Source organism: Limimaricola variabilis (assembly GCF_034371605.1).
GTDB lineage: Bacteria > Pseudomonadota > Alphaproteobacteria > Rhodobacterales > Rhodobacteraceae > Limimaricola > Limimaricola variabilis.
Map to the genome: position 1 here is coordinate 2131853 of NZ_CP139691.1, position 55897 is coordinate 2187749.

Annotated in this window: 55 protein-coding genes, 1 tRNA gene, 1 pseudogene and 1 riboswitch (1 of these 58 only partly in view); of the genes and pseudogenes, 20 read left to right on the forward strand and 37 right to left on the reverse strand. The window is 68.8% G+C overall.

Annotated elements, in window-relative coordinates; translation table 11 throughout:
* Nucleotides 1-408 carry the 3' end of a tRNA (N(6)-L-threonylcarbamoyladenosine(37)-C(2))-methylthiotransferase MtaB gene (gene mtaB / locus T8T21_RS10585; RefSeq protein ID WP_322335563.1) on the forward strand. The gene continues 852 nt to the left of window position 1, outside the view, so only the last 408 of its 1260 coding nucleotides appear in the window; the start codon falls outside the window, past its left edge; it ends in the stop codon at nt 406-408.
* 187 nt (nt 409-595) lie between these two features.
* Entirely contained in the window at nt 596-1201 is a 606-nt protein-coding gene (locus tag T8T21_RS10590) for a glutathione S-transferase (RefSeq protein ID WP_322335564.1), read from the forward strand.
* Between the two features lie 4 nt (nt 1202-1205).
* Here T8T21_RS10590 and T8T21_RS10595 read toward each other — a convergent pair whose 3' ends face one another.
* Nucleotides 1206-1853 (reverse strand): outer membrane protein, encoded by a 648-nt coding sequence (locus T8T21_RS10595; RefSeq protein ID WP_322335565.1) that lies wholly within the window; start codon nt 1851-1853, stop codon nt 1206-1208.
* Between the two features lie 348 nt (nt 1854-2201).
* Here T8T21_RS10595 and petA point away from each other — a divergent pair, with 348 nt between their 5' ends.
* Genes petA through T8T21_RS10610 form a run of 3 tightly spaced genes read left to right on the forward strand, consistent with a single transcriptional unit; the run spans nt 2202 to nt 4974 of the window.
* Nucleotides 2202-2762: a ubiquinol-cytochrome c reductase iron-sulfur subunit gene (petA, locus tag T8T21_RS10600; protein WP_183470474.1), complete on the forward strand. Its 561-nt coding sequence runs from the start codon at nt 2202-2204 to the stop codon at nt 2760-2762.
* A gap of 11 nt (nt 2763-2773) precedes the next feature.
* Nucleotides 2774-4117 (forward strand): cytochrome b, encoded by a 1344-nt coding sequence (locus tag T8T21_RS10605; protein ID WP_183470472.1) that lies wholly within the window; start codon nt 2774-2776, stop codon nt 4115-4117.
* Between the two features lie 14 nt (nt 4118-4131).
* On the forward strand, nt 4132-4974 hold the full coding sequence (locus T8T21_RS10610) for a cytochrome c1 (RefSeq protein WP_322335566.1): 843 nt from the start codon (nt 4132-4134) through the stop codon (nt 4972-4974).
* Between the two features lie 174 nt (nt 4975-5148).
* Here the strand turns inward: T8T21_RS10610 and T8T21_RS10615 are convergent, their stop codons facing one another.
* The 3 genes from T8T21_RS10615 to thiB are packed head-to-tail and all read right to left on the reverse strand — an operon-like array spanning nt 5149 to nt 8328.
* Complete coding sequence (locus tag T8T21_RS10615; RefSeq protein ID WP_322335567.1) at nt 5149-5844, reverse strand: thiamine ABC transporter ATP-binding protein; 696 nt, start codon at nt 5842-5844, stop codon at nt 5149-5151.
* Nucleotides 5831-7333, reverse strand: coding sequence for a thiamine/thiamine pyrophosphate ABC transporter permease ThiP (locus tag T8T21_RS10620; RefSeq protein ID WP_322335568.1), 1503 nt, complete (start codon nt 7331-7333; stop codon nt 5831-5833). The genes T8T21_RS10615 and T8T21_RS10620 overlap by 14 nt, the downstream gene beginning before the upstream one ends.
* Nucleotides 7334-7341: 8 nt before the next feature.
* Complete coding sequence (gene thiB, locus T8T21_RS10625; protein ID WP_322335569.1) at nt 7342-8328, reverse strand: thiamine ABC transporter substrate binding subunit; 987 nt, start codon at nt 8326-8328, stop codon at nt 7342-7344.
* Between the two features lie 34 nt (nt 8329-8362).
* Nucleotides 8363-8461, reverse strand: a riboswitch (TPP riboswitch).
* Between the two features lie 92 nt (nt 8462-8553).
* Here thiB and aroC point away from each other — a divergent pair.
* On the forward strand, nt 8554-9654 hold the full coding sequence (gene aroC, locus T8T21_RS10630) for a chorismate synthase (protein WP_322335570.1): 1101 nt from the start codon (nt 8554-8556) through the stop codon (nt 9652-9654).
* A gap of 76 nt (nt 9655-9730) precedes the next feature.
* On the opposite strand, the gene T8T21_RS10635 is transcribed toward aroC, so the two are convergent.
* The 5 genes and pseudogenes from T8T21_RS10635 to T8T21_RS10655 form a co-directional block, all read right to left on the reverse strand.
* The gene (locus tag T8T21_RS10635; RefSeq protein WP_221188737.1) at nt 9731-10087 is read right to left on the reverse strand and encodes a PRC-barrel domain-containing protein; all 357 of its coding nucleotides are present in this window, start codon (nt 10085-10087) and stop codon (nt 9731-9733) included.
* Nucleotides 10088-10180: 93 nt separating this feature from the next.
* Nucleotides 10181-11035, reverse strand: a pseudogene (locus T8T21_RS10640) (DMT family transporter); the annotation flags it as partial.
* Between the two features lie 90 nt (nt 11036-11125).
* The gene (locus T8T21_RS10645) at nt 11126-11416 is read right to left on the reverse strand and encodes an HU family DNA-binding protein (protein WP_017927686.1); all 291 of its coding nucleotides are present in this window, start codon (nt 11414-11416) and stop codon (nt 11126-11128) included.
* Nucleotides 11417-11549: 133 nt separating this feature from the next.
* On the reverse strand, nt 11550-13025 hold the full coding sequence (locus T8T21_RS10650) for an AMP nucleosidase (RefSeq protein ID WP_322335571.1): 1476 nt from the start codon (nt 13023-13025) through the stop codon (nt 11550-11552).
* Between the two features lie 5 nt (nt 13026-13030).
* Nucleotides 13031-14830 carry an adenine deaminase gene (locus tag T8T21_RS10655; protein ID WP_322335572.1) on the reverse strand — a complete coding sequence of 600 codons (1800 nt, stop codon included), beginning with the start codon at nt 14828-14830 and terminating at the stop codon, nt 13031-13033.
* A 198-nt stretch (nt 14831-15028) separates the two neighbouring features.
* Between T8T21_RS10655 and T8T21_RS10660 the strand changes: the two genes are divergently transcribed.
* The 3 genes from T8T21_RS10660 to T8T21_RS10670 are packed head-to-tail and all read left to right on the forward strand — an operon-like array spanning nt 15029 to nt 17289.
* A complete protein-coding gene (locus T8T21_RS10660) occupies nt 15029-16009 on the forward strand; it encodes a DNA topoisomerase IB (protein ID WP_322335573.1) in 981 nt (326 codons plus the stop codon).
* Nucleotides 16006-16416 (forward strand): DUF1810 domain-containing protein, encoded by a 411-nt coding sequence (locus T8T21_RS10665; protein WP_322335574.1) that lies wholly within the window; start codon nt 16006-16008, stop codon nt 16414-16416. Before T8T21_RS10660 ends, T8T21_RS10665 begins: the two co-directional genes overlap by 4 nt.
* A 24-nt stretch (nt 16417-16440) precedes the next feature.
* Nucleotides 16441-17289 (forward strand): SDR family oxidoreductase, encoded by an 849-nt coding sequence (locus T8T21_RS10670; RefSeq protein WP_322335575.1) that lies wholly within the window; start codon nt 16441-16443, stop codon nt 17287-17289.
* A 7-nt stretch (nt 17290-17296) separates the two neighbouring features.
* On the opposite strand, the gene dxs is transcribed toward T8T21_RS10670, so the two are convergent.
* The 6 genes from dxs to T8T21_RS10700 all read right to left on the reverse strand — a co-directional run bounded on the left by dxs (nt 17297) and on the right by T8T21_RS10700 (nt 22609).
* Nucleotides 17297-19240 (reverse strand): 1-deoxy-D-xylulose-5-phosphate synthase, encoded by a 1944-nt coding sequence (gene dxs / locus T8T21_RS10675; RefSeq protein WP_322335576.1) that lies wholly within the window; start codon nt 19238-19240, stop codon nt 17297-17299.
* A 13-nt stretch (nt 19241-19253) separates the two neighbouring features.
* Nucleotides 19254-20120 (reverse strand): polyprenyl synthetase family protein, encoded by an 867-nt coding sequence (locus T8T21_RS10680; protein WP_322335577.1) that lies wholly within the window; start codon nt 20118-20120, stop codon nt 19254-19256.
* On the reverse strand, nt 20113-20352 hold the full coding sequence (locus T8T21_RS10685; protein WP_183470450.1) for an exodeoxyribonuclease VII small subunit: 240 nt from the start codon (nt 20350-20352) through the stop codon (nt 20113-20115). The genes T8T21_RS10680 and T8T21_RS10685 overlap by 8 nt, the downstream gene beginning before the upstream one ends.
* A complete protein-coding gene (locus T8T21_RS10690; protein ID WP_322335578.1) occupies nt 20349-21275 on the reverse strand; it encodes a histone deacetylase family protein in 927 nt (308 codons plus the stop codon). Before T8T21_RS10690 ends, T8T21_RS10685 begins: the two co-directional genes overlap by 4 nt.
* A gap of 132 nt (nt 21276-21407) precedes the next feature.
* Nucleotides 21408-22103, reverse strand: coding sequence for a response regulator (locus T8T21_RS10695; protein ID WP_183470445.1), 696 nt, complete (start codon nt 22101-22103; stop codon nt 21408-21410).
* On the reverse strand, nt 22103-22609 hold the full coding sequence (locus T8T21_RS10700) for a MarR family winged helix-turn-helix transcriptional regulator (protein WP_183470443.1): 507 nt from the start codon (nt 22607-22609) through the stop codon (nt 22103-22105). Before T8T21_RS10700 ends, T8T21_RS10695 begins: the two co-directional genes overlap by 1 nt.
* A gap of 153 nt (nt 22610-22762) precedes the next feature.
* Between T8T21_RS10700 and T8T21_RS10705 the strand changes: the two genes are divergently transcribed.
* Complete coding sequence (locus T8T21_RS10705; RefSeq protein WP_322335579.1) at nt 22763-23632, forward strand: branched-chain amino acid aminotransferase; 870 nt, start codon at nt 22763-22765, stop codon at nt 23630-23632.
* Between the two features lie 63 nt (nt 23633-23695).
* Here T8T21_RS10705 and T8T21_RS10710 read toward each other — a convergent pair whose 3' ends face one another.
* From T8T21_RS10710 to T8T21_RS10770, 13 genes are all read right to left on the reverse strand, one after another.
* Nucleotides 23696-24160: a DUF1294 domain-containing protein gene (locus T8T21_RS10710; RefSeq protein ID WP_322335580.1), complete on the reverse strand. Its 465-nt coding sequence runs from the start codon at nt 24158-24160 to the stop codon at nt 23696-23698.
* 7 nt (nt 24161-24167) lie between these two features.
* Nucleotides 24168-25124, reverse strand: a complete 957-nt coding sequence (locus T8T21_RS10715; RefSeq protein WP_322335581.1) for a DMT family transporter — start codon at nt 25122-25124, stop codon at nt 24168-24170.
* Nucleotides 25125-25241: 117 nt separating this feature from the next.
* Nucleotides 25242-25427 (reverse strand): hypothetical protein, encoded by a 186-nt coding sequence (locus T8T21_RS10720; RefSeq protein ID WP_183470437.1) that lies wholly within the window; start codon nt 25425-25427, stop codon nt 25242-25244.
* A gap of 117 nt (nt 25428-25544) precedes the next feature.
* Complete coding sequence (locus T8T21_RS10725; RefSeq protein WP_322335582.1) at nt 25545-26762, reverse strand: PQQ-dependent sugar dehydrogenase; 1218 nt, start codon at nt 26760-26762, stop codon at nt 25545-25547.
* 19 nt (nt 26763-26781) lie between these two features.
* On the reverse strand, nt 26782-27843 hold the full coding sequence (gene queG / locus T8T21_RS10730; protein ID WP_407660132.1) for a tRNA epoxyqueuosine(34) reductase QueG: 1062 nt from the start codon (nt 27841-27843) through the stop codon (nt 26782-26784).
* A 43-nt stretch (nt 27844-27886) separates the two neighbouring features.
* Nucleotides 27887-28573: an FtsZ-binding protein FzlA gene (gene fzlA, locus T8T21_RS10735; protein ID WP_183470433.1), complete on the reverse strand. Its 687-nt coding sequence runs from the start codon at nt 28571-28573 to the stop codon at nt 27887-27889.
* A gap of 47 nt (nt 28574-28620) precedes the next feature.
* Nucleotides 28621-29364 carry a monofunctional biosynthetic peptidoglycan transglycosylase gene (gene mtgA / locus T8T21_RS10740; RefSeq protein WP_183470431.1) on the reverse strand — a complete coding sequence of 248 codons (744 nt, stop codon included), beginning with the start codon at nt 29362-29364 and terminating at the stop codon, nt 28621-28623.
* A gap of 31 nt (nt 29365-29395) precedes the next feature.
* Nucleotides 29396-30400 (reverse strand): alpha/beta fold hydrolase, encoded by a 1005-nt coding sequence (locus tag T8T21_RS10745; protein WP_322335584.1) that lies wholly within the window; start codon nt 30398-30400, stop codon nt 29396-29398.
* A gap of 139 nt (nt 30401-30539) precedes the next feature.
* Complete coding sequence (gene gltB, locus T8T21_RS10750; RefSeq protein WP_322335585.1) at nt 30540-35087, reverse strand: glutamate synthase large subunit; 4548 nt, start codon at nt 35085-35087, stop codon at nt 30540-30542.
* Nucleotides 35074-35793, reverse strand: coding sequence for a hypothetical protein (locus tag T8T21_RS10755; protein ID WP_322335586.1), 720 nt, complete (start codon nt 35791-35793; stop codon nt 35074-35076). Before T8T21_RS10755 ends, gltB begins: the two co-directional genes overlap by 14 nt.
* Nucleotides 35794-35899: 106 nt before the next feature.
* The gene (locus T8T21_RS10760) at nt 35900-37336 is read right to left on the reverse strand and encodes an NAD(P)-dependent oxidoreductase (RefSeq protein ID WP_322335587.1); all 1437 of its coding nucleotides are present in this window, start codon (nt 37334-37336) and stop codon (nt 35900-35902) included.
* A gap of 161 nt (nt 37337-37497) precedes the next feature.
* On the reverse strand, nt 37498-38301 hold the full coding sequence (locus T8T21_RS10765) for an undecaprenyl-diphosphate phosphatase (protein ID WP_183470423.1): 804 nt from the start codon (nt 38299-38301) through the stop codon (nt 37498-37500).
* A 15-nt stretch (nt 38302-38316) separates the two neighbouring features.
* Complete coding sequence (locus tag T8T21_RS10770; RefSeq protein WP_322335588.1) at nt 38317-39300, reverse strand: complex I NDUFA9 subunit family protein; 984 nt, start codon at nt 39298-39300, stop codon at nt 38317-38319.
* 209 nt (nt 39301-39509) lie between these two features.
* Between T8T21_RS10770 and T8T21_RS10775 the strand changes: the two genes are divergently transcribed.
* From T8T21_RS10775 to T8T21_RS10810, 8 genes are all read left to right on the forward strand, one after another.
* A tRNA-Leu gene (locus tag T8T21_RS10775) sits at nt 39510-39596 on the forward strand.
* Nucleotides 39597-39623: 27 nt separating this feature from the next.
* On the forward strand, nt 39624-40235 hold the full coding sequence (locus T8T21_RS10780; protein ID WP_322335589.1) for a ribonuclease D: 612 nt from the start codon (nt 39624-39626) through the stop codon (nt 40233-40235).
* A gap of 1 nt (nt 40236) precedes the next feature.
* Nucleotides 40237-41217 (forward strand): KpsF/GutQ family sugar-phosphate isomerase, encoded by a 981-nt coding sequence (locus T8T21_RS10785; protein ID WP_322335590.1) that lies wholly within the window; start codon nt 40237-40239, stop codon nt 41215-41217.
* Nucleotides 41218-41829: a hypothetical protein gene (locus T8T21_RS10790; protein ID WP_322335591.1), complete on the forward strand. Its 612-nt coding sequence runs from the start codon at nt 41218-41220 to the stop codon at nt 41827-41829.
* A complete protein-coding gene (locus tag T8T21_RS10795; protein ID WP_322335592.1) occupies nt 41826-42308 on the forward strand; it encodes an LptA/OstA family protein in 483 nt (160 codons plus the stop codon). The genes T8T21_RS10790 and T8T21_RS10795 overlap by 4 nt, the downstream gene beginning before the upstream one ends.
* Nucleotides 42305-43066: an LPS export ABC transporter ATP-binding protein gene (gene lptB / locus T8T21_RS10800; protein ID WP_322335593.1), complete on the forward strand. Its 762-nt coding sequence runs from the start codon at nt 42305-42307 to the stop codon at nt 43064-43066. The genes T8T21_RS10795 and lptB overlap by 4 nt, the downstream gene beginning before the upstream one ends.
* Before the next feature lie 229 nt (nt 43067-43295).
* A complete protein-coding gene (hpf, locus tag T8T21_RS10805) occupies nt 43296-43871 on the forward strand; it encodes a ribosome hibernation-promoting factor, HPF/YfiA family (protein ID WP_183470412.1) in 576 nt (191 codons plus the stop codon).
* 53 nt (nt 43872-43924) lie between these two features.
* Entirely contained in the window at nt 43925-44389 is a 465-nt protein-coding gene (locus tag T8T21_RS10810; RefSeq protein ID WP_183470411.1) for a PTS sugar transporter subunit IIA, read from the forward strand.
* 6 nt (nt 44390-44395) lie between these two features.
* Here T8T21_RS10810 and T8T21_RS10815 read toward each other — a convergent pair whose 3' ends face one another.
* The 8 genes from T8T21_RS10815 to cysQ all read right to left on the reverse strand — a co-directional run bounded on the left by T8T21_RS10815 (nt 44396) and on the right by cysQ (nt 53595).
* The gene (locus T8T21_RS10815; RefSeq protein WP_322335594.1) at nt 44396-45817 is read right to left on the reverse strand and encodes a nodulation protein NodH; all 1422 of its coding nucleotides are present in this window, start codon (nt 45815-45817) and stop codon (nt 44396-44398) included.
* Nucleotides 45810-47510: a DUF5927 domain-containing protein gene (locus T8T21_RS10820; protein ID WP_322335595.1), complete on the reverse strand. Its 1701-nt coding sequence runs from the start codon at nt 47508-47510 to the stop codon at nt 45810-45812. Before T8T21_RS10820 ends, T8T21_RS10815 begins: the two co-directional genes overlap by 8 nt.
* Nucleotides 47507-48517 carry a glycosyltransferase family 2 protein gene (locus tag T8T21_RS10825; RefSeq protein ID WP_322335596.1) on the reverse strand — a complete coding sequence of 337 codons (1011 nt, stop codon included), beginning with the start codon at nt 48515-48517 and terminating at the stop codon, nt 47507-47509. The genes T8T21_RS10820 and T8T21_RS10825 overlap by 4 nt, the downstream gene beginning before the upstream one ends.
* A gap of 21 nt (nt 48518-48538) precedes the next feature.
* Nucleotides 48539-49723 carry a glycosyltransferase family 4 protein gene (locus tag T8T21_RS10830; protein WP_322335597.1) on the reverse strand — a complete coding sequence of 395 codons (1185 nt, stop codon included), beginning with the start codon at nt 49721-49723 and terminating at the stop codon, nt 48539-48541.
* A 4-nt stretch (nt 49724-49727) separates the two neighbouring features.
* Nucleotides 49728-50621, reverse strand: a complete 894-nt coding sequence (galU, locus tag T8T21_RS10835) for a UTP--glucose-1-phosphate uridylyltransferase GalU (RefSeq protein WP_322335598.1) — start codon at nt 50619-50621, stop codon at nt 49728-49730.
* A 96-nt stretch (nt 50622-50717) separates the two neighbouring features.
* The gene (locus tag T8T21_RS10840) at nt 50718-52001 is read right to left on the reverse strand and encodes a glycosyltransferase family 2 protein (RefSeq protein ID WP_322335599.1); all 1284 of its coding nucleotides are present in this window, start codon (nt 51999-52001) and stop codon (nt 50718-50720) included.
* The gene (locus tag T8T21_RS10845; RefSeq protein ID WP_322335600.1) at nt 51998-52801 is read right to left on the reverse strand and encodes a 3-deoxy-manno-octulosonate cytidylyltransferase; all 804 of its coding nucleotides are present in this window, start codon (nt 52799-52801) and stop codon (nt 51998-52000) included. The genes T8T21_RS10840 and T8T21_RS10845 overlap by 4 nt, the downstream gene beginning before the upstream one ends.
* Nucleotides 52801-53595, reverse strand: a complete 795-nt coding sequence (gene cysQ / locus T8T21_RS10850; protein ID WP_322335601.1) for a 3'(2'),5'-bisphosphate nucleotidase CysQ — start codon at nt 53593-53595, stop codon at nt 52801-52803. Before cysQ ends, T8T21_RS10845 begins: the two co-directional genes overlap by 1 nt.
* Before the next feature lie 148 nt (nt 53596-53743).
* Between cysQ and T8T21_RS10855 the strand changes: the two genes are divergently transcribed.
* Both T8T21_RS10855 and T8T21_RS10860 read left to right on the forward strand, forming a co-directional pair.
* Nucleotides 53744-54565 carry an ABC transporter permease gene (locus tag T8T21_RS10855; RefSeq protein ID WP_183470401.1) on the forward strand — a complete coding sequence of 274 codons (822 nt, stop codon included), beginning with the start codon at nt 53744-53746 and terminating at the stop codon, nt 54563-54565.
* The gene (locus tag T8T21_RS10860; protein WP_322335602.1) at nt 54562-55164 is read left to right on the forward strand and encodes an SH3 domain-containing protein; all 603 of its coding nucleotides are present in this window, start codon (nt 54562-54564) and stop codon (nt 55162-55164) included. Before T8T21_RS10855 ends, T8T21_RS10860 begins: the two co-directional genes overlap by 4 nt.
* 35 nt (nt 55165-55199) lie before the next feature.
* Here T8T21_RS10860 and T8T21_RS10865 read toward each other — a convergent pair whose 3' ends face one another.
* A complete protein-coding gene (locus T8T21_RS10865) occupies nt 55200-55808 on the reverse strand; it encodes an alpha-ketoglutarate-dependent dioxygenase AlkB family protein (RefSeq protein ID WP_322335603.1) in 609 nt (202 codons plus the stop codon).
* Between the last annotated feature and the right edge of the window lie 89 nt (nt 55809-55897).

Genomic DNA, 55897 nt, shown 5'->3' on the forward strand with positions numbered 1-55897 from the left:
CGGCGGCTCCGCCCCGACATGACCTTCGGCGCCGACATCATCGCCGGCTTCCCGACCGAGACCGAGGCCGCCTTCGAGAACTCGATGAAGCTGGTTGAGGAATGCGACCTGACCTGGCTCCATGTCTTCCCCTACTCGCCACGCCCCGGCACCCCCGCCGCGCGGATGCCGCAGGTGAACGGGCGCGACATCAAGGCGCGCGCGGCCCGGCTGCGGGCGGCCGGGGAGCGGGTCGCGCAGGCGCATCTCGCGGCACAGGTCGGCCGAACCCATCGCATCCTGATGGAAAGCCCGCGCATGGGCCGGACCGAGCATTTCGCCGAGGTGGATTTCGGCGACGACCGGCCCGAGGGCCGAATCGTCGAGGCCCTGATCACTGGTGTGAGCGGCGCGCGCCTGACGGCGTGAGCCGCACCCCGGGTTCGGCCTGACGCCGAAAAGCCTGACCCTGAGGGACGTGGCGTCCGAACTGTGAAGCGGGCACGCCTGTCGCGACGGCCGAAGCCTGTGCCCCCGCGTCTGCTGCCCCGCGACGCAATCCCTTGCGCGCCGAGGGCGCCGCTGCTTGACTGCGGGCGCAACCGGAGCGTTCCACATGAAACTTCTCACCTCCCCCGCCTCCCCCTTCGCCCGCAAGGTGCGCGTCGTGCTGCACGAGACCGGTCAGGCGGGACAGGTGACGGAAATCGCCGCCGCGACCGATCCGCTGGGCGATCCGGTCGATGTGATCCACGCCAATCCGCTCGGCAAGATCCCGGCCCTGATCCGCGACGACGGCCCTGCGCTCTATGACAGCCGAGTGATCACCCGCTACCTCGATGCCCATGCCGGCGGTCGGCTTTATCCCGAGCGGCGGATCTGGGAGGTGCTGACGCTCGAGGCGACAGCGGACGGGATCATGGACGCGGCGCTGGCCATGGTGCTGGAAAACCGCGTGCGGCCCGAACACGAGCGCTCGGCGCGCTGGGTCGAAGGGCAGTGGCGCAAAGTGGAGCGCGCCCTGGACGCGGTCGAGGCGCGCTGGATCAGCCATCTGGAGGGGCAGATCGACATGGGGCAGATCGCGCTCGCCTGCGCGCTGGGCTATCTCGACCTGCGCCACGGGGCGCGCGACTGGCGGAAGCCCCGGCCGCAGCTCGCCGCATGGGCGGAACGCTTCGCCGCCCGCGACAGCATGATCGCGACGGCGCCGCCGTCCTGACGTCTCAGAAGTTGAAGCTGACGCCGAGGTTCAGAGCGTTGGTGACGATGTCGGACTCGAGCGTGCCGCCACCGACCAGATCGGCCTCGTTCTGCGAATAGGTGCCCTTGTACTCGCCGAACATCGACACCCGGTCGGTCAGCTCGTAGCTCGCCCCGGCCATCAACGCCACGGCGGGACCGGTGACCTGGTATTCGTCGGTGCGCCCCAGCCCGTCATCATACTCGACCCGCGGCGCGGAGATGCCCAGCCCGCCGCCGACATAGGGCGTCACGCCGTAAGCGGCATCGGGAAAGCGGCGATAGGCGTTCAGCGTCAGGATGTTGATCCCGTCGGTGAACTCCAGCCGGTCGATTCCCTGCTCGGAACGGGTCTCGTCGTCGGCATAGACCTTGGCATGGTTGAAATCGACGCCGAAGCCCAGCTTGTCGGTGCGCCACCAGGTCGCGCGCAGACCGTAATAGGGCGGCGCGTCGAAGGAATTGCCCTCCCATCCGGCGGTGAAGTCGCGATCCGCGGCGGTGTCGGGCCGGTCGACGGTCACGTTCGAATGCGGCGCTCCCTGCACCCCGCCATAGAAGCTCAGCTCGACCTCTGCGAGAGCCGGGACGGAGGAGAGGGTCAGGAGCAACGGGACGGCGAAACGGAGCATTTCGGGCAGCTTTCGGACAGGCGGTGGCAGACGGCTTCGGGCGGCGGTTGCGCGGGGCAGATCGCGCAGGTCGTGAGCCATTATCACCGGATTTACGCCCTCGCGCGGGGAAAGATCGCCCTTCCCGCATTTGTGTTTCACGCTGTCGCATTCCCGCAACGTCACGCCGGCTGCCGCCCCCTTGTCGCGTCGTCGGACGGGGACTAGGTGCCTCCGGCTGCGCGGTATTGTCCGCTGGACGGGCGCGGGATTGATGGCTAAACAGCGCCAAAACGCCAAGCGGGCCACGGCCCGCGGTCTTTTGCCGTCCGGGCGACGCCGCCCCAGCCATACCGGAGATCACCCCCCGTGTCACACGCAGACGATCATCAGGGCACCCGCCGCGATTTTCTCTACTATGCCACCGCCGGGGCGGGGGCCGTCGTGGCCGGCGCCGCGGTCTGGCCGCTGGTCAACCAGATGAACCCCTCGGCCGACGTTCTGGCGCTGGCCTCGATCCGGGTCGACGTCTCCGGCGTGCAGCCGGGCACCCAGCTCACCGTGCTGTGGCAGGGCAAGCCGGTCTTCATCCGCGCCCGCACCGAGGAAGAGATCGCCGCCGCGCGTGAGGTCGACGTGGCCTCGCTGCCCGACCCGGTCGCCCAGAACGAGAACCTGGCCGGCGCCGCCCCCGCCACCGACGAGAACCGCTCCCTCGACGAGACCGGCACCTGGCTCGTGCAGATGGGCGTCTGCACCCATCTGGGCTGCGTGCCGCTGGGCGAGCAGGGCGATTTCGGTGGCTGGTTCTGCCCCTGCCACGGCTCGCACTACGACACCGCCGGACGCATCCGCAAAGGTCCCGCGCCGCGCAACCTGCCCATTCCCGTCGCCGAATTCGTCGACGAGACGACCATCAAGCTCGGCTGAGGAGACCTCTGATGTCCGGTATTCCGCACGATCACTACGAACCCAAGACGGGCGGTGAGCGCTGGCTCAACAACCGCCTGCCGATCCTCGGCCTGCTCTACGACACGCTGATGATCCCGACGCCGAAGAACCTCAACTGGATGTGGATCTGGGGCATCGTCCTGACCTTCACGCTGGCGCTGCAGATCATCACCGGCATCGTGCTGGTGATGCACTACACGCCGCATGTCGATCTGGCCTTCGCCAGCGTCGAGCACATCATGCGGGACGTGAATGGCGGCTTCATGCTGCGCTACCTGCACGCCAACGGCGCCTCGCTGTTCTTCGTGGCGGTCTATGCGCACATCTTCCGCAGCCTCTACTACGGCAACTACAAGTCGCCGCGCGAGGTGACCTGGATCATCGGCATCCTGATGTACCTGCTGATGATGGGCACCGCCTTCATGGGCTACGTGCTGCCCTGGGGCCAGATGTCGTTCCACGGCACCGCCGTGATCACCGGCCTGTTCGGCGCCGTGCCCTTCGTCGGCGAAGCGATCCAGACCTGGCTGCTGGGCGCCTCGGCCGTGGGCCAGCCCGCGCTGAACCGCTTCTTCTCGCTGCACTACCTGATGCCCTTCATCCTGGCGGGCCTGACCATCGTGCACATCTGGGCCTTCCACTCGACCGGCAACAACAACCCCACCGGGGTCGAGGTGCGCCGCACGTCGAAGGAAGAGGCCAAGCGCGACACCCTGCCCTTCTGGCCCTACTTCGTCATGAAGGACCTCTTCGCGCTCGCGATCGTGCTGATGGTGTTCTTCGCCATCGTCGGCTTCATGCCGAACTATCTGGGCCACCCCGACAACTACATCGAGGCGAACCCGCTGGCGACGCCCGCGCATATCGTCCCGGAATGGTACTTCCTGCCCTTCTACGCGATCCTGCGTGCCTTCACCGCCGACGTCTGGGTCGTGATGTTCGCCGACTGGGTCAGCTTCGGCATCATCGACGCCAAGTTCTTCGGCGTGCTGGCGATGTTCGGTGCGATCGCGGTGATGGCGCTGGCCCCCTGGCTCGACACCTCGTCGGTGCGCTCGGGCCGGTATCGCCCGATGTTCAAGTGGTGGTTCGCGCTGCTCGTCGTCGACTTCTTCGTGCTGATGTGGGGCGGCGCGATGCCGGCCGAGGGGATCTATCCCTACATCTCGCTGATCGGCGCCGCCTACTGGTTCGGCTACTTCCTGGTGATCCTGCCGCTGCTCGGCGTCATCGAGAAGCCGCTGCCGATCCCGGCGACGATCGAAGACGACTTCAACGCGCATTACGACCCCAAGACCGGCGGCACCCACACAGCCGTCAAGCCGGCCGAGTGAGAGAGGCAAGACAGATGCTGAGAACCGTCACGCTAGCCGCCGTCGCGGCGCTGGGCCTCGCCGGCAATGCCATGGCAGCCTCCGAAGTCGAGATCACGGATTACGACTTCCCCTACGAGGGTCCCTTCGGGGCCTTCGACCAGATGCAGCTGCAGCGCGGCCTGCAGGTCTACACTGAGGTCTGCGCCGCCTGTCACGGGCTGCAATACGTCTCCTACCGCAACCTGCATGACGAGGGCGGCCCCGGCCTGCCCGAGGATCAGGTCCGCGCCTATGCCGCGCAGTTCGAGACCTTCGACGAGGAGCTCGACGACTTCCGCCCGGCGATCCCGGCCGACAAGTTCGGCAAGAGCGCCCTGCCCGAGGCGCCCGACCTGTCGCTGATGGCCAAGTCGCGCGCGGGTTTCCACGGCCCCTACGGCTCGGGTCTGAACCAGCTCTTCAAGGGCATGGGCGGTCCGGAGTACATCGCCTCGCTGCTGACCGGCTACGAGGAAGCGCCCGCCTGCGCTCCCGAGGACTTCCCGGGTTACTACAACGTCGCCTTCGGTTCCGGCGGTTTCCCGGAGAGCTGCATCGACGAGGAAGGCCACCACATGGCGCCCGGCTCGTGGATCGCCATGCCGCCGCCGCTTCTGGGGGACGACGTGGTCTACGAGGACGGCCACGAGGCCTCGGTCGTCGAGGAATCGAAGGACGTGACCGCCTTCCTGATGTGGGCCGCCGAGCCCAAGATGATGGCGCGCAAGCAGGCCGGCTTCACCGGCGTGCTGTTCCTCGGCCTGCTCGCGGTTCTGCTCTACCTCACCAACAAGCGGATCTGGCACCGCGCCAAGTACGGCCCGCGCGACGAGTGATCGCCAGGCAATGACGGCAAGAAGGGGCGCTCCATCGGAGCGCCCCTTCTTCTTTGGCGCATTTGATCAAACCCGAAGACGACAAGCTATGGGGGCACCACCCTTGCTTCACCATTCTCCAAATACGCATGTCGGCCCGCTTCGACCGGCGCGACGGTCGCTCGAGGCGCGGCTTCAACGACCCAGATAGGCCCGGAGCGCCGGCGGCGGGTCGGCCAGCAGCGGCCCTGCAGCAGCGGGTGGCGCGGCACGCCCGGCATCGACCAGGACGATGTCGCTTGCGATGCGCGCGGCGTCCTCGGGCGCGTGGCTAACCATCAGCAGCGTCCGCCCCTCCCCCGCCAGAACCTCGCGCGCGAGGTCGAGCATCTCCATCCGCAGCCCCGGCCCCAGCGCGGCGAAGGGCTCGTCGAGCAGCACCAGCGGGCGGTCCATCAGCAGCACCCGCGCCAGCGCAGCGCGGCTCTGCTGCCCGCCGGACAGGGCGGCGGGACGGCGCTCGCCCAGCCCGGCGAGACCGACGCGCTCCAACACGCGGGCGATCTCCGTGCGGCGCGCCGCGTCGAGCCGCCCCCGCGGGTCCAGGCCCAGCGCGAGGTTCCGCTCGACGGTCAGGTGCGGAAACAGGTTGTTGTCCTGAAACAGGATCGAGATCGGCCGTTCTGCGGGAGCAAGCCCGGTCAGGTCGCGCCCGTCCCATGACACTCGCCCCGCCTGTGGCGCCAGGAAGCCCGCGATCACCGCGAGCAGCGTCGACTTGCCGCCGCCCGACGGGCCCATCACGGCGCAGATCGAGCCGTCGCCCAGCGCCCAATCGGCAGACAGCGCGAAATCTCCCTGCCGGATTTCCAGCCCCTCAAGCCGCAGCATCGACGCGCCCTCCCCTGTCGAACGTCCAGAACAGCGCGAGGCTGATCGCCAGCAGGACCAGCGCGACGCCAGCCGCCTGCTCCATCCGGTAGGCCGACATCAGCCGTACCATCAACAACGGCAAGGTTGCCTGCCCATCCCCCGCGAAAAGCGCGATCACGCCGAGATCGCCCATCGAGAGCGCCGCGGTGAGCCCGGCGGCAAAGCCCAGGGGCCGGCGGATGCGCGGCAGGATCAGCCAGCGCAGTCGCGACAGCCCGTGCAGGCCAAGGCTGTCGGCGAGCCGGCCATGCCCGGCCTCGGCCTGCGCCACGGCGGGCGCGAGGACCCGCGCCGCGAAGGGCAGCGCCATCACCGCGTTGACCAGCATGGTCACGACCAGCGCCACGTCGCGCGGTGCGACCACCGGGTGCAGGACCACGAACAGCCCGGTCCCCATCACGAGGCCCGACGCAGCGAGCGGCAGCAACATGGACAGCCGGGCCAGCGCTCCGCCCCGCAGCGCGAGGGCCAGCGCCATCACCAGGGTGAGCGCGGTGGCCCCCAGTGCCACGGCGACCGATCGCGCCGCTGCCGCCCAGAGGCCAGTGGGCAGCTCGAGCAGCCCCGGCAGCCCACGCCCCACGATCATCGCCAGAGGGGCTATCAGGAACAGCGCCGCGAGCGCCACCGCGAGCGTGTCGATCAACCGCCCGCCCGGTTCGTGGCGTTCCACCACCCGGTCGAGCCCGGCGCCCAGTGTTTCGGGCGCGCCCGCCGCCCGCAGGGCCAATGCCGCCGCGCCGCAAAGCCCGAACTGCACCACCGCGAGCATCGCTGCGCGGCCGAGATCGAAATCGAATCGCACCGCCTGGTAGATCGCCAACTCGACCGTCGTCGCCCGCGGTCCGCCGCCCAGCGTCAGCGCCACGGCGAAGCTGGTCAGGCAGATCAGAAAGATGACAGCAAAGGCCCCCGGCGCCACGGCGCGCAGCATCGGCCATTCGAGCAGCCGTCCGACCGGCGCGCCGAGCGAGGCGGCGAGGCGGAAACGCTCCGCCGGGATCGCCAGCCAGCCCTGCAGGATCAGCCGGACCGCCAGCGGCAGGTTGAAGAACACATGCGCCAGCACCACGCCGTGCCATCCATAGACCGAGACCGGGCCCAGCCCGAACAGCGCCAGCGCGTCGTTGAGAAGCCCGCCGCGTCCGAACACGCCGATCAGGCCGATCACCGCGACGATCACCGGCAGGATGAAGGGCGCGCCGAGAAGCGTGACCAGCGCCGCGCGCCCGAAGAAGCGCCGTCGCGCCAGCGCTCGCGCCACCGGCACGGCGAGCATCACCGACAGGGCCGCCGAGAGCGCCGCCTGCCAGACCGTGAACCGGATCGCGGCCAAGTCGGCGGGGCCGAGACGCAGCGCGAATCCCGCTCGCCAAGCTACCGCCCCGAGCGTTCCCAGCGTCAGCGCGATCACCAGCCCGGCGGCGATGCCGCCAGGCCAACGCATGCCGCGCGTTATTGCGACAGCCCCTGCCGCCATGCCTCGATCGCTGCGTCGCGCTTGGCGTCGGCTTCGTCCTCGGGCAGCCAGATCGCCTTTTCGGGCATGGCGATCGCCTGGAAGCCTTCCGGCCATTCGGCCTGCGGCAGCGCCGAGGGGTAGGACCAGTTCGAGGTCGGGATCAGCGACTGGAACTCGGGGCTGACCACGAACTGCATGAACTGCTTGGCCAGCTCGGGCTCTTCGCTGCCGGCGAGACGGGCGGCCAGCTCGATGGTCATGTAGTGACCTTCCTCGAAGATCGCCGCCGATACGGTGTCGTCCTCCTCGGCGATCGCGTGGTAGGCGGGCGAGGTGGTGTAGGACAGCACCATGTCGACCTCGCCCTCGGTGAAGAGACCGTAGGCCTCGGACCAGCCCGGCGTCACCGTGGTGATCTTGGGCGCGAGCTTCGCCCACTTGGCCTCGACCTCGTCACCGAACACCTCTTCGGCCCAGAGCGCCAGCGACAGGCCCGAAACCGAGCTGCGCGGATCCTGGATCGCGATGCGCAGATCGTCGGAGGCCGCGACCAGCTCCTCGAAGCTGCCGGGCACCTTCTCGAGCGCCTCGTTGTCGTAGACGAAGGCGAGGTAGGACCAGTCGAAGGGCAGGAAGACCTCGTCATCCCAGTCGATCGGCAGGGTCAGCGCGCCGGTGTCGACGCCGTGCGGCGCGAAGAGCCCGGTCTCGCGGGCCTGCTTCATCTCGGTCGAATCAAATCCGATGGCCACGTCGGCCTCGGCGCGCGCGCCCTCGAGCTTGAGCCGCGGCAGCAGGTCGCCGGTCTGGTAGTCGATCGTGCAGTCGCACTCGGCCTCGAAGGCCTCCTTGATGGCGGGGCCGGGGCCCCATTCGGAGGCGAAGTAGTCGGGTGCGTAGACGGTAAGGGTCCGGTCCTGCGCGACCGCCGGCGAGGCGACGAGCGCGAGGGCGAGACCCGCGATCAGGCGATGGTGCATGGTCATCCTCCGATGCGGGCAGAGCAAAGGCGGAGCGATGTCCCGTCACCTTCCCTCCGCCGGTGTGATCCGGTTCAGGTTCAACGGGTCCGCGCGATGCGCATCTCAGCCAGTGGCCCCCCGAGGTGGGGCGGACATTAGGGCATCGGGCGCGGCGCGCAAGCCCCGTGGCCTTTCCCCAGCCGTCCGCCCGCGCTAAGACCGGCGCGATCAAGGAGAGCGCGCATGTCCCTCAACAGCTTCGGCCACCTGTTCCGCGTCACCACATGGGGCGAAAGCCACGGGCCCGCGCTTGGCGCCACGGTCGATGGCTGCCCGCCGGGGGTGGAGATCCGCGAGGAGGACCTGCAGGTCTGGCTCGACAAGCGCCGCCCCGGCCAGAACAAGCACACCACGCAGCGGCGCGAGCCCGACGCGGTGGAGATCCTGTCGGGCGTGTTCGACGGCCGCGCCACCGGCACGCCGATCCAGCTGATGATCCGCAACACCGACCAGCGCTCCAAGGATTACGGCGACATCGCCGAGACCTTCCGCCCCGGCCATGCCGACATCGCCTATCACCTGAAATACGGGCTGCGCGACTATCGCGGCGGCGGGCGGTCGAGCGCGCGCGAGACCGCCGCGCGGGTGGCAGCGGGCGGCGTGGCGCGGGCCGCGCTCAAGGCTGCATTGCCGGGCCTGAAAATCACCGGCTACATGGTGCAGATGGGCGAGAAGAAGATCGACCGCGCGAAGATCGACATGGAGGAGATCGCCCGCAACGATTTCTGGTGCCCCGACGCGCAGGCGGCGGGCGAATGGGCCGACTATCTCGACGCGCTGCGCAAGGACCACAATTCGGTCGGCGCGATGATCGAGGTGGTGGCCTCCGGCGTGCCCGCCGGGCTCGGGGCGCCGGTCTATGGCAAGCTCGACACCGACCTGGCGGCGGCGATGATGTCGATCAACGCCGTGAAGGGGGTCGAGATCGGCGAGGGCATGGCGGCGGCGGCGCTGACCGGGCGCGACAATGCCGACGAGATCTTCATGGGCGAAAACGGCCCCGAATACGGCTCCAACCATGCGGGCGGCATCCTCGGCGGGATCAGCTCGGGGCAGGACGTGGTGGTGCGCTTTGCGGTAAAGCCCACCTCTTCGATCCTGAGCCCGCGCAAGTCGATCAAGCTGGACGGCAGCCCGACCGAAGTCATCACCAAGGGCCGCCACGACCCCTGCGTCGGCATTCGCGCCGTACCGGTGGCCGAGGCGATGATGGCCTGCGTGCTGCTCGATCACTATCTGCTCGACCGGGGCCAGACCGGGGGCCATCGCGGCCGCATCGGTTGAGGCTACCGCTCAGCGACGAAGAAAGGCCGCCGGGGCACTCCCCCCGGCGGCCTTCTTTCTTGCGCGCTCTCGCGGCTCAGATCCAGTAATAGGGCGCGCCGTAATGGGCGTAGGTCGCCTCTTCCCAACGCCGGTCCTCGTACCAGCGCTCGGGCCGCTCCGGCGCCCCCTGGAGCTGGCTCTCGGTGATGTCGGTGCGGTAGCCGCCGAGGGCGGTGTCGTATTCCAGCTTGGCCCAGGGAATCGGGTGATGCTCCTCGCCCATGCCGAGGAAGCCGCCGAACCCCATTACCGCATAGGTGATCTTGCCGGATTTCTTGTCGATCACGAGGTGGTCGATATGGCCGATCTTCTCGCCACCGGCGCCGTAGACCTCGGTGCCGTTCACGCGATCCGACGAGATCGTGGAATGGCTGTCGCTATAGTCGAACATGACGTCCTCCTGTGCTGTCTCGGGGATAAAACCGACAGCTTGGCCCGGCTGTTCCGCCGCCGGCGCCGATGCGCCGGTTTTGGCCGAGGCGCGGCGCGCCGTCTGCACCGCGAGGATCCCTGCCGCCACCACTGCCACGCCCAGCGCATCCAGCGCGCCCAGCGCCTCGCCGAGCAGGAGGGCGGCGATCAGCACGCCGAAGACCGGGTTGAGGAAATGGAAGGTCGCCGCCTTGACCGCGCCGATCCGGCCGACCAGCACGAACCAGACCAGCGTCGCCAGCACGCCGGGCACCAGCACGGTGTAGGCGAAGGCCACCACCAACGCCCAGTTCCAGTCGACCTGCCAGCTCTCGAGCAGCACCGCCGGCGGCAGCAGCGCCGCCGCGCCGACCAGCATCTGCAGCCCGACCACCATCATCAGGTTGCCGCCCGCCGCAGCACCACGCACCGCCAGCGTCGCCGCCGCCAGCGCCAGCGCCGCGACCACGCACAGCCCCACGGCAAAGAGGTCGAGACCGCCCGCCATGCGTCCGCCCATGATGATCGCGACGCCTCCGAAGCCCGCGACGAGACCGATCGCGGCCAGCCGCGGCAGCCGGTCGCGCAGCAGGACCCAACCGATCAGCGCCACCAGAAGCGGCATGGTCGAGGCGATGATCGAGGCGACCGAAGCACCGATCGACTGCATCGCCACGAAGTTGAGGCCGAGATAGAGCGCGTTCTGGCACAGGCCGAACACCACCACCCCGCGCCACTGGCTCCGGCTGAGCCGCGCGGTCTGGCGCAGCGCCAGCGCGATGCCGATGGCGACCACCCCCGAAGCGAGAAAACGCGCGGTCAGCGCCGTCAGCGGCGGCGCATGGGCCACGATCACTCGCGCCGAGGTGAAGGCCGAGGACCACATCAGGGCGAATGCCAAGCCCAGACCCAGTGACCTCACATCCATCGACACATCTCCTGAACAAACGAAAAAGGGCCGCCCCGGGGGCGACCCTTTCTCGAATTCCTCCGGACCGCAAGCGCGGCCGGCAGCGCGTCACTCTTCGTTGACGCTGTCCTTGAGCGCCTTGGCGATGGTCATCTTGACCACCTTGTCGGCGTCTTTCTTGATCTGCTCGCCGGTGGCCGGGTTGCGGACCATGCGCTCGGGGCGCTCGCGGCAGTAGATCTTGCCGACATTCGGCAGGGTCACGGCGCCGCCCTGCGAAACTTCGCGGGTGATGATGGCGACCAGCGCGTCCAGATGGGCGCCGGCGGTCTTCTTGTCGCCGCCGGTCTCGTCGGCGATGGCGCTGACGAGCTGCGCCTTGGTCATCGGTTTGGCCATTCGAGGTCTCCTTGCCACAGCCCGCTCGGGGCTTGTCCTTGCACCGCTCTGGGGCGGCGTGTTGCCTAGACCCACAATGAAACAAACGTCATTGCAAGCAAAAACCGCTGTTTCCTTGCGGTATCGGCAGGTTTCAGAGGAAGGCCGTCTCTTCGAAGCTACGCAGTTTGCGGCTATGGATGCGTTCGAGCGGCATCTCGCGCAGCCGTTCCATCGCCCGGATCCCGATCATCAGGTGGCGCGCGACCTGCGTCTTGTAGAAATCCGAGGCCATGCCGGGCAGCTTCAACTCGCCATGCAGCGGCTTGTCGGAGACGCACAGCAGGGTGCCGTAGGGCACCCGGAAGCGAAAGCCGTTGGCCGCGATGGTGGCGCTTTCCATGTCGAGCGCCACGGCGCGTGACTGGCTGAGGCGCTGCACCGGACCGGACTGGTCGCGCAGCTCCCAGTTGCGGTTGTCGATGGTCGCCACGGTGCCAGTGCGCATGATCCGCTTGAGATCGTAGCCCTCGAGCGCGGTGACCTGCGCCACAGCATCCTCGAGCGCGATCTGGATCTCGGCCAGCGCCGGGATCGGCACCCAGACCGGCAGGTCGTCGTCGAGCACGTGGTCCTCGCGCAGATAGCCATGCGCCAGCACGAAATCGCCCAGCCTCTGGCTGTTGCGCAGACCGGCGCAGTGGCCGACCATCAGCCAGGCATGCGGACGCAGCACGGCGATGTGGTCGGTCGCGGTCTTGGCGTTCGACGGGCCGACGCCGATATTGACCAGCGTGATCCCCTGCCCGTTCGCGCGGGTCAGGTGATAGGTCGGCATCTGCGGCATCTTGGCGGGGATGTGCATCACCCCTTCCGGGTCGGTGATCCGCTGGTTGCCGGGGCCGACGAAGGCCTCGTAGCCGCTGTCGGGATCGGCCAGCACGTGGCGGGCGTAGGCCTCGAATTCCTCAACATAGAACTGGTAGTTGGTGAACAGCACGTGGTTCTGGAAATGCTGGGGATCGGTCGCGGTGTAGTGCGCGAGCCGGGCCAGTGAATAGTCGATGCGCTGCGCCGTGAAGGGGGCCAGCGGGCGTGCCCCGTCGGGATAGGTGAAGCCGTTGCCGTTGACGATGTCGTCATGGGTGGTCGAGAGATCCGGCACGTCGAACACGTCGCGCAGGTGGAAATCCATTGCGCCGTCCTGCGGCACCGTCACGGAGGAATCGTTGGCCACCGCGAAATGCACCGGCATCGGCGTCTCGGAGGCGCCGATCACCACCGGCACGCCGTGGTTCTCAATCAGCAGGCGCATCTGCTGCTTGAGGTAATTCCCGAACAATTCGGGCCGCGTCACCGTGGTGGAATAGGTGCCCGGCTCGGCGACATGGCCGAAGCTCAATCGGCTGTCGGCCTGGGCGAAGGTCGCAGTGGAAAAGCGGATCTCGGGATAAAAGGCGCGGTAGCGCGTTTCCGGCACGCCGCCCTTCAGCGTCTCGGTGAATTTCTCGCACAGGAACCGCGTGGCGGCCTGGTAGATCTCCTTGAGGCGGGCGAGCGCCGCCTCGGGATCGGTAAAGGCCTCGGCGGCGGGGATTTGCGGCGTTTCGATCTTCAGCGTCTTCTCCATCTCGTTCAGTCCTGTCCCTCGAATGGTGTCGTAATCTCGAAGCGGGTGACGTCCACCAGCCCGAGATCCGATATGCGCAGCTCGGGTATCACCACGAGCGCGAGCAGCGAATGCTGCATGTAGGCATTGTTGAGGGTGCAGCCAGCGTCGCGCATCGCCGCGACCATGCCATCGGCCGAGGCCGCGACGTCACGCGCCGGGGCGTCCGACATCAGCCCCGCGATCGGCAGCCGCACCAGCGCCTGTTCGGCGCCGTCGCGCCAGACCGTGACGCCGCCGCCGACCTCGCCCAGCCGGTTCGCGGCCCGGGCCATCATCTCGGCATCGGTGCCGACGACGATCATGTGGTGGCTGTCATGCGCGACGGTGGAGGCGATCGCCATTCGTCCCTCGTAGCCGAAGCCCTCGACGAAGCCGTTCACGACCCCGCCAGTGCCGCGATGGCGCTCGACCAGCGCGATCCGCGCCACCAGCCCGGCGGGCATCACCGCGCCGTCCTCGACCGGCAGTTCGCGGACCAGCGCGCGGGTCGGGGCCTGGTTCTCGACCACGCCGATCACCCGCGCCCGCACCGTTTCGGCCCCCTCGGGCGCCGACAGTCTGAAATCATCCGCGATCAGCTCCCGGCCCAGATGCACGGTCTGCCGTGCGCTTTCGGGCCAGTCGTAATGCGGGCATGTAACACGCAGGTCACCATCTTCGGCCACGAGCACGCCGCGCGCGAAGACCGTCTCGATCGGCAGGGTGGCGAGGTCCGAGGTCAGGATGACGTCGGCGCGGCGCCCGGGCGCGATGCTCCCCAACTCGCGCTCCATGCCGAAATGCGTGGCCGAGTTGATCGTCGCCATCTGCAGCGCCACCACCGGGTTGCAGCCGCATTCGATGGCGTGGCGTACCACCCGGTCCATGTGGCCGTCATTGACCAGCGTGCCGGAATGGCAGTCATCGGTGCACAGCACGAAGTTGCGCGGGTCGAGGCCCCTCTCGGTGACCGCCGTGATCTGGCTCTCCACGTCGTACCAGGCCGAGCCCAGCCGCAGCATCGAGCGCATGCCCTGCCGCACCCGGTCGATCGCGTCCTGCTCGCGCGTGCCCTCGTGATCGTCGGCCGGGCCGCCCGCGACATAGGCGTGGAACGGCACGCCCCGGTCCGGGCTCGCGTAATGACCGCCCACCGTCTTGCCAGCGCGCATAGTGGCGGCGATCTCTGCGAGCATCTTGGGGTCGCCCGCGACCACGCCCGGGTAGTTCATCATCTCGCCCAAGCCCACGATGCCGGGCCAAGACATCGCCTCGGCCACATCCTCGGGGCTGATCTCGTGGCCCGTCGTCTCCAGCCCCGGTGCCGAGGGCGCGCAGCTGGGCATCTGGGTGAAGATGTTGACGGGCTGCATCAGCGCCTCGTCATGCATCATCCGAACACCATCGAGGCCCAGCACGTTGGCGATCTCGTGCGGATCGGTGAACATCGTCGTGGTGCCGTGCGGGATCACGGCGGCGGCGAATTCCGCAGGCGTCAGCATGCCACTCTCGATATGCATATGCGCGTCGATCAGGCCAGGGATCAGGAAGCGGTCGGCGGCGTCCACCACCTCGGTGCCCTCGCCGATGCAATGGCTCGCATCGGGACCGACATAGGCGAAGCGGCCGCCGGCGACCGCCACCTCCCAGCCATCGAGGATCTCGCGGCTCTGCACGTTGACGAGACGGCCGCCGCGGATCACGAGATCGGCGGCCTCGCGGCCCGCGGCCACGGCGACGAGACGGGGGGCAAGCTCGGCCCAAGATCTGATCGGATGTTCCATCTGTGGATTTCATACCAAGCCGCGATCCGCCGCAACCCCGCCGAACCGCTGGCGCGGGAGGCTCCGCCCGACCGCCGACCGCGGCCGCTTAGGATGGGTATTTGAGGAACGCGGGCCGTGGGGCGCGCGGGAGTGTGATCGCCCTGCCGGGAACGGGCTGCGCGCAATTGGCGTTGCGCGCCCGAGGAGACCTAGCCCATGCCACCCCCCGCCCAGCTCGTCTATTATCCCGATTCAGAGCCTGGCATCGCGCGCCGCCGCTGCGGGCGTGGCTTTAGCTACACGGCCCCCGACGGCACCACCATCGAGCGCGGCCCCGAGCGCAAGCGCATCGAAGCACTGGCCGTCCCGCCCGCCTATGAGAAGGTCTGGATCTGCCCCAAGCCGCATGGCCACCTGCAGGCCACCGGGCACGACACGCGCGAACGCAAGCAGTATCGCTACCACCCGGACTGGCGGGCCTGGCGCGAAGCGCACAAGTTCGACCACCTCGCCGAATTCGGTGAGGCCCTGCCCGCCATCCGCCGCCGTATCCGCCGCGACCTGTCGGGCGAAGCGGGCGAGTTGGACTTCGCCATCGCCGCCGTGCTGGCGCTGATCGACCGGGTGTCGATCCGGGTCGGCAATCCCGAATACGCGACCGAAAACCGGACCTACGGCGCGACCACCCTGACGGGCCGGCATATCCGGCTCGATGGCGGCGAAATGCGGCTGCGCTACACCGCCAAGGGCAACAAGAAGGTGAACCGCAAGCTCAAGGACAAGTCTCTGATGAAGGTGCTGGAGCAGCTGCACGACCTGCCGGGCAAGGAGCTGATCGGCTGGATCGACGAGGACGGGACGCCGCGCGCGGTCTCCTCCGGGCAGGTCAACGAGCGGCTCGCCGAAATCACCGGATCGGACCACATCACTGCCAAGACCTTCCGCACTTGGGCGGGCTCCGAGGCGGCACTGGCCTGCGCGATCCGCGAAGAGGAGCTGACCATCAAGGGCATGAGCGAGGCCGCCGCCGAACGGCTGCACAACACGCCGACCATCGCCCGCAACAGTTACATCCACCCCAAGGTCATCGCGCTGCACGAGGCGGATGCCGAAGAGCGCATGGCGCTGTTAGAGGACCTGCCCGAAACCGCCGGCCTGCGGCAAGCCGAACGCGCGCTGCTGAGGCTGCTGTCATGAGCCTCGAGCGCTTCGTCGAGGCCCAGAAAGGCAGCTACGCCACCGCGCTGTCCGAGATCGAAGCCGGCCGCAAGCGCAGCCACTGGATGTGGTACATCTGGCCGCAGCTCAAAGGGCTCGGCCATTCGCCGATGGCACAGCATTACGGCATCGCGGATGCGGCAGAGGCGCGGGCCTATCTGGCCCACCCGTCCCTCGGGCCCCGGCTGGTTGAAATCTCGCGCGCCATGCTCGCGCATCGTGGCCACGCGCCCGAGGAGATCCTCGGGGGCATCGACGCGTTGAAGCTCAGAAGCTCCGCCACGCTCTTCGCCGCACAGCCCGGCGCCGACCCCGTCTTCGCCGAAATCCTCGACGCCTTCTATGACGGTCCTGACGAACGGACCCTCGCGCTGCTGGACCGCTAGCCCGGCATCGGGCACATAAACCCGATGAAGACGCTTCTCTCCTTCGGCCACGGCTATTCCGCCCGTGCCCTCGCCCGCCTCCTGCCCGATGACTGGCGCGTCATCGGCACCACCCGTTCGGTCGAGAAGGCCGATGCGTTGCGCGCCGAAGGGGTCGAGCCCACGATCTGGCCCGGCTCCGACCTGACGCAGGCGCTCGACGCCGCGACGCATCTGTTGATCTCCGCCGCGCCCGACGCCGATGGCGACCCGGTGCTGCGCGAGTGGCGCGACGCCATCGCCGCGCGCGCCGAGCGCTTCGAATGGGTCGGCTATCTCTCGACCACCGGCGTCTATGGCGACCGAGACGGCGATTGGGTCGACGAGACAAGCGAGCTGCGCCCGGCGACCCGGCGCGGGCAGGCGCGGGTCGAGGCCGAGGCGGCGTGGCAAGCGGCCCCCGGCTTGCCGTTGCACATCTTTCGCCTCGCGGGCATCTACGGCCCCGGACGCGGCCCGTTCGAAAAGGTGCGACAGGGCACGGCGCGGCGCATCGTGAAGCAGGGACAGGTCTTCAGCCGCATCCATGTTGATGACATCGCGCAGGTGCTGAAGGCCTCTATCGACCGCCCGAACCCCGGCGCGATCTATAACCTGTGCGACGATGACCCCGCCCCGCCGCAGGATGTCATCGCCCATGCTGCAGAGTTGCTCGGCCTGCCGGTGCCGCCCGAAGTGCCGTTCGAGGAAGCCGAGATGACGCCGATGGCGCGCAGCTTCTACGCCGAGTCGAAGAAGGTCCGGAACGACCGGATCAAGGACGAGCTCGGCGTGACGCTGATCCATCCCGATTACCGTTCGGGACTGGCCGCGCTGCTGAAGGAAGAAGGCTGAGCGCGTCTCAGGCGCGCTTGCCGATCACCTCGACGCCCAGCACCGAGAGCACCTTCTCCTCGATGTGCCGCGCCGAAAGTCCGGCGATCTCGTACATGTCGGCCGGGCTGGCCTGATCGATGAAGATGTCGGGCAGCACCATGGAGCGGAACTTCAGCCCGGCATCGAACACACCCTCGTTGGAGAGAAGCTGCGCGACGTGGCTGCCGAAGCCACCGACCGCCCCTTCCTCGATGGTGATCAGCGCCTCGTGATCCTCGGCGAGCTGCAGGATCATCTCGCGGTCCAGCGGCTTGGCGAAACGCGCATCGGCAATGGTGGGGGTGATGCCGCGTGCCGAGAGCGCCTCGGCGGCCTTGACCACTTCCGACAGCCGGGTGCCGAAGGACAGGATCGCAACCCGGCTTCCCTCCTGCACGATCCGGCCCTTGCCGATCTCCAGCGGCTCCGCCTCAGCCGGGATCTCCACCCCGACGCCCTCACCCCGCGGGAAGCGGAAGGCGATCGGGCCTTCATCATGCGCGGCGGCGGTGGCGACCATCCGGGTAAGCTCCGCCTCGTCGGCAGCGGCCATCACCACCATGCCCGGCAGGTTCGCCATGAAGCCGATATCGAAGCTGCCGGCATGGGTTGCGCCGTCCGCGCCGACGAGCCCGGCGCGATCGATCGCGAAGCGTACCGGCAGACGCTGGATCGCGACGTCATGCACCACCTGGTCGTAGCCGCGCTGCAGGAAGGTCGAATAGATCGCGCAGAACGGCTTCATGCCGCCAGCCGCGAGACCTGCGGCGAAGGTCACGGCATGCTGTTCGGCGATGCCGACATCGAAGCAGCGGCTCGCGTAACGATCCATGAACCGCGCGAGCCCCGTGCCGTCGGGCATGGCCGCGGTGACGGCGACGATCTTGTCGTCCTTCTCCGCCAGTTTGACGAGGCTGTCCGAAAACACCGAGGTGTAGGATGGCGCATTGCTCTTGGCTTTGGCCTGCGTGCCCGAGACGACGTCGAACTTCGCCGTCGCATGACCCTTGTCTGAGGCGGCCTCGGCGGGGCCGTAGCCCTTGCCCTTCTGGGTGATGGCATGGATCAGCACCGGCCCGCCGGCGCGGCTGTGCACCAGCCGCAGCACCGACAGCAGCTGATCCATGTCGTGCCCGTCGATGGGGCCGATATAGGAGAAGCCCAGCTCCTCGAACAGCGTGCCGCCGACGGTCATGTGCTTGAACACGTCCTTGGCCCGCTTTGCGCCCTCCTGGAACGGCGGCGGCAGAAAGCTCACCGCGCCCTTGGCCAGCGCCTTGAACTCTTGGAACGGCGCGCCGGCATAGAGCCGCGAGAGATAGGAGGACATCGCGCCCACCGGGGGCGCGATCGACATCTCGTTGTCGTTGAGGATGACGATCAACCGCTTGCCCAGATGGCCGGCATTGTTCATCGCCTCATAGGCCATGCCCGCGCTCATCGCGCCATCGCCGATCACCGCGATGCAGTCGCCGACGCTCTCGCCCTCGAGCCCGCGCCCGCCGAGATCGCGCGCCACGGCCATGCCCAGCGCCGCCGAGATCGAGGTCGAGCTATGCGCGGTGCCGAACGGATCGTAGGGAGATTCCGAGCGCTTGGTGAAGCCCGACAGCCCGTCCTTCTGGCGCAGCGTGCGGATCCGATCGCGCCGTCCGGTCAGGATCTTGTGGGGATAGGACTGGTGGCTCACGTCCCAGATCAGCCGGTCGCGCGGCGTGTCGAACACCGCATGCAGCGCCACGGTCAGCTCGACCACGCCAAGCCCCGCGCCCAGATGACCGCCGGTCTCGCTGACCGCCGAGATCGTCTCGGCGCGCAGCTCGTCGGCAAGGCGGCGCAGCTCGGAATCGCTCAGCCGCTTCATGTCGGCAGGGATCTTCACCCGGTCGAGGATCGGGGTGATGGGGCGGTTCGGCGTGGTCTCGGACATGACGGCCCCTCTCTCAGCTCTCGCGCGCGATAACGAAGCGTGCTGTCTCGCGCAAGGTTCCGGCCGCGGCACCATAGGGCGACAGCGCGTCACAGGCCGCCTCCACCAACTCCGCCGCGCGGGCCTTGGCCGCATCGAGGCCAAGCAGCGACACGAAGGTCGCCTTGCCGGCGGCCGCATCCTTGCGGGCGGCCTTGCCCATCTTGGCGGCGTCGCCCTCCACATCAAGGATGTCGTCGGCGATCTGGAAGGCAAGGCCCAGCGCCTGGGCATAGCGACCGAGCGGCCCGGCATCGGCACCCGCCATCACCGCACCGGCCTCGGCCGACCAGCGGATCAGCGCGCCGGTCTTGCCCTGCTGCAGCTCAGTGATCCGCGCGAGGTTGAGCGGCGTCTCGCTGGTCTCGGCCATGATGTCGCGGGCCTGCCCGCCGACCATGCCCGCGATGCCGCCTGCCCGCGCCAGCGCGAGGCACAGATCGGCGCGGTGCGGGCCGACCAGCGGGTCGGCGCAAAGCTCGAATGCGAGGCTCTGCAGCGCATCGCCGGCGAGGATCGCGGTCGCCTCGTCCCAGGCGACATGCACGGTGGGCTGGCCACGTCGCAGATCGTCGTCATCCATCGCCGGCAGGTCGTCATGCACGAGGCTGTAGGCGTGCAGCGCCTCGATCCCGGCGGCCGGAAGCCGTGCCGCCTCGCGTGCCACATCGTGCAGCCGCGCCCCCTCGAGAACGAGGAAACCCCGCAGCCCCTTGCCGCCCGTCACCGCGTGCTCCATCGCCCGGGCCACCGGCAGGTCATGCGTGGCGAGCCGCTCGCGCAGCACGTCCTGGGTCTCGCGCGCTGCCGCCGCCAGCGCCGCGCGGAACGCCTCAGCCATCGAGCGGCGCGGTGCCCTGGGCCTGGCCGTCGGGTCCCTGGGTGATCCGGGCCACCTTTTCCTCGGCCTCGGCAAGCTGCTTCTCGCAGCGCTTCTTGAGCGCGTCGCCGCGCTGGTAGAGCGCGATGGACTGGTCGAGGGCGACATCGCCGCGCTCAAGCTGGCCCACCACCTGCTCCAGCTCCCGGATCGCCTCCTCGAAGCTCATCTCCTCGACGGGTCTGTCGCTCATCGTCCGCGTTCCTCCAAGATTGAGACATGCGCGGCAGCGCAGTCCGCCAGCGCCCCGAGGTCATAACCGCCTTCGAGAGCGGAGACCACGCGCCCCGAGCACAGATCCGCCGCCAGATCGCAGATCCGCGCCGTGACCTTTGCGAAATCCTCGGCCTCGAGCATCAGCCCGGCTAGCGGATCGTCGCGATGCGCGTCGAACCCGGCCGAGACGAGGATCAGCCCGGGCCGGTGCGCCACGACGCGCGGGAACACCTTCTCCTCCAGTGCTGCCAGCATCCCCGCCCCGTCGCAGCCCGCGCGCAGCGCCACGTTGACCACCGTGTCATGCGGCCCGGTGTCCGATGGATCGCCGGTGCCCGGGTAGAGCGGCATCTCGTGGGTCGAGCAGAACAGGATGCGCGGGTCGTCCTCCACGAGGTCTTGTGTGCCATTGCCGTGATGCACGTCGAAATCAATGATCGCCACGCGGCTCAGCCCGTGATGATCGAGCGCGTGCTTCGCCGCCGCCGCGACGTTGCCCAACAGGCAGAACCCCATCGCGGTCTCGGTTTCGGCATGATGGCCGGGCGGGCGCATCGCGCAGAAGGCGTTGGCCGCCTCGCCCGTCAGCACGAGATCGACCGCCTGGATGGCAGCCCCCGCCGCGCGCCAGGCCGCGCCGAGGCTGCCGGGCGAGAGCCACGTGTCGGCGTCGATCTGACGACGGCCATGCTCGGGCGTGTCGGCGCGCAGATCGTCGAGATAGGATTTCGGGTGCACCCGCAGCAGGTCCGCCTCGGCGGCAAGCGGCGCCTTGATGCGCAGCAGGTCCATGGTCTCGAGGGCGCTCAACACCGCGTCGAGCCGCGCCACCTGCTCGGGGTGACCGGGCGGCGTATCGTGGTCGAAGCCGTCGTGATGGGTGAGAAGCGCTGTGGTCATCCCCGCAGGCAATCGCAGAACGCGGACGGGCGCAAGCGCGTCCCGATCACCGTCGCGCGTGCGGCGCGGGGGCCGCCGGGGACCCGACGAATGGCGTGGCCGGGCCGCCCTGCCCCGGAGTGGTGGATCGGGTCAGTCGGGCGCCAGCATGTAGCCTTCGCCGCGCACCGTCTGCAGGTAGCGGGGCTGGCGCGGGTCGGCCTCGAACTTGCGCCGCAGCCGGGTGATCTGCACGTCGACCGCGCGTTCCTGGCTTTGGCCGTCGCCACGGCCCAACTCCTCCACCAACTGGGCGCGGGTCACCGCCTCGCCGGGCCGGGCGGCAAAGATCCGCATCAGCTGCGATTCGGTCGCGGTCAGGCGGATCCGCGTCTCGCCCTCCCACATCTCGCCACGCGCCACGTCGTAGCGCACCGCGCCGAGGTCGAGCGTCGCCGGTCGCTCGGCCGGTTCGGGGATCGGCTGGCGGCGCAGCACGGCGTTGATCCTGAGCAGCAGCTCCTTGGGATCGAAGGGCTTGGCGAGGTAATCGTCGGCCCCCGCTTCGAGCCCGGTGATCCGGTCCTCGGTCTCGCCGCGCGCGGTGAGCAGCAGGATCGGCACCGGCAGACTCTCGCGCAGGGACCGGCACAGGGAAATGCCGTCCTCGCCGGGCATCATCACGTCGAGCACGATGAGGTCGAATTCCAGCCCTTCGAGCAGCCGCCGCGCATGGCCCGCATCGCGCGCCCCGGTGACGAGATAGCCGTGCCGGATCAGGAATTTCTGCAACAGACCGCGGAGACGGACGTCGTCATCCACGACCAGGAGGTGCGCCAGTTCGCTCATCAGCCGCCCTTTCCGGCCAGCGCCTCGTAGTGGCGGCGGCTCTCCTCGTCCATCATTGCCTCGAGCACCTGCCGAAACCCGGCCACGGCCACCGGGCCGGCCATCCGGTAGGCAGCCCGCATCCGCTCGCGCTGGGCGTCCGACAGCTCGCGCTCCAGCGCGGCGCCGGCCTCGGTCAGGTAGAGATGCCGTTCGCGGCGATCCCGACGGCCCACCCGCGCCTCGACCAGCCCTTCGGCGATCAGCGCCCGCAGCACCCGGTTCAAGGACTGCTTGGTGACACCCAAGAGTGCCATCAGGTTTGACACCGTGGTCCCCGGGGAGCGATGAATGAAATGGATCGCACGGTGATGGGCACGCCCCATCTCGCGCCCCTCAAGGATGCGATCGGGGTCGGAGGTAAAGCCGCGATAAGCGAAAAACATCGCCTCTATGCCTTTCCTCAGCTGCTCATCCGTCAGGAAGAGCAGGCTCGACCCGCCCTGCGGTGCCGGTCCCTCGGCCATGCGTCGTGATCCCTTCGGTCGCCGTCTTCGGGTCACAATACGTCAGCCTTGTTGACATTCCAAGGGCGAAGCGGTAGCGATCTGCCCCATAGGGCGCAATTTTCGGTCGCAACGTCCGGAACAGCGCGGGATAAGTTGACAGGGAGGCACGCCATGGCCGGCGGCTACGACGATCGCGACGGAAAGATCTGGCTCGACGGCCAGCTGGTGGAATGGCGCGATGCCCGGGTGCACATCCTGACCCACGCGCTGCATTACGCCTCTTCGGTGTTCGAGGGCGAGCGCGCCTATAACGGCAAGATCTTCAAGGGCGTCGAGCATTCGCACCGCCTGCGGAAATCGGCCGAGCTCCTGGATTTCGAGATCCCCTACGCGGTCGAGGAAATCGAGGCGGCGAAATACGCGGTGCTCGAGGCCAATGGCTGGTCCGACGCCTATGTGCGCGCGCTGGCCTGGCGCGGCGCCGGCCCCGACATGGGCGTGGCGAGCTTGCGCAACCCCGTCCGCATGGCGATCGCCGCGTGGGAATGGGGCAGCTATTACGGCGACGCCAAGATGAAGGGCGCCAAGCTCGACATCGCCAAGTGGAAGCGCCCCTCGCCCGAGACCGCGCCCTCGCAGGCCAAGGCGGCGGGTCTCTACATGATCTGCACCATGTCCAAGCACGCCGCCGAGGCCAAGGGCTGCTCGGACGCGATGATGTTCGACTATCGCGGCTACGTGGCCGAGGCCACCGGCGCCAACATGTTCTTCGTCAAGGATGGCGAGGTGCACACGCCGCTCGCCGATTGCTTCCTCAACGGCATCACCCGTCAGACCGTCATCGCGATGCTCAAGGAAAAGGGCATCACTGTGCATGAGCGGCACATCATGCCCGAGGAGCTCGAGAGCTTCGAGCAGTGCTGGCTCACCGGCACCGCCGCCGAGGTGACGCCGGTCGGCCAGATCGGCGACTACAATTTCGAGGTCGGCGCGCTGACCCGCGACGTCGCCGAGAGCTACGAGAAGCTCGTGCGCGCCTGAGCCAGACTCAATGCCAGAACACGGAGGGGCGGTGCCGCAAGGCGCCGCCCCTTTTCGTTGCGCTCACAGGCCGCGGTTGATCTTGACCGTTTTGCCCGGTGCGGGTTCGGACGCGGACGGCTCCGCATCGTGCCAAGCCTCGGCCACCCCTGCCCCCATCCCCGCCACCGCCATGGCGACGGCACCAAGCGCCTGCTTGGTCTTGAGGCGCATCGGCGCCTGGCTCGCGAGCCCCACGGTGAGCGCCAGCACGAGGACGGCATGAGTCCAGAGGATCACCTTCAGGTGCCGCGCGAAAGGCTGCTTGCGCGTCTTGTGGCGCAGGTGGCGCTGCGCCAGCAGGGTGCCGAGGCTGCCGCCCCAAAAGGCGATCCGCAACAGACGCCGTTCGGGCCAGCGCCACAGCCCGCGCTCGGCACGCCGCTTGTCACTCGCCATGGAGAAGAAGCCCACTAGGTTCATCAGCACAAACAAGGCGACGAGGCCGAGCGCGCCCGCGATCCACTCCATGCCGTCCATCGCGGTCATCGCCGATCTACCCGTTCGGGCTCATCGCCCGGCGGCCGCGGCCGCGCTCGATCCCCAGCCGGTGTTCGCGCCAGATGATGGCGATGCCGGCGCTGACGATGATCGCCGCGCCCGCCAGCATCGTCCATGTCGGCACCTCGTCGAACACCGCATAGCCGACCCCCAGCGCCAGCAGCATCGAGGCGTATTCGAACGGCGCGATCAGCGAGGCGTCGGCATAGCGATAGCTCGACGTCAGGAAGATCTGTCCGACCCCGCCGAGCAGCCCGGCCAGCACCAGCAGCGCGAATGTGCCCGGCGCGGGCAGCACCCAGCCGAAGGGCAGCGTCAGCAGCGCCAGCACGCTCGCCGTCATCGAGAACCAGAACACGATCGCCGCCGTGCCCTCGCTGCGGGTGAGCTTGCGCACGAAGACCTGCGCCAGCGCGGCGCAGAGCGCGCCGCCCAGCGCCACCACCGCGCCCAGCGTCTCGGCGAGACTCAACGGATCGGAGGTCACCGACAGACGCGGCGACATGACGATGAGCACGCCGACGAGCCCGGCTCCCACTGCCGAAAGCCGGAACAGGCGCACTTCCTCGCCGAGGAACATCGCGGCGAGGATCACCACCATCAGCGGCGCGGCATAGCCGATCGCGGTCACTTCGGGGAAGGGCAGCAAGCCCAGCGCGGTGAAGCCCAGCCCCATGGCGGCGGTACCGACGAGACCGCGCCACAGATGGCCCATCGGGTTGGGCGTCTCCAAGCCGTGGCGCAGCTCGCCGCGCCAGAGCAGCCAGACGATGATCACCGGCAATGCGAAGAAGGATCGGAAGAACACGGCCTCGCCGGGCGGCACCGCGTCGGAGGTCGCCTTGATGATCGCTGCCATGGCGACAAACACGCAGACCGAGGCAACCTTGAACAGGATGCCACGCATGGGCTGTTGCGGCGGCGCGGTGACCGGGCTGGCAGGAGGGGTCATGGGGTGATCCTTTCACCGCGACCCTAGACCGCTCAACCCTGGGAGCAAGCGACCGGCGGGCGATCTGGCCCGCCGATGCGCGTTTTGTCCGGGATGCGTCACCCCGGATGGGTGTCCTCAGACCTCGTGACCGCGCTCGATGCGTAGGAACTGGCGCAACCGGGCCGCGCCACGTGCGCCGAGGCTGCGGGCATGCACCCGCCGCACGGCGCGGTGCGGCGCCTCCTCATGCTCGATCCGGGCATATTCACGCGCGCGGATCGCGCTGCGATCCTTGGGCCTGTCGATCACGTGCTTGGTCATCGAAATCTCCTCCTCTGGGGATATCGTGGGTTTGCACCCTATCCGATCGGGCCGATTCGGTCTGCATCTTTCGAGAGGCGCCCCGACACCGGCCATTCGCCGCCGGGGGCGCTGAACTCAACCCTTGGGTGACATGCGCAGGATCGCGCCGGCCTCGCTGTCGATCAGGAAGAGCACGCTGCCATCCTCCGCGATCTCCACGTCGCGCACCCGGCCATTGCCGCCCGCAAGCGCCTCCTCGCCCACGACGCGGCCCTCCTCGTCGATATCGAGGCGCACCACCTCGCCTGGGTTGAGCGAGGCGATGACCAGATCGCCCGCCCAACCCTCGAAGGCGTTGCCCTCGTAGAAGGCCATGCCGCCCGGCGCAATTACCGGGTCCCAGTAATAGACCGGCTCCTCGATGCCCTCGGCACGTGGCTCGCCGATGCCCACCGAGTCGCCGTCATAGCGGATGCCGTAGCTCACCTTGGGCCAGCCGTAATTGGCACCCGGCGTTGGTCGGTTCAGCTCGTCACCGCCGGCGGGGCCATGCTCGATGGTCCAGTAGTCGCCGGTCGCGGGCTGGATCGCCGCGCCTTGGATGTTGCGGTGACCATAGGACCAGATCGCGTCCTCGCCCTCCTGCCCGACGAAGGGATTGTCCTCGGGCACAGTGCCGTCGGGGTTGAGCCGCACCACCTTGCCATAGGTGTTGTCGAGCTCCTGCGCGAGCTGGCGGTTCTTGTCGGTGAAATGCTCGCCCGTGGTGATGAAGACGTGGCCCTCGCCGTCGAAGGTGATGCGCGAGCCGTAATGCATCGGTGCATCCGAGGGCGGGCCTTGGACGAAGATGTCCTCGACGTTCTCCAGCGCGGTCATGTCATCCGAAAGCGTGCCGCGCGCGGCCGCGGTGGCGACGCCGCCATCGACCGGCTTGGCATAGGTGAAATAGACCATGCGGTCGGCGGCGAAGTCGGGGCTCAGCGTCACGTCGAGGAGACCGCCCTGCTTGCGCGCGTCGATCTCGGGCAGGCCGGAAATCGGGCCGTGCACCTCGCCCTCGGGCGAGACGTGGCGCAGCCGGCCGGGCCGCTCGGTGACGAGATAGCCGCCGCCGGGCAGCGGCGCGATGCCCCATGGGCGCTCCAGCCCCTCGGCGAAGGTCTCGATGGCGACCTCGGTCGCCTCCAGCTTGGGCGCGCGGGCCTGTTCGGGGAAGGCGGGCTGGTAATCGGCGTTGGCCGGGCCGCGGTCGACCGGCTGCCTGGCGTTGCCATTGTCGCTCTGGGCCAGGGCGAGGCCGGGTATCACGGCGGCGATCGCCGCGACGACGAAGGGCGAAGTGGTCTTCATGTCGGTCTCCTCGGGCTTGTCAGGACACCGAGCTAGCCGCCTCCCCCTGCCCTTCCAGCCGCCTCACGGCCCATTGACCGGCCTCGGCCAGGGTCGGATCCGGCTCGGCGGCGAGGTCGCGGGCGACAGGCAACAGCCTTGGGTCGCCGGAATTTCCGATGGCATAGGCGACGTTGCGCAGGAAACGGTCGCGGCCGATCCGCTTGATCGGACTGCCCGAGAACATCTCCCGAAACGCAGTATCGTCGAGCTTCGCGAGGTCGGCCAGCGGCGGCGCGTCGACCTTGCCGAAATAGCGCATCTCGGTCGCTTCCTGCGCGAACTTGTTCCACGGGCAGACCGCGAGGCAGTCGTCGCAGCCATAGATCCGGTTGCCCAGGGCCTCGCGGAATTCCTCGGGCACCGGTCCCTTGTGCTCGATGGTGAGGTAGGAGATGCAGCGCCGCGCATCGAGCTGGAACGGCGCCGGGAAGGCGTTGGTCGGGCAGATGTCGAGGCAACGCGTGCAGGAGCCGCATTTCTCCGCCGCAGGCGCATCCACCGGCAGCTCCACCGTGGTAAAAATCGCGCCGAGAAACACCCAGTTGCCGACCGTCCGGCCCAGAAGGTTGGTGTGCTTGCCCTGCCAGCCGAGACCAGCGGCCTGCGCCAGCGGCTTTTCCATCACCGGCGCGGTGTCGACGAAGACCTTGATCTGCTCGTCGGGACACTGCTCCAGAAGCCAGCGTCCGACCCGTTTCAGCCGTTTCTTGACGAGGTCATGGTAGTCGCGGCCATGGGCATAGACGCTGATCGCCGCCCGTTCAGGATGCTCCAGCACCTCGAGCGGGTCGTGTCGCGGCGTGTAGGCCTCGGCCAGCATGATGACCGAGCGTGCCTCGGGCCAGAGCGCGGCCGGGTCGCCACGCCAGCCCATGCGCTCCTCCATCCAGCCCATCTGTCCGTGCCGCCCCTCGCCCACATAGGTGGCGAGCCGCGCGGCAGCCTCGGGGATGGCGTCGGGGCGGCAGATTCCCATCTCGGCGAATCCCTCGCCGAGCGCGGCCTCGCGCAGCCGGTCCTTGAGCGCCTGCTCATCCATGCTCATCAGCTATGCCTTCGGGGCCCCGGCCCCAAGCCCGGCCTCAGAAATCGAGATCCGCGTAATGCGAGGGCTGCGGAAAGCCCGGCAGCTGGTCGGCCAGCAGCGAGCGGAAGGCCGGGCGCGACTTGATCTTGGCGTACCAGTCCTTGACCGTCTCGGAGCGGTTCCAGTCCACGTCCGAGATGTAGTCGAGGCAGGACAGATGCGCCGCGGCGGCGAAATCGGCGAGGCTGAGCTCGTTGCCCGCGAGCCAGCGGCGCTGATCCAGGAGCCAGGCCATGTAGTCGAGGTGATACTTGATCGCCCGCGCCCCGGCCTTGACGTTGGTGCTGTCGGGATAGCCACCGCCCATGACCTTCTTGAAGACCCGCTCTCCGAGCAGCTTCGAGGTCACCTCGCGGTTGAACTTGTCGTCGAACCAGCCGACGAGACGGCGTACCTCGTAGCGGGCCTCGACCGATTGCGGCAGCAGCGGCGGATCGGGCTGCACCTCTTCGAGATATTCGCAGATCGCCGTGCTTTCCGACATCATCCGGTTGCCGAGCTTGAGCACCGGAACCTTGCCGGCCGGGTTGCGGCGCATGAATTCGGGGTCCTGCTCCCAGTAGCGCTCCTCGACGAGCTCCACCTCGATGCGTTTCTCGGCGAGCGAGAGCCTCACCTTCCGCGAGAAAGGTGAGAGCGGGAAGTGGTACAGGCGGTGTGCGGCGGGACGGCTGTTCTGCATGCCCCCCTATCTGCCGCAAGCGCGGCGCCGCTTCAATCCCGCGCGCGTCACTCGAAGCAGTCGTCGCGCCCGTCGCGCCGGATCGTTGCAGCGCCGTCGAGGATGGCGGCGGCCCGCCGGCGCACGAAATCGGAAGGATCGGCAGCCGAGCGTCGCTTGGGATCGGGCAGGATCGCAGCGAGACGGGCGGCCTGAACGTCGGAGAGCTGCGCCGCCGAGACACCGAAGTAATGCGGCGCCGCGCGACCGATACCGAACACGCCCTCGTCGAACTCCGCGACGTTGAGATAGGTCTCGAGGATGCGCCGCTTGGTCCAGACCGCCTCGACGGGCGGGGTCAGCCCGGCCTCGAGCGCCTTGCGCAGCCAGCTGCGTCCCTGCCAGAGGAACACGTTCTTGACGACCTGCTGGCTGATGGTGGAGGCGCCGCGATTGCCGCCCGCCGCCATGGCGGTCCGGATCGCCTTGAGGTCGAGGCCCCAATGCAGGCAGAAATTCGCATCCTCCGCCGCGACGGCAGCGCGGGCCATGACCGGCGCAATCTCTTCCATCGGCACCCAGTCATGCGCGATCCCGCCCAGCCGGGCCCGCTCGGAGAGCATGTAGGGCGTGGTCGGCGGGTTCATGGTCGAGAACAGCAGGATCAGCGCCCCCGCGACGCCGACCAGAGCGGCCCCGGCCCAGAGCAGCAGCCGGGCGATCCGGCGGCCCGGCTTCGACGGCGTGTCGGAGGCCTTGCGCCTGCGGCGGCGTGCCGACCCTGTTTTCGATGTGTTCACGGGCTTGGACATGCCGCCATAGACCCTGCGCGTCGGGGTCGGGTCAAGCCGGTCGCGCGGCGCCCGCGCGCCCTTCCGCCCGCTCGATCGCGGCCATCACCGCCTCGGGCGCGGTCTGGTGGACCATGTGCCCCACCCCCGGCAGCACGGTGTAGCCGCTCTGTTCGATCTCGCGGTGCAGCCGCGCCGATTGCGACTCGGAATCGACCACCCGGTCATCCGCCCCGGCGATGATCTCCACCGGCATATGCAGCTCGCGGTAGCCGTGACGCGCGGCGGCGGCCTGCGGGATCATCATCGCGGTCTCGGCGCCGCTGGCGCGCAGCTGCGAGGGGCGCAGCGCCATCTCACGCGGGAACGCGGCGAAACCGGGCGCCACCGGCGCGGGGGCGAAGATCCGGCGGATCAGCCGGGGCCAGATCAGCCGGGCCAGCGTCGGGGAGATGGTATAGCGCAGCGCGTCGCCCAGCACCGGGACCGCCGGGGCAGAGAGGCCGATCACCTCGGGCCGCGCCGTCGGATAGTGGTAGCCGGCGGCCAGCACCAGCGCCCCGACCATGCCCGGGTCGCGTCGCGCCAGCGCCACCGCCACCGCGCAGCCCCAGGAATGGCCCAGCACGGTGGCCCGCGCCACGCCGAGATGGCGCAGCGCCGCGTGCAGCAGATCCGCCTGCGCGGCGGCGCTCCAGACCCGGCCACGCGGCCGGGTGCTGTGGCCAAAGCCGGGCCGGTCGAAGACGATGACGCGATGCGTCCGTGCCGCCAGCGCCACGAGGCCGCTGCCCACGAAGTCCTCGATCATGCTGCCATTGCCGTGCAGCAGCACCAGCACCGGCCCGTCGCCGCGGTCGAGGTAATGCAGCCGCACGCCGTGCAGATCGAGGAACCGCCCACGCGGCGGGTTGTCGCGCTCGGCCTGCAGGGCGGCGCGATGGTTGGCATAGGCCGACACGGCCAGCGCGGTCGCGGCGAGCCCGGCCAGCGCGCGGATCGGGCGGCGTCGCGCGGGAGGATGCTGTCGGTAGGCGGGGGGCGGTGTCTGGGTCATGGGCCGGCTCCATTGCGGGCGCGCGCTGCAGCGCGGCGCAGGGATTACGCGCCAGACCGCGCCAAGTTCCCCTGCCCCAAAACGGCGCGGGGCCGGCGCGTCGCCGCGCCGGCCCCCGTTTTCGATCTCGCCTTGGCCGTCACTCGGCCGGCAGGGCCACCTTCTCGACCGTGAGCGGGTGCGGGATGTGGCGCAGCATCTCCTTGGGGCAGACCTGCAGGAAGTTGTGCTTCTCGCTGTCCCAGTGCTGCAGGATCTCGGCCGCCTTGCGGCTGCCGGTCTCGAGCTGGTGGCGCTCGATCAGACCCTTGAGCTGGTTTTCCCAATGCTCGACCGTGACGCCGCAGGTGACGAGCGTCTCGGTGTTCATCAGCGGCTCGGCCAGCCCCTCGGGATCGTAGAGATAGGCCATGCCGCCGGTCATGCCGGCGCCGAAGTTCGCGCCGATCGAGCCGAGGATCACCGCGACCCCGCCGGTCATGTATTCGCAGCCATTGGTGCCGCAGCCCTCGATCACCACATGCGCGCCGGAGTTGCGCACCGCGAAACGCTCGCCGGCGCGGCCGGCGGCGAAGAGGTAGCCCGCCGTCGCCCCGTAGAGCACGGTGTTGCCGATGATCGTGTTCTCCGAGGCCACCAGTGGGCTCGCCATCGCCGGGCGCACCACGATGGTGCCGCCCGAGAGACCCTTGCCGACATAGTCGTTGGCGTCGCCCGAAACCTCGAGCTTCAGGCCGGGGGCCGCGAAGGCGCCGAGCGACTGGCCCGCCGAGCCGGTGAGCTTGACGGTCAAATGGTCGGGCTGCAGCTGGTTCCGCATCCCGAAATTCTCGACGATATGCGCCGAGGTCCGGGTGCCGATGGTGCGGTGCGTGTTCTGCACCGCGTATTGCAGCTGCATCTTCTCGCCATCCTCGAGGAAGCGGCGGGCATCCTTGACGATCTCGGCGTCGAGCGTGTCGAGCACCTCGTTGCGCGGCTTGTTGCGGTCGTAGCGGATGCGGTTGGTGCCATCCACGGTGATCAGCAGCGGGTTGAGGTCGAGATCGTCGAGATGCGCCGAGCCACGGCTGACCTGCGTCAGCAGGTCGGCCCGGCCGATCACGTCGTCGAGCGAACGCGCGCCGATCGAGGCCAGGATCTCGCGGACTTCCTGGGCATAGAAGGTGATCAGGTTCACCACCTTGTCGGCGTTGCCGGTGAACTTCTGACGCAGCGCCTCGTCTTGGGTGCAGACCCCCACCGGGCAGGTGTTGGACTGGCACTGGCGCACCATGATGCAGCCCATGGCGATCAGCGCGGCGGTGCCGATGCCGTATTCCTCGGCCCCCATCATCGCCGCCATGACGATGTCGCGGCCGGTCCGCAGCCCGCCATCGGTCCTGAGCGTCACCCGGTCGCGCAGGTTGTTCATCGACAGCACCTGGTGCGCCTCGGTGAGACCCATTTCCCAGGGCAGGCCGGCATACTTGATCGAGGTCGCCGGCGAGGCACCGGTGCCGCCATTATGGCCCGAGATCAGGATCACGTCGGCCTTGGCCTTGGCCACGCCGGCGGCGATCGTGCCGACGCCCGACGACGACACCAGCTTCACCGTCACCTTGGCGCGCGGGTTGATCTGCTTGAGATCGTAGATCAGCTGCGCGAGGTCTTCGATCGAGTAGATGTCGTGGTGCGGCGGCGGCGAGATCAGCGTGACCCCTTCCGTCGAATGCCGCAGCCGCGCGATCAGCTTGGTGACCTTCATCCCCGGAAGCTGGCCGCCCTCGCCGGGCTTGGCGCCCTGCGCCACCTTGATCTCCAGCTCCTCGCAGGCGCCGAGATATTCGGCGGTGACGCCGAAGCGGCCCGACGCCACCTGCTTGATCTTGGCCGACGGGTTGTCGCCGTTGGCCTCGGGCAGGAAATGCGCCGGATCCTCGCCGCCCTCGCCCGAGTCGGACTTGGCGCCGATCCGGTTCATCGCGACGTTGAGCGTCTTGTGCGCCTCGGGGCTCAGCGCGCCCAGCGACATGCCCGGCGTGACGAAGCGCTTGCGGATCGAGGTGATGCTCTCGACCTGCTCGATCGGGATCGCCTCGCCGATCGGCTTGATCGCCAACAGGTCGCGCAGGTGGATCGGCGGGTTGGCCTGCATGGTCGCGGCGTATTGCTTCCACAACTCGAAGGAGGCGCGGTCGCAGGCGGCCTGCATCATGTGCATGGTGGTGGCTTCCCAGGCGTGCTTCTCGCCCGAGCGGCGCGACTTGTAGAAGCCGCCGATCGGCAGCGTGCCGAGATCGGCGCCCGGCTTGGTCCAGCCCTTGGCGTGCACCTCCTCGAGCTTCTTCTGGATGCCGGTCAGGCCGATGCCCGAGATGCGGCTGTGCATGCCGGGGAAGTACTCGGCGCACATGGCGCGCGACAGGCCCACGGCCTCGAAGTTGAGGCCGCCGCGATAGGAGGAGATCACCGAGATGCCCATCTTGGCCATGATCTTCAGAAGGCCCGCATCGACCGCGTCGCGGTAGCGGCGCATGATGTCGGTGAGCGTGCCCTCGAGCAGGCCGCGGTTGAGGCGATCGGCGAGGCTGTCCTGCGCGAGATAGGCGTTCACCGTGGTCGCGCCCGAGGAGATCAGCACCGCGAAGTAATGCGGGTCGATGCATTCGGCCGAGCGGACGTTGACCGAGCAGAAGGTGCGCAGACCCTTGCGGGTCAGCCAGCTGTGCACGGCGGAGGTGGCGAGGATCATCGGCATCGCCACCTTGTCCTCGTCCTGGTGCTGGTCGGTGAGCACGATGTGCCCGGCGCCCGAACGCACCGCGTCCTCTGCCTCGGCGCGGATCCGCTCGAGGCCCGCGCGCAGCCCGTCAGGCGCGCCGCCCGCCGGGAAGGTGCAGTCGATGAAGGCCACCTGGTCGCCGAACTGCTCGACCATGGTGTCGAACTCGGCATTGGCGATGAACGGGCTCTCCAGCACCAGGATCTCGGCCTGGGAGGAGCTTTCGTCGAGCACGTTCTTGAGGTTGCCGAAACGGGTCTTGAGCGACATCACCCGGCTTTCGCGCAAGCTGTCGATCGGCGGGTTGGTGACCTGACTGAAGTTCTGCCGGAAGAAGTGCGACAGTGGCCGGTACTTGGTCGAGAGCACGGCGGAGGGGGTGTCGTCGCCCATCGAGGCGATCATTTCCTTGCCGTCCTCGGCCATCGGCGCGAGCACCTGCTCCAGCTCCTCGATCGAGTAGCCGGCCGCGATCTGGCGCTTGCGCAGCTCGTGGCCCTCGAAGAGCGGCTCCTCGGGCACGTCGCGCAGGATGTCGTTGAGGTTCACGACCTTCTCGATCCACTCGCTGAAGGGTTGCGAGGCGGCGAGCTTGTCCTTCATCTCGCTGTCGTGGAACAGCCGGCCCTCGGTCATGTCGACCGCGATCAGCTGGCCCGGCCCGAGCGCGCCCTTCTCGACGACGCTGGCTTCGTCGACCGGCACCATGCCGGCCTCGGAGCCCGCGACGAGAAGCCCGTCGCCGGTGACGACATAGCGCATCGGGCGCAGGCCGTTGCGGTCGAGACCGGCGCAGACCCAGCGGCCGTCGGTCATGGCGAGCGCCGCGGGACCGTCCCAGGGCTCCATCACCGCGTTGCAGTAGGAATACATGTCCTGCCAGGCCTGGGGCATCTCGACCTGGCTCTTGGACCAGGCCTCGGGCACCAGCATGGTCTTGGCCATCGGCGCGTTGCGCCCGGCGCGGACCAGCACCTCGAACACCGAGTCGAGCGCGGCCGAGTCCGACGAGCCCTGCGGCACGATCGGCTTGATGTCCTCGGCCATCTCTCCGAAGGTCGAAGAGGCCATGCGGATCTCGTGGCTCTTCATCCAGTTGATGTTGCCCTTCAGCGTGTTGATCTCGCCGTTATGGGCAAGCATGCGGAAGGGCTGGGCCAGCCACCACTGCGGGAAGGTGTTGGTGGAATAGCGCTGGTGGTAGAGCGCGAAGGCGCTCTCGAAGCGCGGGTCCATCAGGTCGGGGTAGAACACCGCCACCTGCTCGGCCAGCATCATGCCCTTGTAGATCACCGAGCGGCAGGACAGCGAGGCGAGGTAGAGCTCGCGCACGCCGGCCGCGGTGGCGGCGCGCTCGATCCGGCGGCGGATGATGTAGAGTTCGCGCTCGAACTGCTCCTCGTCGATGTCCTTCTCGCAGCGGATCAGGATCTGCTCGATCTCGGGACGGGTGGCGTTGGCCTTCTCGCCGAGGCAGGTGATGTCGACCGGCACGTGGCGCCAGCCATAGATGTAGTGCCCCATGCGGAGCACCTCGGTCTCGACGATGGTCCGGCAGGTCTCCTGCGCGCCGAAATCGTTGCGCGGCAGGAAGACCTGGCCCACCGCGATGCGGCGATCGGCCATCGGCTCGTGGCCGGTGCGGCGGATCTGGTCCTCGAAGAAGGCGCGCGGGATCTGCACGTGGATGCCGGCGCCGTCGCCGGTCTTGCCGTCGGCGTCGACCGCGCCGCGGTGCCAGACCGCCTTGAGCGCCGCGATGCCCTTCTCGACCACGGCGCGCTGCGGCTTGCCGTCGATCGCGACGACGAGGCCGACGCCGCAGGAGGCGTGCTCGTCATCCTCGCGGTAGAGGCCGTTCTCGGCCATGAACTTGCGCTTGGCCTCTTCGGCGGCGACCCAGGCGGCATCAAAGTTGGTCATGGGCGGTCTCCTTGGCGGGGGATGCGGGGGCCTTCGACATGGTGGCGCCGCAGCCGTGTTTGGGATGGGACGAGAGGAAGCCCGGCTCGTCCGGGAAGATGAATTCGACCGGCCGGTCGTCGGAGCTGAACGAGCCCTCCGGGCCGGTCACTTCGCTTTCGCCGGAGAGGAAGATCCGGCGGGCGCGGTCGATGAACTCGTAGCCGGCGCTGCGCCACATTTCCTCGCCGTCGGGGCTGATGGCCCGCACCTCGTACTCGGTGCGGTCCAGCTCGACGCCGTCGATGGTGACGGTCTCGCCGGTAAGGCTGTCGAAACCGACATAGCGGGTCTCGCCCACCTCGTCCGACAGCGTCGTGAAGTCGAAGGAATCGGCGCCGGTCTCGACCAGCTCGGAGAAGGAGGCCGGGTCGGCCGGGTCGGGCCCGAGCCGCTCGGCGCGGTTGGCGCGCGGATAGACGCTTTCGACCCACTGGGTCTCGCCGTCGATCGCGCCGAAATAGCTCACCCCTTCGAGGTCGAGATCGACCCGGCGGCGCCAGCCCTCCGGATCACCCTCGCAGGTGAAATGATGCGAGACGGTGCAGCTCGCCGTCTGCACGGTCATCTCGGCGGTGCAACCCTCGGGCAGCGTCACCTGACGCGGCGCCTGCGCGCCGGCCGCGACGGGCAGCGCGCAGAGCAGGAGGGCGATAGGCGTCTTCATGGCAGTCTCCGTGATCGGGACGTAAATGACCGGGTCGGAACGCGCCGGCCCATGGGCCGGAGCACGAGGGACACGAAGGGGGCGGGCGCGCGGCCCGCCGCCCGCATCACTCGGCGACGCCGGCGCTGGCCGACTGGTCGAGATACTCGACGATCGCCGAAGCGCTGTCACGCCCGTCGCGGATCGCCCAGACCACGAGCGAGGCACCGCGCACGATGTCGCCCACGGCGAAGACGCCGTCGAGCGAGGTGGCGCCGGTGCCGAACTCGGCCCGCACGGTGCCCCAGCGGGTCACTTCGAGACCTTCGACACCCCAAAGCGTCGGCAGGTCCTCGGGCTCGAAGCCGAGCGCCTTGATCACCAGATCGGCCTCTTCGAGGTAATCCGCGCCCTCGATCTTCTCGGGCATGCGACGGCCGGTGGCGTCGGGCGTGCCGAGGCGCATCCTGTGGACATGGACGCCCCTGACGCCCTGCGCGTCGCATTCGAAGCCCTTAGGGGCCGACAGCCAGACCAGCTCGACGCCCTCTTCCTCGGCATTGGCGACCTCGCGCTGACTCCCCGGCATGTTGGCCCGGTCGCGGCGATAGAGGCACTTCACGCTTTCCGCGCCCTGACGGATCGCGGTGCGCACGCAGTCCATGGCGGTGTCGCCACCGCCGATCACCACGACCTTCTTGCCGGCCGCGTTCAGCTCGCCACTGTCGTATTCCGGCACATCGTCGCCGAAGTTCTTGCGGTTCGAGGCGGTGAGGTAGTCGATGGCGCGGACCACGCCGTTATGGTCGCTGTCGGGCAGGTCACGCGACTTGTAGACGCCGGTGGCGATCAGCACGGCGTCGTGCTTGCCGCGGATGGCGTCGAAGGAGATGTCCTCGCCGACCTTGCAGTTCAGCACGAACTCGACGCCCGACTCCTCGAACTGCTTGGTGCGGCGATCCACGACCTCCTTCTCGAGCTTGAAGCCCGGGATGCCATAGGTCATCAGCCCGCCGACCCGATCGTAGCGGTCATAGACCGTGACCTGCACGCCGGCGCGGCGCAGGTAGTCGGCGGCAGCCAGACCGCCGGGGCCCGCGCCGATGATGCCGACGCTCTCGGGACGCTCGCGCGCGGGGCGGATCGGCTGGACCCAGCCCTCGTCCCAGGCGGTGTCGGTGATGAATTTCTCGACCGAGCCGATGGTGACCGTGCCATGGCCCGACTGCTCGATCACGCAGTTGCCCTCGCAGAGCCGGTCCTGCGGGCAGATACGGCCACAGATCTCGGGGAAGGTGTTGGTCGCCTGGGAGACCTCGTAGGCTTCCTGCAGACGGCCCTGGGCGGTCAGGCGCAGCCAGTCGGGGATGTTGTTGTGCAGCGGGCAATGCGTCTGGCAGTAGGGCACGCCGCACTGGCTGCAGCGGCTCGACTGCTCGGCCGCCTTGTCGCGGGCGAACTCGGCGTAGATCTCGCGGAAGTCCTCGCGCCGGGCAGTGGCCAGACGCTTCTCCGGCATGTCGCGCGGCACCGACACGAATTTCAGCATCTTGTTTTCGGCCATGGCTCGTCTCCCTCTGGCTGGGCTCGCCGAGGGCATATCCGAAGCTTGCCGCGATGAAAAGGCAGCACGACTGACTTATTTGCCGCTTAAGCGGTCGAGTTCCTTAGCCGAATGGCTAGCTCATGCAAATAATTAGTAAACCGTGCTGACCCATAACCCTCTCAGACCATGAAAAGACCGGCCAGAGTCAGCAGGCCGATGATGATTCGCCACCAGCCGAACAACGCGTATCCATGCCGCGAGACGTAGCCGAGCAGCCATTTCACCACGACCACCCCCGCCACGAAGGCCATGGCAAAGCCGATGGCGATCTCGTGGATCGCGGTGAGATCGAGCACGTCGCGGTTCTTGAACAGGTCGTAGGCCACCGCCCCGGCCATGGTCGGCATCGACAGGAAGAACGAGAACTCGGCTGCTGCGCGCTTGCCGACCCCCATCGACAGCCCGCCGACGATGGTCGCGCCCGAGCGCGACACGCCAGGCACCATCGCCAGCACCTGAAACATCCCGATCGCCAGCGCGGTCTTGATCGGCAGCTGCGTCGCATCCTCGTAGCGCGGCGTCGGGGCCATGCGGTCGGCGAAGAGCAGCACCACCCCGCCCAGCACCAGCATCACGGCGATCAGCGCCGGGGTTTCGAACAGCACCGTCTTGATCAGGTCATGCGCCAGCACGCCGATCACTGCCGCCGGAAGAAAGGCGATCAGCACCGCCGCCACGAAGCGGCGCGCGGCCGGGTCGTGCGGCGCGGCGCGCAGCACCCCCCAGAGCTGGGTGAAATAGAGCGTCAGCAGCGCCAGCACCGCGCCGAGCTGGATCACCACCTCGAAGGTGCGCCCGGCGCTCTCGAAGCCGAGGAAATGCCCGGCGATCAGCAGGTGACCGGTCGAGGAGACCGGGATGAACTCGGTCAGGCCCTCCAGCAGACCGAGCAGGAGAGGCAGGAGAATCGTCTCTCCAGTCATGGCGATGTCCGTCCGTTAGTGGTGGCGCAGGTTCCGCGCCGATTCCTTGATGGCCAGATACTGCCCCGAGGGGCGGAACCGCCACAAATAGTCCGGCAGCACCGCCTCCATCGCGCGCGGGTTGATGCCGAGATCGGCGAATCCCTTTGCACGTGTGCTCACGATATTGTCGCGACGCAGATCGGCGACCTGATCAACGGTGATCGGCGCGCGTACCAGACCGAGGCTGAGCATCTGCACCACCCGGCCGACGCTGGCCATCAGCCGGCCGATTCCGAAGGGCAGGCCGAGCACGATCCGGCGACGCCGGATGATGTGCAGCATCTGGGTGATGAGTTCGCGGAAGCTGTGCACGTCCGGCCCGCCCAGCTCGTAGACGCCCGGCGCGGCGCGGCCCTCGGCCGCGATCTCGGCGGCATGGGCCACGTCGTCGACATGCACCGGCTGGAACCGGGTGTCAGCCCCGACCAGCGGGACCACCGGCGAGAACTGCGCCATGGCGGCGAAGCGGTTGAAGAACCCGTCCTCGGCACCGAACAGGACGGAGGGGCGCAGGATCACCGCCTGCGGCATGTGCCGCAGCACGCCCGCCTCGCCCTCGGCCTTGGAGCGGGAGTAGCCGCTCTCGGACTCGGCATCGGCGCCGATCGCCGAGACATGCACCATGCGCGCCACGCCCGCCTCGGCGGCGAGCCGGGCGATCCGCTCCGGACCCTCGGCCTGCACGGCCTGGAAGGTGTTGCGCCCCTGCTCGGCCAGCACGCCCACGCAGTTGATCACCACCTCGGCCCCGGTCAGCGCCGCGCGCACGCTGTTGTCGTCGCGGATGTTGCACAGCACCGGCTCGACCTGCCCCACCACGCCGTAGGTGCGCACGAAGAGCGCCTCTTCGGGACGGCGGCAGGCCACGCGCACGCGCCAGCCCTGCTGCGCCATCCGACGCGTGATATAGCGCCCGAGGAAGCCCGATCCGCCGTAGATGGTCACAAGTCCGGTCATCGGCCCCGCCCTGATTGAGGTAATTTGATGCCTCGCGGTTTACCCGCCGGGGCGGATGCGGACAAGCGCCGATCCGGAGGCCCACTAAAGGCGACGGCAAGGGGCGCCGCAGGGCGGCTCGACGGGCTTCCGCCGCGGCAGCGCAAAAAACCCGCGAAGGCCCGTTGACACCCCCCGCGCCATTCCGTAGATCGCCCCTCACACGACCTGCCCAGGTGGTGGAATTGGTAGACGCGCTGGCTTCAGGTGCCAGTGTCCGAAAGGACGTGGAGGTTCGAGTCCTCTCCTGGGCACCATCCCTCCCGCATGAAAGCGAGGGTCTCGTGGCGAACCACCTATATCAAGACGATCTACCGGACGGGCTCGATCTCGGCCCTGTCGTTGCCATCGATTGCGAAACCATGGGTCTCAACCCGGTGCGCGATCGGCTCTGCCTCGTGCAGATGTCGGCGGGCGACGGCGACTGCCACATGATCCAGGTCCGCCCCGGCCAGAACGCGGCACCGAATCTGGTCCGGATGCTCGAAGACCCGCAGGTGCTCAAGCTGTTCCATTTCGGCCGGTTCGACATCGCCGCGATGCTGTACGCCTTCGGCGCCACCGCGCGCCCGGTCTACTGCACCAAGATCGCCTCGAAGCTCATCCGCACCTACACTGATCGGCACGGCCTCAAATACCTGCTGCAGGAACTCGTCGGCGTCGACATTTCCAAGCAGCAGCAGCAATCCGATTGGGGGGCCGAGGAGCTGAGTTCGGCGCAGCTCGACTACGCCGCCTCGGACGTGCTGTACCTGCATCGGCTGCGCGACGCGCTCGATGCCCGGCTCGCGCGCGAAGGTCGCGTCGAACTGGCGCAGGCCTGCTTCGACTTCCTGCCCACGCGCGCGGCGCTCGATCTGGCGGGATGGGCTGATGCCGACATCTTCTCGCACTGACATGACCGACGAGGCACAACGCTCCGACGACCTCACGGTCGCACGCCAAGTGATCGGCGACGAGGCTGCGGGCCTCGCCGCACTGGCACGCGGGCTCGATGGCGGCTTTGCGCAGGCGCTCGAGGCGATCCGGGCCGCGCCCGGCCGGGTAATCGTCTCGGGCATGGGCAAGTCCGGCCATGTCGCCCGCAAGATCGCGGCCACCTTTGCCTCGACCGGCACGCCCGCCTCCTTCGTGCATCCTGCAGAGGCCAGCCATGGCGATCTCGGCATGATCTCCAAGGGCGACGTGGTGCTGGTGCTGTCGAATTCGGGCGAGACGCCCGAGCTCGCCGATCTCGTCGCTCATACCCGGCGATTCGGCATCCCGCTGATCGGCGTCGCGGCCCGGCCCCAGAGCACCCTGATGACCCAGGCCGACATCGCGATCACGCTGCCCGCCCTGCCCGAGGCCTGCGGCATCGGCGTGGTGCCGACCACCTCGACCACCATGACGCTGGCGCTGGGCGACGCGCTGGCCATCGCGCTGATGCGCGGGCGCGGCTTCACCGCGGCCGATTTCCGCGCCTTTCATCCCGGTGGCAAGCTCGGCGCCCGGCTGGCGCGGGTGCGTGATCTGATGCATGGCGCCGACGAACTGCCGCTGGTCGCGCGCGACACGCCGATGGCCGAGACGCTGCTGGCGATCACCGGTGCGGGTTTCGGCGTGGTCGGCGTGACCGACGCGTCGGGCGGGCTTGTGGGAATCGTCACCGACGGCGATCTGAGGCGGCACATGGACGGGCTGCTCGACCACATCGCGGACGAGGTGATGACGCCTGCGCCGCGCACCATCCGCCCCGACGCGCTCGCCGCCGAGGCGCTCGCGCAGATGAACGAGCGCAAGATCACCTGCCTCTTCGTCGTGGATGATGAGGACGCCGCGCGGCGTCCCTTGGGAATCCTGCACATCCATGACTGCCTGCGGGCCGGCGTTGCCTGAATGCATGCCCGCGACAACGCCTATTCGCGTTTCATCGGCCGCGCCAAGGTGCTGCTGCCGCTGGTCGGGCTGATCCTGCTCTCGACCCTGTTCCTGATCGCCCGTAGCCCCACCCGGCCCGGCGAGATCCCCTTCGCCGAGATCGAGGCGATCGCCGCCGAACAGCGGGTCAGCGCGCCGCGATTCGCCGGCAGCACCGAAAGCGGCGCGGCGATCGCGGTAGAGGCCGATACCGTACGGCCCCGTGCCGGCGCCGACGGTGTCTACATCGTGGTCGCACCGCGCGGCAGCATCGAGGGCCCCGGCACCGCGCGGGTCGATCTCAGCGCCGCGCGCGGCGAGGTCGAGCCGAGCCGCGCGCAACTGCGGCTCGATGGCGGCGTCTCGATCCTCGACAGCCGCGGCTACAGCGTCGAGACCCCGACGATGGAGGCCGATCTCGCCACCGGCGGGCTGGTCTCGACAGGCGAGATCGTGGTGACCGCGCCGTTCGGCGAGCTGACCGCCGCCGAGATGCGCACCACCCTGCCCGAGGGCGGTGTTCCGCACATGGTGTTCTCCGGCGGCGTCCGGCTGCTATATGATCCGGCGAGCCGAGGAGAGAACCGATGACCCGCCTGACCGCCACGCTGCTGACGATCGCCCTGTTCCTGCCCGGCCTCGCCGCGGCCCAGACCCAAATGGCCCTTGGCGGGCTCGACGCCGACCCCGACGCGCCGGTCGAGATCACCGCCGAGAGCCTCTCGGTCGATCAGGCCACCGGCCGCGCCACCTTCGTGGGCGATGTCCGCATCGGTCAGGGCGAGATGAAGATCTCCGCCGCCACGGTCGAGGTCATCTATGACGAGGCCACGGGCGATATCGCCCGGCTCGAGGCCGAGGGCGGCGTGACCTTCGTCACCGCCACCGAGGCCGCCGAGGCCCAGAGCGCGGTCTACGACATCGCCGGCGGCACGCTGCTGCTGACCGGCGACGTGCTGCTGACGCAGGGCCGCACGGCGCTGTCCTCGCAGAACATGTCGATCGACCTCGCTGCCGGCACCGCCGAGCTGACCGGCGGCGTGCGCAGCGTCATCGAGCCGGCGCAGTGACCTCCCGCCCCGCCCTTGAACTGACCCCCGGCAGCGGCGGCCTGCAGGTCACCGGCCTGCGCAAGTCGTATCGCAAGCGTCCGGTGATCCGCGACGTGTCGCTGCATCTCGACCGCGGCGAGGTGGTGGCGCTCTTGGGCCCCAACGGCTCGGGCAAGACCACCTGCTTCTACTCGATCGCCGGGCTGGTCACGCCAGAGGGCGGACAGGTAACGATCGAGGGCCGCGACGCGACGCTGCTGCCGATGTATCGCCGCGCCCGGCTCGGCATCGGCTACCTGCCGCAGGAGATGTCGGTGTTTCGCGGCCTCAACGTCGAGGACAACATCCTCGCGGTGCTGGAGATCGCCGAGCGCGACCGCACCTCCCGCCGCGAGCGGCTCGAGGAACTGCTCTCGGATTTCTCGATCGGCCATCTGCGCCGCGCCCCGGCACTGGCCCTGTCGGGCGGCGAACGACGCCGCGTCGAGATCGCCCGCTGCCTCGCCGCCAACCCGCGCTATGTGCTGCTCGACGAGCCCTTCGCCGGGGTCGATCCGATCGCCGTGGGCGAGATCCGCGACCTCGTGGCGGCGCTGAAGACCCGCGGGCTGGGCGTGCTGATCACCGATCACAACGTGCGCGAGACCCTCGGCATCGTCGATCGCGCCTATATCCTGCATGACGGCCACGTGCTGATGTCGGGCACCACTGAAGAAGTGATCCGCGACGAGAACGTGCGCCGGGTCTATCTTGGTCAGGGCTTCCGGATCGGCTGATCTCCGCTGCAACGGCAGCGTTGACAAGCCGGGGGCCGATCGGGCGAGATGGGACTCGATGACGCAGACCCACCGCACTTGTCCACAGGCCGTTATGGCTCCGACACGACGGGCCGGACCGGCCCTGCGGCAAGCCGGGTCCACTCATCCCCACCCCCCCGCCGGCCCTTGGCATCGGCGCGCCCCGGGCGCGCGCCGCCATTGTGCCGCGCCCTTGAAGGAGACCTCCATGCGCTACCAGATCACCGGCAAGCAGATCGAGATCGGCGAGGCGCTGCAGACTCACGTGCAGACCGAGCTCGGTGCCACGGTCGCCAAGTATGCGGGTCGGCCGACGGACGCCAACGTGGTGTTCTCGCGCTCGGGCCATGAGCATGTCTGCGAGACCGTGGTGCACCTCTCGACCGGCCTCAACGCCCAGGCCACCGGCCGCGCCACAGAGATCTACGCCGCCTTCGAGGCCTGCTGCGAAAAGATGGACAAGCAACTCAGGCGCTACAAGCGCCGCCTCAAGGACCACCACAAGGCGCGTGCGAACCCGGTTGAACAATCTCTCGCGGGCTCCTATATCCTCGCCGCCGGCGGGGATTCGGACGAATCCGAGCAGGACGGCCTCGCGCCGATGATCGTGGCCGAGATGGAATCGAAGATCCCGGAGCTGTCGGTCGGCGAAGCGGTGATGCAGCTGGAGCTGGCGGATGCGCCGGTGCTGGTCTTCCGCAATGAGAAGCATAGCGGGATCAACGTGGTCTATCGCCGCGACGACGGCAATTTCGGGTGGATCGACCCGCGTAACATCGGCTAGGAGGGACCACGAACCTGGCTCTCCGAGCCCGCCTCGCAGACAGGGGACTCCCTATGCAGATTTCCGAGATCCTTCCCGTCGAGGGCGTGAAGTTGCTGGCCTCCACCAGCTCCAAGAAACGCCTGTTCCAGGATCTCGGGGACCTCGCTGAGAGCTGCTACGACCTGCCGCCGGGCCGCGTGGTCGAGGCGCTGCTCGAACGCGAGGCGCTGGGCCCCACCGGCGTGGGCCACGGCGTGGCCCTGCCGCATGCCCGGCTCGAAGGTGTCGAGCGGGTGCGCGGCCTGTTCATCCGGCTGGAAAAGCCCTTGGACTTCGACGCGGTTGACCGCCAGCCCGTCGATCTGGTGTTCTGCCTGCTGGCGCCCGGCGGCAGCGGCGTCGAGCACCTCAAGGCGCTGGCGCTGGTGTCCCGCACCCTGCGCGACGCCGCCACCTGCCAGAAACTGCGCGCCAATGCCGAGATCGGCACGCTGCACGCGATCCTGACCGAAGGCCCCGCCACGCAGGCCGCCTGAGCGGCCTCAGCCCTCCAGCGGCTGCCAGTCCTCGAAGCCGAACCGGCTGTAATCGCGGCCATAGACCGCGCGCGCCGCGCGTTCGATCTCGGCATCGTAGATCGCGGCCAGTGCCGCCTGCCACGGGTCAGAACCCCCTGCCCAGCGCGGCGCCTCGCAGCCGGCCTGTGCGGCGATCCAAGGCAGGTCGCGCGCCAGATCCGCCTCGCGCAGCACCGCATCGGGGCTGTCGAAACCGGCGATTCCCTGCAGGAGCGCGCCCTGACTGGCCCATGCGGCATCGGCCCGGATCGCGGTCTGCCCGCCCAGATTGGCCTTCAGGAAGCCCAGAAAGGCAAGAAACCCCGCGCGGTGCCGCGCCGGGTCCGGATCCGGCCCCTCGGCGGCCGGGTCGATCTCCAGTGCGAACTGCCGCCGCAGCGTCTCGCGGATCTCGGCGAAGCTGCCCGGTCCGCGTGCCAGGATCCGCTCGCAGAAGGCCGCATGGGCGCGGGCCACCGGGTGGCGCAGCACCGTGAAGCTGCGGTGGCCGGGATGGCCGCGCTGCCAGTCGCGCAGCGTCTTTTGCGTGAAGCCCGTGCGCACCGGCGCGCCGTCGATCGCCGCAAGCCAGTCCGCAAGCGCCGCCTCCGGCCCCGATTTCAGCGGCATGCAGAGCAACCCGCGGCGCGCCGCGGCAAAGTAGCGCGGCACCATCGGTCCCCGGCGCGGCTCGAACTCGGGCGTCCGGTCGAGGTCGAACCGGTCGACTCCCGCCAGCGCCTCGCGCATCTCCTCGGGGTTCTCCACCTTGTCGGTGACGCTGCCGGGGTTCTGCTTCTTGAGGCTGCGATCGAGCCCTTCGAGCCGCGCCTCGACCCCCAGCCAGGCAGCAAGGCCGTTGAGGATCTCGACCTCCTGCAGATCCTCGTAGCCGAGGTGGAACGCCGTCTGCCCGCCGCGCTGCAGCGCCGCCCGGATGCGGCCCTGGGTCTCGCGCAGACGCTGCAGATGCGCGGCGAAACCTTCCGGCTCGAAGCGCACCAGCGCCGCCTTGGCGTGGCGCGGATCGGTCAGCTTCCACTGCCCGGTGGCGGTGGCGATTCGGTGGCTCACATAGCTGTCGAGCGGGTTGCGGGTCAGCACGATCTTGGCGATGCGGGGCTCGGCCATCAGCGCGTCGAAGATGCGCGGATCGTGATCGCCGAAATAGCGGAAACCGTTGAGCCCCGGCGCTGCCCGCAGCCGCGCCAGCAGCGCCAATGGATCGGCATCGCGCGCCGCGCGGTCGGTGCCGAGGATCGGCGCATCCTTCGGCGTACCGATGAAATGCGGGTTGAACGCCTCGCCGTGGCAACGCACCCCGTCGAGCGCATTGAGGTTGGCTTCGAGGAAGTTGGAGCCGGTCCGCATCTCGGCCAGCACCACGAAACTGTCGAACTCAGCCATGCGGCCTCACGATATAGGGTCTGGGGGCCGGCTGGCGTGGCGCCGGCGGCTCGGCCGGGACGTCGCCGGTCAGGTAGGGGTGCATGCCCTGGTTGCGCATTTCCTGCAGGAACCGGCCAAAGCCTTCGAGCGGGCGCAGCGCGGGAGGCGCGGGCAGAGGCCCGGTGCGACCGGGCGCGATATCGGCGAGGATCCGCGCCAGCGCCTCGTCCGGTGTCTCGAGGAACTCGGCCAGCGTCCAGACCCGCACCCGGGCCTTGGCATGGGGCGAGCGCAGCGCCTCTAGGTGATCGGCCTCGACCCGTTGCAGCCGTGCCGCCTCGTCCTTGAGCCGCGCCACCGGCAGGCCCGAGGCGAAGAGCGGCACCGCCCAGGCCCCCGAGATCACGCCGATCCGGGCGTTGGGATCCTTCGCGATGTCCCAGCTCACGAACTGGCTGTCGCGCGGGCCGAACTGGAACACCTGCCGCCCTGCCCGGCCGTTCCAGATCAGGTTGGTGAGAAAGCGCTGCGCGTTGTGGTCGCGCAGCTCGGGCGCCGCCGCGAGGGCGCCGCGCCAGATCGACGCGCCATCCTCGAACTCGGCGCCCTCGGGCGCGAAGACATGGCCATGCACCGTGGCGCCGCTGGCCTTGGCGAACCACGCTCCGAAACCCTCGTAGAGCTCGGCGAACCCCTCCAGCACGCCGTAAGGCGCGGCGGTGAAGCCGTTCTCCCATCCCTCATGCGGCAGGCGGCTTTGCATGTAGAGCCCGGCCCGGCCGCGCACCCGCCGCTCGGTCGCCTCGGCGAAGACCCTATCGATCCGTGCCGGCGCCGGCTCGGCCGCGCCGGCCGGGTGCCCGCCCGCCTCCATCTGCGCATAGATCGCCTCGGCCCGGGGCCAGATCTTGCGCGCCACGAAGCAGTCCGAGCGGCGCAGCAGCGGCAGGTGGTCGTCGTAGAACAGGTGCGGTTTGCCCTGGAAGTCGAACTTGCACATGGTCAGCGACCGGCTCTCGATCCGTCCCGACCAGCGCCGCGCGAGGCTCTGGAAATAGCTCTCATCCGGGATCCAGACCCGCCGGAAGTAGCGATCGAGCGCCGGGCGCTGCGGGTCCGACAGGATCGCCCGCAGCGTGGCCGCGCTCAGGCACCACCATTGCGAGCCGATATGCGGCTCCAGCCCCTCGGGCAGCCGCCGCCGCACCCCCAGCCGCCGTTGCAACGCGACGTAGCGGTCGAACAGCCAGCGCTGCCGCTTCCACGAGAACGGAAAGCGCAGGGTGAATCGCTCCTCCGAGAGGCCGCCCACCGTCCACGGCACATGCGCCACCCGGGCGCTCTCGATGAAATCGGTGCCGGGCCGGTCGCGCAGATAGGCGTCGAGCTCGGCCACCGGGCGCAACGGCACGCAGGCGCCCGAAGCGAGATAGACGTGCCCCAGATCTGGAAACCGCTCCAGCATTAGCGCCGCGCCCGATTGGGTCGCCGCGACGATGCCCCAGCCGCCCCATTCGCAGCGATGCCGCTCGCAGAACAGGACCCGGTCGGAGAGGTCGTCGAACTGGGCGCGAAAGCGCGCGTAGCGGGCGGGTTTCATGGCGGCGTCGACATGCACCGCCACCGGGCAGCCCGACCGTGCCCAGTGCCGGATCACCTGCGCCGCGCGTCCCAGCGCGGTGTGCACCAGGATCACCACCCCGAAGCTCACGTCCAGTTGCCCCGCGACATCAGCCCCAGCTCCTCGAGCTGGCGCCAGTTGATGTATTTCTCGCTCCATCGGCACCACAGTTCCGGGTCCGCCTCCAGACCGGCGGCATAGGCCTTGTACTCGGCGCTTGCGGCGTAATGTTGACGCCGCTGCAGCTCCTCGCGGGCCTTGGCCCCGAAACCGTCGAGAAACTTGGTGTGCAAAAGGAGGCCGCTGGTCTTCTCACCGCCCCACTCGTCATAGACGAGGTTGAGCCCGCGCGGCAGCAGCATGTGGGTCGAGCTGACATAGGCGTAGCGGCGGTCCCACTTCACCAGCGGGATCTTGTTGAGCGCCGGGGCGCGCCACGGCTCCTGCGCGAAGAACATCCGCGCCCGCGGTCCGCCCTGGATCCACAGATTGCCGAACGTCTCATTGCGCGACAGGCTGTAATTGCCCGGATCGAACCAGCAGGCGATCTCGAGCGGATCGCCGCCCCGCTCATAGGGCTGCGCGCCGATCGTCCCCTTGGGATAGAGATCGAGCAGCATCGCCCCGAAACTGCGGATCGAGGAGGCGTCGAGCCAGTCGGTCAGCGCCTTTAGCGGCCGCGTGTCGCAGAACGGGTAGACCAGCAGCTCGTCGGGATCGACGGTCAGGCACCAATGGCCATGGCCATGCCGCCGCGCCAGCCAGTTCAGCCAGTCGACCCCGAAGCGGGCGCGCTTGTAGCTGGCGTCGCTGCGCCACAGCGACACGTCCTCCTGCGCGGCGAGATATTCAGCGCCGCCATCGTTGCTGCCATTGTCGACCATCAGGAAATGCCCGACGCCCATCCGGCGGTAATAGTCGAGGAAATGCGGCAGCCGCACGTTCTCGTTGCGCAGGGTGGTGAAGATCAGGATGTCGGCCGGTCGGATCGCGCGGGTGCGATCGACCACCGTCGTCAGTTCGCGCCGCTTGCGAAGCGCCCGGAGCCGCCAGCGTCTGCGCTGCAGTCTCAGCCGGTATGCCTGCCAGGCCTTCACGCGCAGCTCCCTTTCCGCCGATCAGAGCCCGGCCAGTGCCCGGGCGACATGCGCCTCCCAGCCGGGCGGGGAAAGGCGCGGCGGCCGCGCGGCGCCGGGCAACGCCAGCGCCCGAACCGCCTGTTCCCACTGGTAGCGATCGGTGGGGGCGCAGTAAACGGCACGCCCGCCCATCAGTTCGCGAGCGATGGCGAGATCGCTACACACCACCGGGCAGCCAAGGCTCAGCGCCTCGAGCGGCGGCAGCCCGTACCCCTCGGCCAGCGAGGGGAATAGCAGGGCACGTGCGTCCTCGATAAGTGCCGCGATGGCCCCGTCGGACAGCCCCGCCAGTTCGGTGACACGCGGCACGCCGCGGTCGAGCCGCTCGAACACCGCCGCGTTGTTCCAACCGCGGGCGCCGCAGATCAGCAGCTGAGGGGCCTCCGGACCCAGCCGCTCCCAGACATCGAGCAGCAGCGCGTGGTTCTTGCGCGGCTCGATCGTGCCCAACGTCAGCATGTAGGGGCGCGACAAATCGAGATCCGGCGGCAGCGCGGTGCGGTCGGGAGAAGCGGGCGTGACGCCGAGCGGGGCCACGACCAACTCGGGCACCCGGCCCAGCCGCCGCAGATGCCCCTCGATATCGGCGGCCGTCGCCCGGGCCGTGGCGATCACCCGGTCGGCATGGCGGGCCGTCACCGACAGCCGTTCGGCAAAGCGCCGCACCGTGCCCGGCCCCGCGGCCCAGGGCAGGTCGAGGGGGATGGTGTCGTGAATCAGGACCGCGATACGGGCGTCCGCGCCGCGCATCGCCTGCATCACCGCGGCGTCGAGATCGGCATGCCCGGTATTGAGGTAAAGGGCGCCCGAAGGCAGGTGTCGCAGCAGCATACGACCCAGACCGGGCCGGCTGCTGCGCGCGAGCGCAAGGCGGCGGACATGTCCCTGCGCCGCGCGGCGCGGTGGATCGAGCCGGCGAAACAGCCCGGCCACCGCGCCCGGCGCACCCCAGTCGTCGATGTCGGATGCGGTTGCGAAACGCGCCATGCCGCTTCGGTCGAGCAGCGCGAACCCGATGGGCGTGCGCAGCAGCCCGAAGACCGGGCGCGGATCTGCGAGGCAGGCTTCGAGCCAGGCCCGCTCGACCCGGTCGACGCCGGTCCGGGTGCGGCCGGCCCGACTGGCCAGCCGCGTCAGGTCGAGGACCAGCGCCGTGGGGGGCAAACCCTTACTGGGCAGCGCTGCGGAACGCCATCATCTCCTGGAGATACTGGCTGAACTCGTCGCGCAGTTCCTCGCGCGCGAGGCCGAAGGCCACGGTTGCCTGCAGGAAGCCGGCCTTGGAGCCGCAATCGTAACGCTCGCCCGCGAAGCGGTAGCCATAGACCCCGCGCGGCCCCTCGATCTCCTTGGCGATGGCATCGGTGAGCTGGATCTCTCCGCCGGCGCCCTTCTCGCCCGAATCGAGATGCTTCATCACCTCGGGCGACAGGATGTAGCGACCGATCACCGCGAGGTTCGAGGGCGCGTCGGCGGGCTTGGGCTTCTCGACCATGCCACGCACCTTCATCGCATTGCCCGAACCCGGCTCCACGTCGAGCACGCCGTAGGAGGAGGTGCGCTCGTTCGGCACTTCCATGGCCGCGACCATGCAGCCGCCGGTCTCGCGATGCGCCTCGACCATCTGCTGCAGGCAGGGCTTCTCGGCGGCGATGACGTCGTCGGGCAGGATCACCGCGAAGGGCTCCTCGCCGATCAGGTTGCGGGCGCACCACACGGCGTGACCGAGGCCCAGCGCCTGGTGCTGGCGGATATAGGCGATCGCGCCCGAGGGCATGTAGGTGGATTTCAGCACTTCGAGGAGCTTGTCCTTGCCATCCTCGGCAAGCCGCGCCTCGAGTTCGGGCGAATGGTCGAAGTAATCCTCGAGCGCCGACTTGCCGCGCGCAGTGACGAAGATGAACTCCTCGATCCCGGCGGCGCGTGCCTCGTCGATCGCGTATTGGATCAACGGCTGATCCACCAGCGTCATGATCTCCTTCGGCACCGACTTGGTGGCGGGGAGAAAGCGCGTTCCAAGTCCTGCGACGGGAAAGACGGCCTTGGTCACACGTTGCTTCATCTGTCTGGATCCTTTGGGTCGCGACTCCGGGAGAGCGGAGGCGGGGGAAAACGGTTCACGATGTCTGCCGACACCTTTCTAACATACAACACCGGACTACCATGACGGTTTCATGGGTTCCAAGTCGGTTTCATACCGAACGGAGTTCGCGCCCTCTGGATCGCGGATCGCCTGCTGTCGCGCCATCTCATGCGCGACGCGCTCGTCGAAACGCCAGCGGTGGAACGGCGGATCGTCCGGCAGCGATGGCCCGAACTGCCCCCCCGACTGGACCCAGACGCCGCGCCGGTCGAAGCGGAGCGTGTGCCGACGGGCATCGGGCCACAGCACCAGAAGCGTCGTGACATGGCCCTCGGCGGCGAAGGCGGCCGCCTCGGCCAGTCTCGCGCGCGCCTCCCAGGGCCGGGCCGAAAGCCATGTCGCGGGCCCTTCGGGCGGCACGTCATGCAGCGCCGCAAAGGGCGGCGGCGGCTCGTCGAGGGGGGCCAGCCGGGCCAGCGGCCGCAGCCGCCCCTCCGACACTCCGGCGTCGAACCCCTCGAGCAGCCCGGCCACATCACCCGGCGCGATCCGGCCCCACTGCATGTGATGCAGCAGGCGCCGCCGCTGCGCCGCGCGCTCCGCCGACAGCCGGGCATTGCCATCGAGACGAACGGCATGGCGGCGCAGGAACACCGCGAGGCTGGCGCCGATCTCGAACAGGTCGCGCGGCACCCGGTCGCGACGCCGGCGCGGGCTTTCGAGATAGCCGTGATTCACGATCGCCCCGGGCACGATCGCGGTGCGCGCGCCCTGCGCGGCCAGCCGCAGGTTCAGGTCGGTCTCGTCGAGATAGAAGCGATAGGCCGGGTCGAACCCGCCCATCGCCGCCAGCAGGCCGCGCCGCACCGCCATGTTGGTGCCTTCGGTCTTGATGCCGCGCCCGAGCCGGCCGCGCAGCACCACGGTCTCGTCATTGTCGAGAATCAGGTCACGGGTGCTGCCATCGGCAAAGGCCGCCCGCGCCCGCCATTGCCAGCCCAGATGGCCAGGCCCGCGCACATAGCCGCCCGCCGCCACGACATCCTCGTCGGCGAAGGGCGCCGTCAGCGCGGCAAGCCAGCCGGGCTCGGGCAGCGCATCGTCGTCGAGAAAGGCCACCACCTCGCCCGCCGCCGCCTCGATGCCGATGTTGCGGGCGAGACTGATATTGGCCTCGTCGCAGCGCCGCAGCCGGATCCGTCCGGCCCAAGCCGCGAGCGCCGCCTCGCCTTCGGCATCGGTGACGACGATCACCTCGAAGGCCGGGTGGCGATTCTGCGCCAGCGCGGTGAGACACAGGCCCAGCGCGGCGGGACGGCCGCGGCTGACGATCACCACGCTGACGCGCGCGGGCGTCACGCCACCTGCATCTCTTTGAGCATCGCCTCGATCCGCGGCACGTCCTGCGGGTTGTTCAGCTCCCAGAACTGCCGCCCGCGTGCCTCGACCTCGACGCAGAGCACCGGCACGCGCCGCTCGAGAAAACGCAGCTGCTCCAGCCCTTCGAGCGTCTCCAAGGGCCCCTGTGGCCAGCGACCATAGGCGGCGAGCGCCGAGGGCCGGTAGGCATAGACGCCGACATGGTGGAACACCGGCGTCGCCTCATCGGCGGCGTAGTCGTCGCGGCCGGTGTAGGGAATCACTTCCTTGGAGAAGTAGAGCGCGGTGTTGTCGACGCCGAACACCGCCGTGGTGCCTCCGACCCGACCCTCGCGCCGGTCCTCGCGGAACCCGGCCAACGCCGCGGCGTCGGCGCGCAGCACCGGCGTCGCCACCTCGGCGACCGGGTGGTCGCGCAGATCCTCGACCAGCCGTTCGACGAACCAGGGCGGGGTCAGCGGCGCATCGCCCTGCAGGTTGACCACCAGATCGAAACCGCCGCCCAGCGTGTCGAAGGCCTCGGCGCAGCGCTCGGTGCCATTGCGGCAGGCCTCGGAGGTCATCACCACCTTGGCGCCGAATCCTTCGGCATGGCTGCGGATCCGGTCGTCATCGGTCGCGACCACGACGCGGGGGTTGCCCGACACCTGTTGCGCCGCCTCCCAGGAGCGGCGGATCAGGCTGCGCGCCTCGCCGGTGGCACCCTTGAGTTCGACCAGCGGCTTGCCCGGGTAGCGGGTCGATGCGTAGCGGGCGGGGATGACGATGAGCAGCGACATCAGGGTTTCGCCAGTTCGATGCCCGGGGCCAGGGCGATGAAGAACGGGTTTTCGAAGCCCGGCTTGCCATAGCCGAGCGGGCTGTGATCGTCGAAGCGCACGACCTCACCACCGGCACCGGCGAGCACCGCATGACCGGCCGCCGTGTCCCACTCCATGGTGCGCCCCAGCCGCGGATAGAGATCGGCCTCGCCGGTCGCGACGAGACAGAACTTGAGCGAGGAGCCCGCGCTCTTCATGTCGGCGACCTCGTACTTGCCGATATAGTCGTCGGTCGCGGCGTCGCGGTGGCTCTTGGAGGCGACGACACGCAGCGCGGCGCCGGGGGTCGCGACCTTGATCGGCTTGGTGGTGCCGGGGGTATCGGCGTCGAACGGTCCCTGCTCCTCGACCGAGGCGCCCGAGGCCTCGGTGTAGAACAGGCGCTGCTTGGCGGGGGCGTAGACGACGCCCCGGGTCGGCTGGCCATCCTCGACCAGCGCGATGTTGACGGTGAAGTCGCCGCGCCGCTGAACGAATTCCTTGGTGCCGTCGAGCGGGTCGACGATCAGGAAGGTGCTCACCTCCTGCCCGTGGCTGTCGGCCTGCTCCTCGGTGACGAGCGGCAGATCCGGGAATGCCGCGCGCAGCCCTGCGGAGATCAGCGCGTCGGCGGCCTCGTCGGCGGCGGTGACGGGGCTGTCGTCGCCCTTGGCGCGCACCTCGAAATCGGGACCGTCATAGATCTCCATGATCTTCTCGCCCGCCTCGATGGCAAGAGTGCGCATCACCCGCGTCAGCCTGTCGAAATCCATCAGCCCAATCGTCCTTTCACCTAGTCGCGCCCCGAAATCGCCATCCGCTTCATGCAATGTTGATGGGTCGGGGCGATCTCCTTATGGTATTCCGCCGGGGGATCGGCAAGAAAATCGTCGCCCCCCGCGACCGCAGGAACGAGGCCAGATGTTCGAACGCGAACGCTCCCGCGGCGCCGGCCGCCACGCCGCCGGCCTGGCCGAGCTGATCTACCACTCGACCGTGCGGGAGATCCGCAAGAGTCACCGCAATGCCCTGGCCGGGCTTGCGATGAACATCGCCCAGACGGTGATCTTTGTGCTGGCCTTCTACATGATGTTCGCGCTGATCGGCGCCCGCGGCGCGGGGCTCAGGGGCGACTTCCTGCTCTACCTGATGTCCGGCATCTTCCTGTTTCTCACCCACACCAAGGCGGTGGCGGCGGTGGTGAAGGCCGACGGCCCGGCCTCCTCGATGATGAAGCATGCGCCGCTCAACACCGCCGTGACCATCTCCGCTGCCGCACTGGGCTCGCTCTACATCCAGGTGCTGTCGCTCCTGGTGGTGCTGTTCTTCTACCACGTGCTGGTGACGCCGGTGGTGATCGAGGACCCGGTGGGCGCGATGGGGATGCTGCTGGTGTCGTGGTTCTCGGGCGTCGGCGTCGGCATGATCTTCATGGCGATCAAGCCCTGGCTGCCCGAGTTCACCCAGCTCGGCGTGTCGATCTACTCGCGGGTCAACATGATCGCGTCGGGCAAGATGTTCGTGGCAAACACGCTGCCGGGCTACATGCTCGCCCTGTTCGACTGGAACCCGCTGTTTCACGCCATCGATCAGGCCCGGGGCGACATCTTTCTCAACTACACGCCGCATTTCACCTCGGCGCTCTACCCGCTCTGGGTCGGGCTGGCGCTGATGGCGATCGGCATGATGGCCGAGTTCTTCACCCGCAAGCGCGCCTCGGCGAGCTGGAGCGCCGGGCGGTGAGGGGGCTGGCGCTGGCGCTGCTGCTCTGGGCCGCGCCGGCGCTCGCCACGCAGGATGCCTGGCCCGCGCTGTTCGACGTGGCGCGGGTGGCCGCCGACGACCAGCTCAACATCCGCGCCGGTCCCGGCGCCGGGCATAAGGTGATCGGCCATCTCGCCCATGACGCACGTGGCATCGAGGTGATCGAGATGTCGCGCGACGGTGGCTGGGGCCGGGTCAATGCGGGCGAAGGCACGGGCTGGGTGAGCCTGAGCTTTCTCGACCGGCGACCGGGACAATGGGACGGGGCAATACCGCCTCTCGCAGCATGTTTCGGGACCGAGCCGTTCTGGCGGCTGGAGACCGGCGAGAGCTGGCGGCTGGACACGACCGAAGGCGAGCTGTTCGAGGCGCCCGCCCCCGCCCTCGTGGGCAGCGCCGGCCATCGCGGCCGCTTCGCGGCGGCGCTGCGGGCGCAGGACACGATCTGGAGCCTGTCGCTGCTCAACCAGAGCTGCTCGGACGGCATGTCGTCGCGCCGCTACGGTTTCGAGGCGCTGCTGGTCGGGGCGGGCCCGCAGACCACGCTCCTCACCGGCTGCTGCTCGCTCGCGCGCTGACATCCAAACGCAACAGGCAGCCTGGCGGAGCCTCGCTAGCGCACCACCCGCAGCGTCACGTTGATCCGGCCGCCGCCGTCGATCAGCGTCGAGGACCCGTCGCGCACCCGGTCGATGCCGTGATGCACCAGCCGCGCCGCGCCGCCCATCACCGCCACGTCGCCCGAGCGCAGCCAGATCGAGGCGGTCTTGCCGCCGCGCTCGACCGATCCGACCCGAAACAGGGCCTCGTCGCCGAGGCTGATCGACACCACCGGGTAGGAGAAATCACCCTCGTCGCGGTCCTGATGCATGCCCATCTTCGCACCCTCGCGGTAGAGGTTGACGAGGCAGCTGTCTGGATCGGCCTCCACCCCCGACACCGCCCGCCAGACAGCCAGCACGCTGTCGGGGATCGCGGGCCAGGGCTGGCCGGTCTCGGGGTGGACGGGCTCGTAGCGGTAGCCCCGTCGGTCGGCGACCCAGCCCAGCCGCCCGGCCGAGGTCATCCGCACGCTCATCGGACCGCGCCGCGTCACCGGCTGCATCACCGGCGCGGCGCGCGCCACCTCGCGCAGATCGGCCAGCATCGCGACCTGTGCTTCCGGCCCGAGCAGGCCCGGCAGGACCCGCACGCCCCGCAGATCGATCTCTTGGGTTGCCATCGCGCCCCTCCGGTTCCCGTCTCGCGGCAAAATGGCGCATCGCGACCGCCTCTGCCAGTTGCAGCCCGAAAACGCCCTCCCTATATAGC

Coding starts and splice junctions, on each gene's coding strand:
- T8T21_RS10615 (WP_322335567.1), bottom strand. CDS start 5,844: ATGCTGCGGCTTGAGGGGCTGGAAATCCGGCAGGGAGATTTCGCGCTG.
- T8T21_RS10680 (WP_322335577.1), bottom strand. CDS start 20,120: ATGGCTGAGGCGTTCCGCGCGGCGCTGGCGGCGGCAGCGCGCGAGACC.
- mtgA (WP_183470431.1), bottom strand. CDS start 29,364: ATGTCCAAGCCCGTGAACACATCGAAAACAGGGTCGGCACGCCGCCGC.
- T8T21_RS10810 (WP_183470411.1), top strand. CDS start 43,925: ATGCAGATTTCCGAGATCCTTCCCGTCGAGGGCGTGAAGTTGCTGGCC.
- T8T21_RS10795 (WP_322335592.1), top strand. CDS start 41,826: ATGACCCGCCTGACCGCCACGCTGCTGACGATCGCCCTGTTCCTGCCC.
- fzlA (WP_183470433.1), bottom strand. CDS start 28,573: ATGCAGAACAGCCGTCCCGCCGCACACCGCCTGTACCACTTCCCGCTC.
- T8T21_RS10695 (WP_183470445.1), bottom strand. CDS start 22,103: ATGAGCGAACTGGCGCACCTCCTGGTCGTGGATGACGACGTCCGTCTC.
- T8T21_RS10855 (WP_183470401.1), top strand. CDS start 53,744: ATGTTCGAACGCGAACGCTCCCGCGGCGCCGGCCGCCACGCCGCCGGC.
- T8T21_RS10685 (WP_183470450.1), bottom strand. CDS start 20,352: ATGAGCGACAGACCCGTCGAGGAGATGAGCTTCGAGGAGGCGATCCGG.
- T8T21_RS10760 (WP_322335587.1), bottom strand. CDS start 37,336: ATGGCCGAAAACAAGATGCTGAAATTCGTGTCGGTGCCGCGCGACATG.
- T8T21_RS10645 (WP_017927686.1), bottom strand. CDS start 11,416: ATGGCCAAACCGATGACCAAGGCGCAGCTCGTCAGCGCCATCGCCGAC.
- T8T21_RS10770 (WP_322335588.1), bottom strand. CDS start 39,300: ATGACCGGACTTGTGACCATCTACGGCGGATCGGGCTTCCTCGGGCGC.
- T8T21_RS10690 (WP_322335578.1), bottom strand. CDS start 21,275: ATGACCACAGCGCTTCTCACCCATCACGACGGCTTCGACCACGATACG.
- T8T21_RS10595 (WP_322335565.1), bottom strand. CDS start 1,853: ATGCTCCGTTTCGCCGTCCCGTTGCTCCTGACCCTCTCCTCCGTCCCG.
- T8T21_RS10785 (WP_322335590.1), top strand. CDS start 40,237: ATGACCGACGAGGCACAACGCTCCGACGACCTCACGGTCGCACGCCAA.
- T8T21_RS10815 (WP_322335594.1), bottom strand. CDS start 45,817: ATGGCTGAGTTCGACAGTTTCGTGGTGCTGGCCGAGATGCGGACCGGC.
- T8T21_RS10650 (WP_322335571.1), bottom strand. CDS start 13,025: ATGGAGAAGACGCTGAAGATCGAAACGCCGCAAATCCCCGCCGCCGAG.
- cysQ (WP_322335601.1), bottom strand. CDS start 53,595: ATGGATTTCGACAGGCTGACGCGGGTGATGCGCACTCTTGCCATCGAG.
- thiB (WP_322335569.1), bottom strand. CDS start 8,328: ATGCACCATCGCCTGATCGCGGGTCTCGCCCTCGCGCTCGTCGCCTCG.
- T8T21_RS10745 (WP_322335584.1), bottom strand. CDS start 30,400: ATGACCCAGACACCGCCCCCCGCCTACCGACAGCATCCTCCCGCGCGA.
- T8T21_RS10700 (WP_183470443.1), bottom strand. CDS start 22,609: ATGGCCGAGGGACCGGCACCGCAGGGCGGGTCGAGCCTGCTCTTCCTG.
- T8T21_RS10725 (WP_322335582.1), bottom strand. CDS start 26,762: ATGAAGACCACTTCGCCCTTCGTCGTCGCGGCGATCGCCGCCGTGATA.
- T8T21_RS10655 (WP_322335572.1), bottom strand. CDS start 14,830: ATGGAACATCCGATCAGATCTTGGGCCGAGCTTGCCCCCCGTCTCGTC.
- T8T21_RS10635 (WP_221188737.1), bottom strand. CDS start 10,087: ATGTTCGACTATAGCGACAGCCATTCCACGATCTCGTCGGATCGCGTG.
- T8T21_RS10710 (WP_322335580.1), bottom strand. CDS start 24,160: ATGACCGCGATGGACGGCATGGAGTGGATCGCGGGCGCGCTCGGCCTC.
- gltB (WP_322335585.1), bottom strand. CDS start 35,087: ATGACCAACTTTGATGCCGCCTGGGTCGCCGCCGAAGAGGCCAAGCGC.
- T8T21_RS10845 (WP_322335600.1), bottom strand. CDS start 52,801: ATGTCGCTGCTCATCGTCATCCCCGCCCGCTACGCATCGACCCGCTAC.
- aroC (WP_322335570.1), top strand. CDS start 8,554: ATGTCCCTCAACAGCTTCGGCCACCTGTTCCGCGTCACCACATGGGGC.
- T8T21_RS10670 (WP_322335575.1), top strand. CDS start 16,441: ATGAAGACGCTTCTCTCCTTCGGCCACGGCTATTCCGCCCGTGCCCTC.
- hpf (WP_183470412.1), top strand. CDS start 43,296: ATGCGCTACCAGATCACCGGCAAGCAGATCGAGATCGGCGAGGCGCTG.
- queG (WP_407660132.1), bottom strand. CDS start 27,843: ATGGATGAGCAGGCGCTCAAGGACCGGCTGCGCGAGGCCGCGCTCGGC.
- dxs (WP_322335576.1), bottom strand. CDS start 19,240: ATGTCCGAGACCACGCCGAACCGCCCCATCACCCCGATCCTCGACCGG.
- T8T21_RS10605 (WP_183470472.1), top strand. CDS start 2,774: ATGTCCGGTATTCCGCACGATCACTACGAACCCAAGACGGGCGGTGAG.
- T8T21_RS10665 (WP_322335574.1), top strand. CDS start 16,006: ATGAGCCTCGAGCGCTTCGTCGAGGCCCAGAAAGGCAGCTACGCCACC.
- T8T21_RS10620 (WP_322335568.1), bottom strand. CDS start 7,333: ATGCGTTGGCCTGGCGGCATCGCCGCCGGGCTGGTGATCGCGCTGACG.
- T8T21_RS10715 (WP_322335581.1), bottom strand. CDS start 25,124: ATGACCCCTCCTGCCAGCCCGGTCACCGCGCCGCCGCAACAGCCCATG.
- galU (WP_322335598.1), bottom strand. CDS start 50,621: ATGAAGCAACGTGTGACCAAGGCCGTCTTTCCCGTCGCAGGACTTGGA.
- T8T21_RS10660 (WP_322335573.1), top strand. CDS start 15,029: ATGCCACCCCCCGCCCAGCTCGTCTATTATCCCGATTCAGAGCCTGGC.
- T8T21_RS10705 (WP_322335579.1), top strand. CDS start 22,763: ATGGCCGGCGGCTACGACGATCGCGACGGAAAGATCTGGCTCGACGGC.
- T8T21_RS10765 (WP_183470423.1), bottom strand. CDS start 38,301: ATGACTGGAGAGACGATTCTCCTGCCTCTCCTGCTCGGTCTGCTGGAG.
- T8T21_RS10610 (WP_322335566.1), top strand. CDS start 4,132: ATGCTGAGAACCGTCACGCTAGCCGCCGTCGCGGCGCTGGGCCTCGCC.
- T8T21_RS10755 (WP_322335586.1), bottom strand. CDS start 35,793: ATGAAGACGCCTATCGCCCTCCTGCTCTGCGCGCTGCCCGTCGCGGCC.
- T8T21_RS10590 (WP_322335564.1), top strand. CDS start 596: ATGAAACTTCTCACCTCCCCCGCCTCCCCCTTCGCCCGCAAGGTGCGC.
- T8T21_RS10865 (WP_322335603.1), bottom strand. CDS start 55,808: ATGGCAACCCAAGAGATCGATCTGCGGGGCGTGCGGGTCCTGCCGGGC.
- T8T21_RS10790 (WP_322335591.1), top strand. CDS start 41,218: ATGCATGCCCGCGACAACGCCTATTCGCGTTTCATCGGCCGCGCCAAG.
- T8T21_RS10720 (WP_183470437.1), bottom strand. CDS start 25,427: ATGACCAAGCACGTGATCGACAGGCCCAAGGATCGCAGCGCGATCCGC.